31 protein-coding genes, 1 other RNA gene and 1 pseudogene are annotated in these 50,561 nt (G+C 73.4%); 16 read left to right on the forward strand and 17 right to left on the reverse strand.

What is annotated here, in order from left to right; translation table 11 throughout:
- Nucleotides 1-1,239 (forward strand): MFS transporter (locus IH09_RS29470; RefSeq protein WP_052860567.1); only part of this gene is annotated, 1,239 nt, incomplete at its 5' end.
- 295 nt (nucleotides 1,240-1,534) lie between these two features.
- On the opposite strand, the gene ssrA is transcribed toward IH09_RS29470, so the two are convergent.
- The 5 genes from ssrA to ftsE form a co-directional block, all read right to left on the reverse strand.
- Nucleotides 1,535-1,904: a transfer-messenger RNA gene (ssrA, locus tag IH09_RS38075) on the reverse strand.
- Between the two features lie 222 nt (nucleotides 1,905-2,126).
- Nucleotides 2,127-2,624, reverse strand: a complete 498-nt coding sequence (gene smpB, locus IH09_RS29475; RefSeq protein ID WP_052860568.1) for an SsrA-binding protein SmpB — start codon at nucleotides 2,622-2,624, stop codon at nucleotides 2,127-2,129.
- 18 nt (nucleotides 2,625-2,642) lie between these two features.
- Nucleotides 2,643-3,848, reverse strand: coding sequence for a S41 family peptidase (locus IH09_RS29480; RefSeq protein WP_052860569.1), 1,206 nt, complete (start codon nucleotides 3,846-3,848; stop codon nucleotides 2,643-2,645).
- Nucleotides 3,849-3,916: 68 nt separating this feature from the next.
- Nucleotides 3,917-4,828, reverse strand: a complete 912-nt coding sequence (gene ftsX, locus IH09_RS29485; RefSeq protein WP_052860570.1) for a permease-like cell division protein FtsX — start codon at nucleotides 4,826-4,828, stop codon at nucleotides 3,917-3,919.
- A gap of 9 nt (nucleotides 4,829-4,837) precedes the next feature.
- Nucleotides 4,838-5,527, reverse strand: a complete 690-nt coding sequence (ftsE, locus tag IH09_RS29490; RefSeq protein WP_052860571.1) for a cell division ATP-binding protein FtsE — start codon at nucleotides 5,525-5,527, stop codon at nucleotides 4,838-4,840.
- A 250-nt stretch (nucleotides 5,528-5,777) separates the two neighbouring features.
- Here ftsE and IH09_RS29495 point away from each other — a divergent pair, with 250 nt between their 5' ends.
- Nucleotides 5,778-5,972 (forward strand): hypothetical protein, encoded by a 195-nt coding sequence (locus tag IH09_RS29495; RefSeq protein WP_052860572.1) that lies wholly within the window; start codon nucleotides 5,778-5,780, stop codon nucleotides 5,970-5,972.
- Between the two features lie 242 nt (nucleotides 5,973-6,214).
- Here IH09_RS29495 and IH09_RS29500 read toward each other — a convergent pair whose 3' ends face one another.
- The 4 genes from IH09_RS29500 to IH09_RS29515 form a co-directional block, all read right to left on the reverse strand.
- A complete protein-coding gene (locus IH09_RS29500) occupies nucleotides 6,215-7,171 on the reverse strand; it encodes a hypothetical protein (protein WP_052860573.1) in 957 nt (318 codons plus the stop codon).
- 332 nt (nucleotides 7,172-7,503) lie between these two features.
- Nucleotides 7,504-8,610: a peptide chain release factor 2 gene (gene prfB / locus IH09_RS29505; RefSeq protein ID WP_052860574.1), complete on the reverse strand. Its 1,107-nt coding sequence runs from the start codon at nucleotides 8,608-8,610 to the stop codon at nucleotides 7,504-7,506.
- A 103-nt stretch (nucleotides 8,611-8,713) separates the two neighbouring features.
- Nucleotides 8,714-10,000, reverse strand: a complete 1,287-nt coding sequence (locus IH09_RS29510) for a serine/threonine protein kinase (RefSeq protein ID WP_052860575.1) — start codon at nucleotides 9,998-10,000, stop codon at nucleotides 8,714-8,716.
- Between the two features lie 174 nt (nucleotides 10,001-10,174).
- Complete coding sequence (locus IH09_RS29515) at nucleotides 10,175-11,944, reverse strand: protein kinase domain-containing protein (RefSeq protein WP_052860576.1); 1,770 nt, start codon at nucleotides 11,942-11,944, stop codon at nucleotides 10,175-10,177.
- Between the two features lie 485 nt (nucleotides 11,945-12,429).
- Between IH09_RS29515 and IH09_RS29520 the strand changes: the two genes are divergently transcribed.
- The 5 genes from IH09_RS29520 (at nucleotide 12,430) to IH09_RS29540 (ending at nucleotide 21,944) form a co-directional block, all read left to right on the forward strand.
- Nucleotides 12,430-15,933: an FtsK/SpoIIIE domain-containing protein gene (locus tag IH09_RS29520; RefSeq protein ID WP_052860577.1), complete on the forward strand. Its 3,504-nt coding sequence runs from the start codon at nucleotides 12,430-12,432 to the stop codon at nucleotides 15,931-15,933.
- Between the two features lie 1,245 nt (nucleotides 15,934-17,178).
- The gene (locus tag IH09_RS29525; protein ID WP_110952660.1) at nucleotides 17,179-18,597 is read left to right on the forward strand and encodes an ABC transporter substrate-binding protein; all 1,419 of its coding nucleotides are present in this window, start codon (nucleotides 17,179-17,181) and stop codon (nucleotides 18,595-18,597) included.
- Nucleotides 18,598-18,634: 37 nt separating this feature from the next.
- Nucleotides 18,635-19,990: a carbohydrate ABC transporter permease gene (locus IH09_RS29530; protein WP_052860578.1), complete on the forward strand. Its 1,356-nt coding sequence runs from the start codon at nucleotides 18,635-18,637 to the stop codon at nucleotides 19,988-19,990.
- Nucleotides 19,987-20,868, forward strand: a complete 882-nt coding sequence (locus IH09_RS29535; protein WP_052860579.1) for a carbohydrate ABC transporter permease — start codon at nucleotides 19,987-19,989, stop codon at nucleotides 20,866-20,868. The genes IH09_RS29530 and IH09_RS29535 overlap by 4 nt, the downstream gene beginning before the upstream one ends.
- Before the next feature lie 119 nt (nucleotides 20,869-20,987).
- On the forward strand, nucleotides 20,988-21,944 hold the full coding sequence (locus IH09_RS29540; protein WP_052860580.1) for a class I SAM-dependent methyltransferase: 957 nt from the start codon (nucleotides 20,988-20,990) through the stop codon (nucleotides 21,942-21,944).
- Between the two features lie 19 nt (nucleotides 21,945-21,963).
- Here the strand turns inward: IH09_RS29540 and IH09_RS29545 are convergent, their stop codons facing one another.
- Together IH09_RS29545 and IH09_RS29550 are read right to left on the reverse strand one after the other, a co-directional pair.
- The gene (locus IH09_RS29545) at nucleotides 21,964-22,647 is read right to left on the reverse strand and encodes a class I SAM-dependent methyltransferase (protein WP_052860581.1); all 684 of its coding nucleotides are present in this window, start codon (nucleotides 22,645-22,647) and stop codon (nucleotides 21,964-21,966) included.
- A 225-nt stretch (nucleotides 22,648-22,872) separates the two neighbouring features.
- Entirely contained in the window at nucleotides 22,873-25,119 is a 2,247-nt protein-coding gene (locus IH09_RS29550) for a bifunctional glycosyltransferase/CDP-glycerol:glycerophosphate glycerophosphotransferase (RefSeq protein ID WP_052860582.1), read from the reverse strand.
- Nucleotides 25,120-25,297: 178 nt separating this feature from the next.
- Between IH09_RS29550 and IH09_RS29555 the strand changes: the two genes are divergently transcribed.
- From IH09_RS29555 to galE, 3 genes are all read left to right on the forward strand, one after another.
- On the forward strand, nucleotides 25,298-28,900 hold the full coding sequence (locus tag IH09_RS29555; RefSeq protein ID WP_052860583.1) for a bifunctional glycosyltransferase/CDP-glycerol:glycerophosphate glycerophosphotransferase: 3,603 nt from the start codon (nucleotides 25,298-25,300) through the stop codon (nucleotides 28,898-28,900).
- Nucleotides 28,901-29,100: 200 nt separating this feature from the next.
- The gene (locus IH09_RS29560; RefSeq protein ID WP_404827297.1) at nucleotides 29,101-30,735 is read left to right on the forward strand and encodes a glycosyltransferase family 2 protein; all 1,635 of its coding nucleotides are present in this window, start codon (nucleotides 29,101-29,103) and stop codon (nucleotides 30,733-30,735) included.
- A gap of 48 nt (nucleotides 30,736-30,783) precedes the next feature.
- The gene (gene galE / locus IH09_RS29565; RefSeq protein ID WP_052860585.1) at nucleotides 30,784-31,770 is read left to right on the forward strand and encodes a UDP-glucose 4-epimerase GalE; all 987 of its coding nucleotides are present in this window, start codon (nucleotides 30,784-30,786) and stop codon (nucleotides 31,768-31,770) included.
- Nucleotides 31,771-31,837: 67 nt separating this feature from the next.
- Here the strand turns inward: galE and IH09_RS29570 are convergent, their stop codons facing one another.
- Complete coding sequence (locus IH09_RS29570) at nucleotides 31,838-33,829, reverse strand: glycosyltransferase family 2 protein (protein ID WP_280530333.1); 1,992 nt, start codon at nucleotides 33,827-33,829, stop codon at nucleotides 31,838-31,840.
- A gap of 321 nt (nucleotides 33,830-34,150) precedes the next feature.
- On the opposite strand from IH09_RS29570, the gene IH09_RS29575 reads away from it, so the two are divergent.
- From IH09_RS29575 to IH09_RS29585, 3 genes are all read left to right on the forward strand, one after another.
- Nucleotides 34,151-36,703 (forward strand): YfhO family protein, encoded by a 2,553-nt coding sequence (locus IH09_RS29575; protein ID WP_052860586.1) that lies wholly within the window; start codon nucleotides 34,151-34,153, stop codon nucleotides 36,701-36,703.
- Nucleotides 36,704-36,783: 80 nt separating this feature from the next.
- Entirely contained in the window at nucleotides 36,784-37,803 is a 1,020-nt protein-coding gene (locus IH09_RS29580) for a glycosyltransferase family 2 protein (RefSeq protein ID WP_052860587.1), read from the forward strand.
- Entirely contained in the window at nucleotides 37,803-38,291 is a 489-nt protein-coding gene (locus tag IH09_RS29585) for a GtrA family protein (protein WP_052860588.1), read from the forward strand. The genes IH09_RS29580 and IH09_RS29585 overlap by 1 nt, the downstream gene beginning before the upstream one ends.
- On the opposite strand, the gene IH09_RS29590 is transcribed toward IH09_RS29585, so the two are convergent.
- On the reverse strand, nucleotides 38,246-40,444 hold the full coding sequence (locus tag IH09_RS29590) for a PIG-L family deacetylase (protein WP_318279588.1): 2,199 nt from the start codon (nucleotides 40,442-40,444) through the stop codon (nucleotides 38,246-38,248). The genes IH09_RS29585 and IH09_RS29590 overlap by 46 nt on opposite strands.
- 266 nt (nucleotides 40,445-40,710) lie before the next feature.
- Nucleotides 40,711-41,334 (reverse strand): TetR/AcrR family transcriptional regulator, encoded by a 624-nt coding sequence (locus IH09_RS29595; RefSeq protein WP_052860590.1) that lies wholly within the window; start codon nucleotides 41,332-41,334, stop codon nucleotides 40,711-40,713.
- A gap of 137 nt (nucleotides 41,335-41,471) precedes the next feature.
- On the opposite strand from IH09_RS29595, the gene IH09_RS29600 reads away from it, so the two are divergent.
- Together IH09_RS29600 and IH09_RS29605 are read left to right on the forward strand one after the other, a co-directional pair.
- Nucleotides 41,472-42,401, forward strand: coding sequence for an ABC transporter permease (locus IH09_RS29600; protein WP_052860591.1), 930 nt, complete (start codon nucleotides 41,472-41,474; stop codon nucleotides 42,399-42,401).
- An 85-nt stretch (nucleotides 42,402-42,486) separates the two neighbouring features.
- Nucleotides 42,487-43,221: an ATP-binding cassette domain-containing protein gene (locus tag IH09_RS29605; RefSeq protein WP_052860597.1), complete on the forward strand. Its 735-nt coding sequence runs from the start codon at nucleotides 42,487-42,489 to the stop codon at nucleotides 43,219-43,221.
- A 109-nt stretch (nucleotides 43,222-43,330) separates the two neighbouring features.
- On the opposite strand, the gene IH09_RS29610 is transcribed toward IH09_RS29605, so the two are convergent.
- The 3 genes from IH09_RS29610 to IH09_RS29620 all read right to left on the reverse strand — a co-directional run bounded on the left by IH09_RS29610 (nucleotide 43,331) and on the right by IH09_RS29620 (nucleotide 50,008).
- A complete protein-coding gene (locus IH09_RS29610) occupies nucleotides 43,331-48,292 on the reverse strand; it encodes an NAD-glutamate dehydrogenase (RefSeq protein ID WP_052860592.1) in 4,962 nt (1,653 codons plus the stop codon).
- Nucleotides 48,293-48,690: 398 nt separating this feature from the next.
- The gene (locus IH09_RS29615; RefSeq protein WP_052860593.1) at nucleotides 48,691-49,353 is read right to left on the reverse strand and encodes an HAD family hydrolase; all 663 of its coding nucleotides are present in this window, start codon (nucleotides 49,351-49,353) and stop codon (nucleotides 48,691-48,693) included.
- Nucleotides 49,354-49,501: 148 nt separating this feature from the next.
- Entirely contained in the window at nucleotides 49,502-50,008 is a 507-nt protein-coding gene (locus IH09_RS29620; protein WP_052860594.1) for a DUF6912 family protein, read from the reverse strand.
- A 290-nt stretch (nucleotides 50,009-50,298) separates the two neighbouring features.
- On the opposite strand from IH09_RS29620, the pseudogene IH09_RS40315 reads away from it, so the two are divergent.
- Nucleotides 50,299-50,561 (forward strand): annotated as a pseudogene (locus tag IH09_RS40315) (choice-of-anchor A family protein); the annotation flags it as partial.

Consider the following 50,561-nt stretch of genomic DNA (forward strand, 5'->3'; position numbering starts at 1 on the left):
GCTCCCACCCGCCCCAGCAGCCGTACTCCCACCCGCCCCGGCCCTGGGTCCCCGTACACGCGCCTCTTCGCCGTCCCCGGCACCCGCGCCTTCACCGCCGCCGGCCTGCTGGCCCGCCTCCCCATGGGCATGCTCGGTGTCAGCGCGGTCCTGATGATCGCCGCTTCGCGCGGCTCGTACGCGCTGGCCGGCGCCGTCACCGCCACCGGGCTCGCGGCGACGGCACTGGCCGGCCCCTGGACGGCCCGTCTGATCGACCGCCACGGCCAGTCCCGGATCGCCGTCCCGGCCACCGCGCTCGCCGCCCTCGGCTCCCTCGCCCTGCTCCTCTGCGTCCACTACGACGCCCCCGCCTGGACCCTCTTCGCCTCCTACGCCGCCACCGCCACCACGCCCAACACCGGCGGTATGGCACGCGCCCGCTGGGCCCATCTCCTCCGCGACGCCCCGGCCGCCCGGCACACCGCCAACTCCTTCGAACAGGCCGCGGACGAACTCTGCTTCATGCTCGGCCCGGTGCTCGCCACCCTCCTGTGCACCGCCCTCTTCCCCGAGGCCGGCACCGCCGTGGCCGCCGCCCTCCTCCTGGCCGGCGTCCTCCTCTTCACCGCCCAACGCCGCACCGAGCCCCCTGTCGCACCCCGGGACACGGCCTCCCGCTCCCCGCTCCGCCTCCCCGGCCTGCCGCCCCTCCTGCTCACCTTCCTCGCCACCGGCGCGATCTTCGGCTCCCTGGAGGTCGTGACGATCGCCTACGCGGACCACCACGGCGCACGCTCCGCCGCCGGCGGCATCCTCGCCCTCCAGGCCGCCGGCTCCTGCGCGGCGGGTCTGGTCCACGGACTGGTACGTCCGGCCGGCACCCTCGTCGGCCGGTTCCGTGGCCGCGTCGCCGCGATGGCCGCCCTGATGCCGCTCCCCCTCCTCGCCGCCACGACGGACAGCCTGGCGATCCTGGCCGCCGCCCTCCTCCTGGCCGGCCTGGCCACCGCCCCGACGATGATCACCGGCATGGGCCTGGTCCAGTCCCGCACCCCACCGGGCCAGTTGAACGAAGGGATGACCCTCGCCGTCACCGCCCTCCTGAGCGGTATCGCGGCGGGCTCCGCAACCGGCGGCTGGGCCGTCGACCACCTGCCCGCCGCCACCGCCTACGCCATCCCGGCCACAGCCGCCGCCCTCGCCCTCCTCATCACCCTGCTCACCACACACCACCACCGCGCCCACTCCACCCCTTGACGACGCGATACGGAAACCGAGGCCGGAAAGCCCGAGGCCGGAAAGTCCGTCGGCACGGCGGCGGGCCCGGTACTCCGAAAAGGCGAGGACCAAGGGCGCATCTCGAAGAAAGTCCACCCGAGAAAGACGGGAAAGTCTCCCCCGCTGCGGACCGGACGAAAACCCGAGCAGCAACAGCCCCGACCTTGGCCGCCGACGCCACGAGCAGCAGCTTCACGGCAAATATTCGTGCCCCACAAACGACTCAGGCCCCGCTGTCCTCTCGGACACGCGGGGCCTGGGCCTTACATGGGAATTGTGGAGATGGCGGGAATCGAACCCGCGTCCAACGGTGCAAAAACAGGGCTTCTCCGAGTGCAGTTCGCTGCGATTTTCTCGGCCCCGGAGATCTCGCGAACAAGTCTCCGACGGGCCCAGTCACTGTTTGATTTCCTTCTAAACCCCGCGACCGGGTCTAGAAGTTTAGTTCCCTAGCTGATGCCAGGATCCGGGTCGGGAACAGCCCCGGGCTGACACTTCGCAAGTCGCTACTTAGGCAGCGAGGGCGAAGGAATCGCGCTTGGTATTGGCGATTATTGTTTGCGACATATGGTTAACGAGATCATTGCCGCTTCCTCGACTCGCTTCCCCTGCTTCAACATCCGCTGTCGAAACCGATCATCCCCATGTTGATTTTTCAAAAGTGACACCGGACGCCACGGACATTGTCGGACCTTGTGTGGTCCTGCGCCGCGACGGCCATGCGCCGGGTGGTGCACACCTCTTGTCGAGGTGCAGTGCCATCGTACGTGACCAACGTACGGCGGTGCCAGCGAATTCCCGGTGCACCACGAACGGTGCGCCGCAGCCGGTGCCCGCCGCGGCCGGACCGGCGCCGGGCCCCGTGGTCAGGCCCGCTGGCGCCGCCGGGCCGCGGAGATCGCGCGGTCGGTCTCCCGGCGGTCCTGCTGTTCGCGGAGCGTCTGCCGCTTGTCGAACTCCTTCTTGCCCTTGGCCAGCGCGATCTCGACCTTGACCCGGCCTTCCTTGAAGTAGAGGGCCAGCGGCACGATCGTGTGGCCGGACTCCTGCGACTTGGCGTCCAGCTTGTCGATCTCCATGCGGTGCATCAGCAGCTTCCGCTTGCGGCGGGCGCTGTGGTTCGTCCAGGTGCCCTGGGCGTATTCGGGGATGTGGACGTTGTGCAGCCACGCCTCGTGGCCGTCGATCTGGACGAAGCCGTCCACCAGTGATGCCCGGCCCTGCCGCAGCGACTTCACCTCGGTACCGGTGAGCACCAGCCCGCACTCGTAGGTGTCGAGGATGTGGTAGTCGTGCCGCGCCTTCTTGTGCTGCGCGATGAGCTTGCGCCCGGGAGTCTTGTCCTTGCCTTTTTCCTTAGCCATAGTGCGGCCATTTTCGCACTAAGCCCCGCCCCCGAGGCCACTCAATACTGTGCGGGCCCGTTTCTCCGCACCGGCCTCGACGGTCAGGTCGGGGATGATGCCGAGGCCGTCGACGACACGGCCGGACGGAGTGCGGTAGTGGCCGACGGTCAGCTCGGCGACCGAACCGTCCGCCAGCTCACTGGGCATCTGCACCGAGCCCTTGCCGAAGGTGGGCGTGCCGACGACGATCGCCCGGCCGCGGTCCTGGAGGGCGCCGGCCAGCAGTTCACCGGCGCTCATCGTGCCGCCGTCCACAAGGACGACCAGCGGAATCCGGGTGTTGCCGCCGCGCTCGGCGTACAGCGCGCGCTCCCTGCCGCGGACGTCGTACGTCGCGACCAGACCGCCGTCCAGGAAGGCGGCGGCGCTGGCGACGGCCTCGGTGACCAGACCGCCCGTGTTGCCGCGCAGATCGAGCAGCAGACCGGTGCGCGGGGCGACCGCGCGCACCGCCCGGCGGACGTCGGCGCCGGTGTCCTTGCCGAACGCCGCGATCTTGATCCGGGTCGGCCCGTCGGTGCCGGCCGGCCGGTCGGCGGTGACGTTGCGGGCGGTGAGCCGGGCGCGGTGCAGGGTCGTGTGCCGCTGCCGGGTGCCGCGCCGGAGGTCCAGTTCGACGCGGGTACCGATCCGGGCCGCGTGGCCGGGGCGGCCGTCCTTGCCGTCGCCGCGCAGCCGGGCGACGACCTCGGTGACCGGCCGCCCCCGGGAGGCCCGGCCGTCGACGGCGCACAGCCGATCGCCGGCGGCGATCCCGGCCAGCGCCGCGGGGCCGCCGGGCTGGACCCGGGACACCTCGATCCAGCCGCCGGCCGCCTGCCGTACCCACAGGCCGACGCCGACGTACGCACCGTCCAACTGCTGCTGATAGTCCTCGAACTCGCCGGCCGTGTAGATCGCCGACCAGCGGTCGCCGCTGCGGCTGACGACCTCGGCGGCGGCCTGCGATCCGGACGTGCCGGACTCGACCGCCTGTGCGGCGGCCGCCTCGACGGCGGCGCGGTCCGCGGTACGCCCGGCCGCGGCACGATGGTCCGCGGTCCGCGGCTCGACGGCACGCTCCGCCCGGTGGCCCCAAGTCCCGGTGGCCGCACCGGTGACGAGCAGACTCGCGAAGATCAATGTCAGGGCCGCCCCGCGGCGCATGCGGCGGGGCCGGTCGTACGCGCTCGGGCCCGGCATGGCGGTGATTCTAGGCGACAAAGCGGCGCCGTACGGTGAGTTGACCGTACGGCGCCCGCTGGTGAAGGTCACACCTTGAGGTACTTGCGCAGCGCGAAGAACGCGGCGATCGCGGGCATCAGCAGCCCGATCAGCAGCACCAGCGGCAGCACCGAGGCCACCGAGTCCCAGCCGATGAAGTTGACCACCTGGATCTTCTTCGCCAGCCAGTTGTTGATCAGCGCGTACTTCCCGCCGACGATCAGCACACACGCGAAGACGGCGCCGATCAGGCCCGCGATGGCCGCTTCCATGATGAACGGCATCTGGATGTAGAAGCTGGACGCTCCCACCAGCCGCATGATCCCGGTCTCGCGCCGTCTGCTGAACGCCGACACCCGTACGGTGTTGACGATCAGCAGCAGCGCGACGACGAGCATCAGCATCATCACGCACAGCGCCGCGATCCGCATCCCGTCCAGGAGGTTGAACAGCGGCTCGACGGTGCCCCGTTGGTCCTGCACCTCCTGCACACCGGGCCGTTCGGAGAACGCGGACTTGATCACCGCGAACTTCGTCGGGTCCTTGAGCTTGACGCGGAAGGACTCCGGAAGCTGGTCGGGCGTCACCAGACCGGCGACGGGCGTGTCCCCGAACTGCTCCTTGTAGTGCTTGTACGCCGCGTCGCTGGACTCGTACTGCACGCTCTGGACGAGCGGCAGCCGGTTCAGCTCGGCCTTGATGTCGTTCTTCTGCTGCTCGGTGGCCGCGCCCTTGGCGCAGTGGGTACCGGAGCCGGCGTCGTTCTTGTTGCAGAAGAAGATCGAGACGTTGACCTTGTCGTACCAATAGCCCTTCATCTTGTCGACCTGGTCGCTCATCAGCAGCGAGGCGCCGAACAGGCCGAGGGAGAGGGCTACGGAGACGATGACGGCGAAGGTCATCGTGAGGTTACGGCGGAGACCGACGCCGATCTCCGACAGGACGAACTGGGCGCGCATCGCGTCCTTTCAGTGCTGGTAGCCGTACACGCCGCGCGACTGGTCGCGTACGAGCCGGCCCTTCTCTAGTTCCATGACCCGCTTGCGCATCTGGTCGACGATCTGCTGGTCGTGGGTGGCCATGACCACCGTCGTACCGGTCCTGTTGATCCGGTCCAGCAGCTTCATGATGCCGACGGAGGTCTGCGGGTCGAGGTTGCCGGTGGGTTCGTCCGCGATGAGCAGCATCGGGCGGTTGACGAAGGCCCGCGCGATGGCGACGCGCTGCTGCTCACCGCCGGAGAGCTCACCCGGCATACGGTCCTCTTTGCCGCCGAGGCCGACGAGTTCGAGCACCTCGGGAACCGTCTTGCGGATCTGTCCGCGCGGTTTGCCGATGACTTCGAGCGCGAAGGCGACGTTCTGGCCCACCGTCTTGTTGGGGAGCAGCCGGAAGTCCTGGAAGATCGTGCCCACCTGGCGCCGCATCTGCGGCAGCTTCCAGTTGGACAGTTTCGCGAGGTCCTTCCCCAGTACGTGCACCGCGCCGTGGCTGGCGCGCTCCTCTCGCAGGAGCAGGCGCAGGAAGGTGGACTTACCGGAGCCCGAGGAACCCACCAGGAAGATGAACTCGCCGCGCTCGATTTCGAGGGAGACGTCCCGCAGCGCGGGGCGGTTCTGCTTCGGATAGGTCTTGGAGACGTTGTCGAATCGGATCACTGATGCACCACGGTCGACTCGGATAGAGGGCACGGGTTGCCGGGTTGCGGCTCCCGTCGGTGTGCGTGACCATACGCGAACCTCACATGACGGCGCAGTCACCGTCCGGGGTTGGTGCGTTTATTCACGGCACCTACGGGACAAAAGGAGCAGATCCCGGCGGGACGCGCCGTTCTGCCGGGGAGCTGGCACAGTGGTAGAGGGAACCAACGTGCCTTCCGGTGCGTTGCCCCTGTGAAAAGGAGGTCGCATGACGTACGACCGATTGGTGTGCGCCAACTGCGCGGCCCCCGTGAGTGAGGGCCGCTGCCCCGTGTGCCGGGCGAGCAGAGAACGGCTTCAGCAGCATGCGGGCAACATCTTCGCGCAGCTCAATCCGGTGACACTGATGGCGCTGCTGGTCGCCCTGATAGCGGTCGGCCTGCTGCTTCACCAAGTCGTCTGAGCCGTTGCCGCCCGAGCCGTCACCCGAGACCGTGCGCGCCCGCCGTCGGCGGTGACGGTCACGGTGCGGAGCGTCAGCCCCTGTCACGTCACCCAGGGTGACGCCCTTCATGCGTCCCGGTGACGGGATGCGGGTGTTCCCCGACGGCGTACGGAACTCCGCCCATCCAGCTGCCGGAAACGGACCGAGGGGCCCGGGGCTGCTGGCGCCCCGGACCCCTCGATGCGTATACCGCGCAGGCGTCAGGCCGCTGCCGCGCCGCCACCGTTCTTGCTGATGAAGCGGGGCAGCACGCGGAAGCCGATGCCACCCGCGATCATCGTCGCCGCGCCGACCAGCAGGAAGGTCGTGCCGGCGGCGCCGGTCTCGGCCAGCTCCCCGCCCTTGGCCTGCTGCTTCGCCTGGCCGGGCGTGTCCGCGATCTGCTCCGAGCCCTGGCCCGGCTGCTCGATCGGCTTGCTGCCGGCGTTGTCCGTGCCGGTGCCGGTGCCGTCGCCACCACCGGTGCTGCTGCCGCCGCCGTTACCGCCACCGCTGTGGCCGCCGCCGGTCTGGCCACCGTTGCTGCCGCCACCGGAGTGGCTGCCGCCGGAACCGCTGCCCCCGGTGTGGCTGCCACCGGAGCTGCTGCCGCCGGAGTGGCTGCCGCCGGAGCCGCTGCCACCACTGTGGCTGCCACCGGAGCCGCTGCCGCCGGTCTCGTGACCACCGGAGCCACTGCCACCGGTCTCACCGCCACCCGCGCCATTGCCACCGCCGGTCTCGTGACCACCGGAACCGCTGCCACCGGTCTCACTGCCACCCGCGCCGTTACCGCCACCGGTCTCGTGACCACCGGAGCCACTGCCACCGGTCTCACCGCCACCCGCGCCGTTACCGCCACCGGTCTCGTGACCACCGGAACCGCTGCCACCGGTCTCACTGCCACCGGCACCGTTACCGCCACCGGTCTCGTCACCGCCGGTCTCGCCGCCGCCGCTGATGCCGCCGATCTCCTGACCGCCGGCGCTGCCGCCGCCGATCTCCTCGCCACCGGAGCCGAAGAGGCCGCCGATGAGGCTGCCGCCGGTCTCGTTGCCGCCCGCCGCGCCCGTGAGGCCGGCCGCCGAGGCGGCGCCGGCGGCGGTGAGCGACGCACCGGCCGCGATCACCGCACCGGCCGCAATGCGCGCTACGCGCAGCCGCGTCTTCCTTGTCATATGCCTGCTACCCCCAGTAGCTGAACGTGTCAGTGGTGCACCGTTGTGCGGGGCGACGGCCGACGGGGGTACGCGAGCCACGGCCCCGCACAGCGTGCGAGCCACTCATCTCCCCGTTCACACGCACGCCCCGGACATACGCATGCCGCGTCCACCCTTTCCACTTCTCCCAACATCGTCAAGGCCGAATAAAGACTCGATGCCCGAATTGCCGCTGGTTGGGTGGTATATAGACGTACGACTGTGACCTAACCGCCACATCAAAAAACAACTGCCCCTTGAAAAGGGACAGTTGTTCCGTGGCAGTACGGGCCGGGAGAGTGCCGCCCCGGCTACTTCTCCCGCTGCTTGCGCCAGCGGATCCCGGCCTCCAGGAAGCCGTCGATGTCGCCGTCCAGAACGGAGGTGGGGTTGCCGACCTCGAACTCGGTCCGCAGGTCCTTGACCATCTGGTAGGGGTGCAGGACGTACGAACGCATCTGATTGCCCCAGGAGTTGCCGCCGTCGCCCTTGAGGGCGTCCATCTTGGCCTGCTCCTCCTGGCGGCGGCGCTCCAGGAGCTTGGCCTGGAGGACGTTCATCGCGGATGCCTTGTTCTGGATCTGCGAGCGCTCGTTCTGGCAGGAGACGACGATGCCGGTCGGGATGTGCGTCAGACGGACGGCGGAGTCCGTGGTGTTGACGCCCTGGCCGCCGGGGCCGGAGGAGCGGTAGACGTCCACCCGCAGCTCCGACTCGTCGATCTCGATGTGGTCGGTCTTCTCGACGACGGGCAGCACCTCGACACCCGCGAAGGAGGTCTGGCGGCGGCCCTGGTTGTCGAACGGCGAGATGCGCACCAGGCGGTGCGTGCCCTGCTCGACCGAGAGCGTGCCGTAGGCGTACGGCACCTGGACGGCGAAGGTGGTCGACTTGATGCCGGCCTCTTCGGCGTACGAGGTCTCGTAGAGCTCGGTCTTGTAGCCGTGCCGTTCGGCCCAGCGCAGATACATCCGCTGGAGCTTCTCGGCGAAGTCGGCGGCGTCCACCCCGCCGGCCTCGGCGCGGATGTTGACCAGCGCCTCGCGGGCGTCGTACTCACCGGAGAGCAGGGTGCGGACCTCCAGCTCGTCCACCGCCTTGCGGACGGCCGTCAGCTCCGCCTCGGCCTCGCCGCGGGCGTCCTCGTCGTCCTCGGCCTCGGCCAGTTCGAAGAGCACCTCCAGGTCGTCGACGCGGCCGCGCAGCTCCTCGGCGCGGCGCAGCTGGCCCTGGAGGTAGGAGAGCCGGCTGGTGATCTGCTGGGCGCTGTCCGGGTCGTCCCACAGGGACGGCGCCGCGGCCTGGTCCTCAAGCACGGCAATATCGGCCCTCATCTTGTCGAGGTCCAGGACGGCCTCGATCGACCCCATGGTCGAGGAGAGGGACTTCAGCTCTTCGGAAACATCGACGACTGCCACGCACCCAGCCTAACGGCTGCCGCCGTCGGAGTGTCCCGGCCCCGGCGGCCGGGCCCGCCGGGGCCCGCCCGCCGCCGGGCGCCGGGCGGGCCCGGGAGAGCGGTCAGCGGGGGCTGACGGCGGGCTGGTGGACGCCCGGCCGGGTGTCGCCCGGTTCGTCGCCGCCCCAGGCCAGCCAGCCGCCGAGACCGGCCGCCACGACGACCGCGGCGGCGGCCGCGCCGAGCTTGATCCGGCGCCGTCGTACCGCCTCCGGTGACGAACGGTGCCGGGCCGAGCCCGCCCGGCGCTCACCGGCCGCCCGGGGGGCCCGCGCGGTGCCGTGCGCGCCGCCCGCGAGCTCCTCCGGGCCGGGCACCCGCATGCTCGTATGCGTCTCGCGGTTGGAGTCGGGCACCGCGCCCTGGACGAGCGGGACCGCGCCGCGCGGCGGGGTCTCCCCGGCCGGCGCGACCGGCGGGTAGAGCGCTTCGTCGCGCGCCCCCGGGGATGCCGCGCCCGTGCGGTTCTCGCGCTCCGCCTCCTGCTCGGCGCCGTCCGGCTCGTCGATGTCCAGCGGCGGGAGACCGGCCAGCCCGGGGAGCAGCTCGCGCAGCCGGGCCGCCAGTTCGGGGGCGCGCAGCCGGGAGGCGGGGGCCTTGGCCAGGCACTGGAGCAGCAGTTGCCACAGCTCGTCGGGGATGCCCGGCAGCGGGGCGACGCTCTCGGTGACATGGCGGCGCAGGACGGCACCGGGGTGCCCGCCGCCGAACGGCGTGAAGCCCGCGAGGAGCTCGTACAGGACGGTCGCCAGCGCGTAGACGTCGACGGACGCGCGCGGCGGCAGGCCCTCGATGATCTCGGGCGCCAGATAGTCGGGGGTGCCGATGACCTTGGTGGCGCGGGTCCGGCGCGGCGAGTCGACCAGCCGGGCGATGCCGAAGTCGGTGAGCAGCGCGGGGTGCGCGCCACCGGGGCCGAGTGCGCCCTGCATGTCCAGCAGGACGTTCTCGGGCTTGACGTCGCGGTGCACGATGCGGGCGGCGTGCGCGGCGGCGAGGCCGTCCGCGACATCGGCGGCGATGGCGACGGCGGCCTCCGGGGCCAGCCGGCGCTCGCGCTCCAGCCGGGTGCGCAGGTCCGTCCCCCGGACGAGGTCCATGACCAGCGCCAGGTCGTTGCCGTCGACCACCAGGTCGCGGACGCCGACGACATGCGCGTGATCCAGGCTCAGCAGCGCCGTCCGCTCCTGTACGAAGCGGCCGACGAGCTCCTGGTCGGAGGCGAGATCCTCCCGCAGCAGCTTGATGGCCACGGCCCCCTCGGGGCCCTCGCCCAGCCATACCGTGCCCGCACTGCCGCGCCCCAGGATCTGGTGGGCGGTGTACCGGCTGCCGATCTTCCGTGCCAAGTCTGCTCCGACGTGTCGGGCCCCCGGGCGTCCCGCGGGGGCTGAGGTTGGCGTCAAAGCTACGCGGGTACCAGGCGGTTCCGTGCCCCGGACGGCGCCGACCCGCACTTCCGCGGGAGAAATCCCCGCCAGAAGTCGACAAATCCACGAAGCCGCGTACGCGGCGCCCCGCCGCTACCCCGTGAACCGGGTGACGAAGTCCCGCACGCTGTTGAAGACCTCTCCGACCTGCGCGAAGAAGCCCTTGGTCGTGCCGATCCACTCCTGGAGCGGGGTCAGCTCCCAGATCAGCCAGCTCGCCACGAACAGGATGATCAGGGTGAACAGGCAGCCCTTGAGGCAGCCCAGGCCCGGGATCCGCATCGGGTTGGCGCTGCGCTGACGGGGCTCGCGGCGGGGCCGGGGCTCCTCGGCGGGCGGGCGCTGCGGTTCGTACCGCTGCGGCGGCGGCTCCTGACGGCGCTGCGGTGCCTGCGGCTGCTGCTGGGGGTACGGCTGCTGCTGTTGGGCGTAGGGCACCGGGGCCTGCTGGCGGTACTGCGGCTGCTGGTACTGCTGCGGCTGAGGAGGCTGCTGGTACTGCTGCTGGGGTTGCTGGTACTGCGGGGGCGGCGGGGCGGGCGCCCGGCGCTGGGGGCGGCGGCGCAGCGGGTCGTCGTTCGGGTCGAGGTACTGCATCTGGGTCTGGTCGTTGCGGTCGCGGGCGGCCCGCAGCTGGGACTCCCAGGGGTGCGGCCCCTCGGGCGCCTGCGGTCCGCCGCCGGGCGCGCCCATGGGCATCGGCGGCATGGCCCGGGTCGGGTCGGCGCCGCCCTGGCCGGGGCCCTGGGCGCCGTTCCCCGCGGGCAGGACCTGGGTTCGGCCGGCGTCCGGTCCGCCGGGGGCGCCCGGCGCTCCGGTGGACGGCAGCACGCTGGTCGCCGCGGCCGGGTCGTAGGAGCCGGCGCCGGAGGGGAGGACCTGGGTGGGGTCGGCCTCGCCGGTGCCCTGGCCCGCTTCGAGGCCCGTCCCGGGGACGGTGGCGGGCGCCGGGTCGGGGGCGAGCAGTGCGGCCACCCCGAGCGCGGCCTCGGCCTGGGCCGGGGAGGCGTGCACCCCCACACCGGCCGCGACGGTGCGCAGCGCGCGGGCGAGGTTCTCCGCGCTGGGGCGCTCCTCCGGCTGCTTGCGCAGGCAGCGCTCGATGACCGTCCACAGCGGCTCGGGCACCGTACTGGGGCGGCGCGGCTCCTCGCTGAGGTGGCGGTGCAGCACCTCCAGGGCGGTCGCGCCGGCGAACGGGGGCCGGCCGGTGACGAGCTCGTAGAGCAGGATGCCGGCGCCGTAGATGTCCACCGCGGAGGTCTGCGGGCGGCCCTCGGCGGACTCCGGCGCGACGTAGGCGGGGGTGCCGACGAATTCGTGGGTGCGGGTCAGGCCCGGGGAGTCGGCAAGCCGCGCGATGCCGAAGTCGGTCAGCATCGGGTGCATCTCGCCGTCGCCGTCCGACCCGGCGAGCAGGACGTTGGCGGGTTTGAGGTCGCGGTGCACGACGCCGTCGGCGTGGCTGGCCGCCAGCGCGTCGGCGATCTGCGCGGTGAGCAGGGAGGCGGCCACCGGGCTGAAGGGGCCGTTGTCGCGAAGGTAGCGGTGCAGGTCGGGACCGTCGATCAGGTCCATGACGAGGGCGAGCAGATCGCCCTCGACGACGAGGTCGCGGGTCCGCACGATGTTGGGGTGGGTGAGCCGCAGCAGGACGGAGCGCTCGCGCAGGAAGCGCATCACCACGTCCGCGTCGTGCGCCAGCTCCTCCTTGAGGACCTTGATCGCGACCGTCTCACCGGGCTCTCCCGCCACGGCGGCCTCGGCACCGGCCGCCTCCCGCTGGCGGGCGCGCCAGACGGTGCCCGTGGCGCCGCGTCCCAGCGGCTCCTCGAGCAGGTACTTGCTGCCTACCGGCCGCACGTCATGCGCTCCCTGGTCGTGATGGTTCTCTTCCCTGGCCCGCTGGGTCAGCCGGCGGCCCGTCCGCCCCACTGTAGGGCGTCGCGCGGGCCCTGTGCCGCGCTCGGCCGGGCGGGCTTCGGAGGAAAGACGCACGTTCCGGACAGATGGTTGCCAAGGGGCGGCGGACGGGGTGCGCGTCGGCCCGCCCACCCGGCCGGGACCGCCCGCCTATCCGGTCACGGTGATCGAAATCCGGCCTTTCGTCGCCCGCAAGCAGGCACTTTTCCGCCCCCGGAGGACCAATCAAGATCATTGAGCGACGGCCGACGGGCGTGTTGTCGGTGTCAGGTGCGAGGATGCACCCACGCACGCGTGCAGTGGGGGCCCGCGGTCTTTGGCGCGACGTGCACTTGGGACTTGTACGTGCCGACGCGCTCGGATGCGGTGGGGGAGACAGCGGAGCCCCTGCCGAATTCCCCGGGCAGAAGGGACCGTTGACGGCGATGCAGATCCGGCTGACCGTCCTCGGGCCGCGCAGCGGCCACACCACACGAGCCTGCGACGTGCTCGTGACGGCCCCGGCCGGGACCGCGCTGGCGTCGGTGGCTGGCTCGCTCGCCGCGGCGGTGGCCGGCTCCGGTGCGGATGTCGGCGGCTCCGGCGGCGGCCCCGTCGTGCTGTACGCGGGCACCGAGCGGCTCGATCCGCAGCGCGCGGCGCTCGGCGAACCGCCGCTGATCGACGGCGCGGTGCTCTCCCTCCAGGGCCCCGGCCCCGCCCCGGCGCACGGTCTGCCGCACGGCCCGGCGCGGCTGCGCGTCGTCTCGGGCCCGGATGCCGGCGGGGTGCATCTGCTGCACGGCGGCCGGATCCGCATCGGCCGCTCCGCCGACGCGGACGTCCCCCTCGACGATCCGGACGTCTCCCGGCTGCACTGCGCGGTGACGGTCGAGCCGGACGGTTCGGTCCTCGTCGCCGACCTGCGCTCCACGAACGGCACCGTGGTCGACGGCACCGAGCTCGGCGAGGAGCCCGCGCCGCTCCGGCCGGGCGCCCTGCTGCGCATCGGCGAATCCACGCTCCGCCTCCAGTCCTCGCCCGGCACCCCCGCCGCCCTCGCCACCCCGGAGGCGGTGCTGCCGGCCGCCCCCGACGGCGAGGGGCAGCTGCGGGTCGGCCGGGGCGCGGGCACCGGTGCGGCGCGCGGCCCGCAGGGCACGTACCCCCCAGACGGCGCAGTCGGCGCAGCCGGCGCAGCGGACGCGGACGGCGCGCGGTACTCCGGGGGCACCGCCTCCGGTTCCCACGCGCCGTACGACTCGGGCCACCCGGCCGGTTCGGGCCCGCTGGACGGCCGGTACGACGCGTACGGCCTGGAGCTGACGGAGAGCGACGCCGAACGGGCCGCCGGGGACACCGCCCGGACGGTCCGCGCGCCGCGGCCCGGCACTCGGCAGGACACCCCGCTGCGCGGCACCACGGCGCCCGGTGCCGGCCCCTGGCAGGTGCAGGCACCCGCCGACCGCCCCGGGTCCGGCAGCGCGTACGACGCCCCCGCCCACGGCACCGACGAAAGACCCGGCAGCGGCGGCAGCGGCAGCCATGACGCCGGGCCCCACGACGACAGCGCCCGCCGCGCCACCCCCCTGCGCGGTACGGCTGCGGACGGGCTCGCGGGTGCGCAGGAGCCGACGCACGGCGGGCAGCAGCGGCTGGCGCCGGCCGACGGGGCGGCCCGTAAGGCCGGGCGGCGCGGCGGGATCGGCGCGTGGGCGCGGCGGCTGGCCGGCGGGCGGCCCGCCGTGGCGGAGCAGGACCATGCCCCGGTGGCGGAGCCGGGCGGCGACCCGGCCTCCGGGCCGGGCGGGACGGCCGGTACCGCTGGGACGGCCGCCCCCGAGGACGTGGAGCCGGCCGCCGAGGCGCTGTCCGGGCCCGTGGCGGACGACCGGTGGCCGGATGCCGCCGCCGTCCTGTTGACGGCGCTCGGCCCGGGGACCCGGCTCTGGGAGCGCGGTCCGGGCCATCCGGACGCGCTGACCGTCCGGCTCGGCACGGCCTCCCGGGACGGCGGGCGCGCCACCGCGCCGGTCACCGTCGAGCTGCGCCGGGCGGGCGCCCTCGGCCTCGCCGGACCGCGGGCACGGCTCGCCGGGCTGGCCCGGTCCGCCGTCGCCCAGCTCGCCGCCCTGCACTCCCCCGGCACCCTCGAAATCGTGCTGCTCAGCGCGGACCGGGGGCACAGCACCGAGGAGCGGCTGGCGGACTGGGCGTGGTTGGGCTGGCTGCCGCAGGTCCGGCCGGCCCATGGCCAGGACTGCCGGCTGCTGCTCGCCTACGACCGGGAGCAGGTGGCGGCCCGTACGGCCGAACTGGTGCGCCGACTGGACGACGGTCCGCTGGGCCCCGGCTGGGCCAGTGCCGACCGCGCCGAGGTCGCCGCCGCGGCGGCCCGCCACCACGGGCCGTACACCGTCGTGATCGTGGACGGCGATCCCGGTACGTCGGCGCTGCGCGAGAGCGCGGCCCGGCTCGCCGCGGGCGGCCCGGCGGCCGGTATCCACCTGATCTGCCTGGCGGAGACCCCCGCCGCCTCCCCCGCCTTCCCGCTGGCCGCGACGTACGAGGCGGCCCGGCAGGCGTCGCCCGCCTTCGGCGAGTGCGGGGCGGTGGCGGTGCTCAGCGGCGATGTCGCCACGGCGCTGCGCGTCGTCCAGCCGGGCTCCGGGCCGAACGGCGCGGTCGCGGCGGTGGACGCGGTCTCCGTCGCCTGGGCCGAGCGCCTGGCGCGGGCGCTGGCGCCGCTGCGCGAGGCCGATCCGACGTCCGCGGCCGGTGCGTCCGACGGCCGTCCGGTGCACCGTGCGGCCGTTCCGCTGCCCGAATCCGCCCGGCTGCTGGACGAGCTGGGGCTGGCCCGCGCCACCCCGGCGTCCCTGATGGCCCGTTGGGCCGCCGCCCTGGACTCCGACCGGCCCGGTGCCGCCGCGGTGCTGGGCGCCGGTCCGCACGGCCCGCTCTGCGCCGACCTCGCCCAGGACGGTTCGCATCTCCTCCTGGAGGGCGGGCCGGGCACCGGCAAGACGGAGCTGCTGCGCTCGCTGGCCGCCTCGCTCGCCGCCGCGGACCGCCCCGATCTGCTGTCGCTGGTCCTGGTGGACGGCGGCGGCAGCGAGCGCGGCGAGGGCCTGCGGGTCTGTACGGACCTGCCGCATGTCACGACGTATCTCGCCGCCTCGGATCCGGTCCGGATGCGGGAGTTCGCGCAGGCGCTCTCCTCCGAGCTGAAGCGGCGCGCGGAGATACTGGCCGGGACGGCGTTCGCCGAATGGCGCGCCAGACATCTGCCGGCGCCGCGGATCATCGGGCCCCGCCGGACGACCGAGGGCACCAGCGGTACCGCGGCCGCCGACACCGATCCGTCGACGACGGGCACGCTGCGGCTGCGGGCGCGCAGCGGTGCGCAGTCCGCGGACGCCGGGCCGGCGGCGGCGCCGATGCCCCGGCTGTTCGTGCTCGTCGACGACTTCGACGCCCTGGTCTCCCCCGCCCTGGGCAGCACGGGCCGGCCGGCCGCAGGTTCGGTGGTGCGCGCCCTGGAGGCGGTCGCCCGGGACGGTGCGCCGCTCGGCGTGCATCTGATAGCCGCGACCGGCCATCCGGACCGTACGGCCGACACCGCGACCAGTGAACAGGCCGGTCTGCGCGTCCGGTTGGGCGCGGCGGACCCGTCGGAACCGGTGCCGCCGGGCCGCGGGCGGCTGCACCGCGCGGAGGACGGCTCCTCGACCCCGTTCCAGGCCGGCCGGGTGACCGGGCGGATACCCAGGACGTCGACGCAGCGGCCGACGGTGGTGCCGCTGGAGTGGCAGCGGATGGGCGACCCGCCGGCCCGGCGTCCGCTGCGCGAACTGGGCAACGGCCCGACGGATCTGGCGCTGCTGGCGAGCGCGTTGCAGCGGGCCGCGCAGTCCGCGGGCGCGCCGTCCGCGCCACCGCTGCTATGAACCGGAGGAGGCACCGGACCCCCAACGCCTCGGGCGCCCCGGATCTCCCCGGCGCCCCGGACATCCCGAATATCCAGGACACCCCGCGGGCACCGTAGCCCCGGTCCGTCCCGCGTGCACCGGATCCCCGGTCCATCCCCCGTACACCGGATCCCCGATGCGTCCCGTGTGCACCACAGCCCCGGTGCGTCCCGTGCGGCCTGTACGTGCCACGCGAGCGGCCCGCCCCGTGCACCTCACACACCTGGCCCGCCCCATAGAGCCCGCGCGCCCGGCCCGCCTCTCACACCCGGCCCACCCCGCGCACCGGGCTGGCACTTACAGCCCACACGTTCGGCCCGCCCCGAGCACCTCGCACACCGGGGCCGCCCCGTGCACCTCGTACACCCGGGCCCTCCCACACAGCCTGTGCGCCCGGCCCGTCCCCTGCGCCCGGCCTGTCCCGCGCACCTCATGCGCTCGGCCCCGCCCCACGCACCCAGGCCGTCCTATACATCCCGTGCGCCTCACGCGTCCGACGCACCCTGTGCACCTCACGTGCCCTCCCCTTCCCGCGCGCCTCGCACGCTCGGCCCACCTCACGCACCCGACCCGCCACCCGGACCGCCCCATACAGCCCGTGTGCCTGCCCCGCCCCGCGCACCTCACGCGGCCGACCCATCCCACGTACGTCGCGCGCCCGCCCCGCACACCCAGGCCCTCCCATACAGCCCGCGCCCCACCCTGTCCCTTGCGCCCAGCCGATCCCGCGCACCTCACGCGCCCGCCCCATCCCACGTACCTCTCACGCCCGCCCCGCACACCCGGGCCCTCCCCCACAGCCCGCGCCCCGCCCTGCCCCTTGCGCCCAGCCGGTCCCGTGCACCTCACGTCCCCGCCTCTTCCCTCGCGCCGCGCACACCCGCCCCACCTCACACGAGCCACCGCGTCCACCGCGTCGTATGCCGCATCTCCTGACCACCGCACCCGCCGCGTCGTACGTCGTCCCTCCCGGCGCGGTGCGCTCGTCGCCCGCCCCGGTCTCCCGTAACAGCACGATCACGAAAGGCCAGTTGACGTGCATCGCGGTATTGCGGCCCCGGTGATCAGGGCGTAGGACTGTCCACCACCGAACGGAGCGCCGGGCAGCGGCGCGGTGCGGACGGTGGGACGCGTACGGCACGGCAGACACGCCGCGGCGCGGTACGGCCGGGCACGGCGCCTGCCGGACCGGCGCGGCAGGCGCAGCGATAAGGGGCTACGGGGATGCGCACAGGACTCGACCGCACGACCGCACGCGCCGCGGAGGGAACGGCCGCACGCAGCAGGCCCGGTGCGAAGGCGCGCGCCACCACCGTTCTCGCGGCGACCGCCGCCCTCGCGCTCGCGCTGGCCGGCTGCGGCAGCGGCGGCGGCAGCGGCGCCAAGAAGGACGAGGGCAGCGGCAGCGGCGCCGCCCCCACCGTCCAACTCCCCTCCCTCAAGGGCGAGAAGCTCCAGGTCACCGCGGTCTGGACGGGCGCCGAGCGGGAGAACTTCGGCAAGGTGCTGGCCGAGTTCGAGAAGCGCACCGGCGCGAAGGTGGACTTCGTACCGAGCGGCGACGACATGGCCGGTTTCATCGGCTCCAAGATCGCCGGTGGCGGGCCGCCGGACATCGCGATGCTCCAACAGGTCGGTGTGCTCAACGAGTTCGCGCAGAAGGGCTGGCTCAAACCGCTCGGCGCGACGGCCAAGGCGCAGCTCGCCAAGAACTTCGCCAAGGGCTGGCAGGACCTCGGCGCCCACCGGGGCACGCAGTACGGCGTCTACTTCAAGGCCAGCAACAAATCGCTGGTCTGGTACAACACCAAGGCGTTCGAGAACGCGGGCGTGCAGGAGCCGAAGACCTGGCCGGACTTCCTCAAGGCCGCGCGGACGATCTCCGATTCGGGCGTCGAACCGGTCTCCATCGGCGGTTCGGACGGCTGGACGCTGACCGACTGGTTCGAGAACGTCTACCTCTCCCAGGCGGGCCCGGAGAAGTACGACCTGCTGGCGAAGCACGACCTCAAGTGGACCGACCCGTCCGTCAAGGCGGCGCTGACCACCCTGGGCCAGCTCTTCGGGCACAAGGAGCTGCTCGCGGGCGGCAACTCCGGCGCCCTCCAGACGGATTTCCCGACGTCGGTGACCCAGACGTTCACCGGCGGTGACACCCCGAAGGCCGCGATGGTCTCCTCGGCCGATTTCGCCGCCGCCAGCATCGCGCAGACCAAGGCGAAGGTCGGCGCCGACGCGAAGGTCTTCGCGTTCCCCGCGGTGGGCGCCAAGTCCCCCGTGGTGACCGGCGGCGATGCGGCCGTGGCGCTCAAGGACGGCAAGGCGGCGCAGGCGCTGCTGACGTTCCTGGCCTCGACGGACGCCGCCCGGATCTGGGCGCAGGCCGGCGGGTTCATCTCGCCGAACAAGGAGCTGGACCGGGCGGTGTACCCCAGTGACGTGATGCGCAAGATCGCCGACGCGCTGATCGCGGCGGGTGACGGCTTCCGCTTCGACATGTCCGACCAGGCGCCGGCGAGCTTCGGCGCCAAGCCGGGCCAGGGCGAGTGGAAGGACCTCCAGGACTTCCTCAAGAACCCGGGGGATGTCGCGGGCACCCAGGCCCAGTTGGAGAAGGACGCCGCCAAGTCGTTCGGGCACTGACCCCGACCATTCCGACCGGGACCGGGGGACCGTCACGATGAGCGACGTACAGAGCGGCGCCGATGCACCGGCCGGCGCGGTCGGCGGCCGCGCCGGGAAGCGCCGGAACCCGCTGGGCGGCCGTCCCTGGGTCGCGGCGGCCTTCCTGCTGCCCGCCCTGGTGCTGCTCGGCGCGCTGGTCGGCTATCCCATCGTCTTCTCCGTCTACCGCAGCCTGTTCGACGCGTCCGGCCACGGCTTCGTGGGGCTGGACAACTACGGCGAGCTGTTCTCGGACGACGGCATCCGCACGGCCCTGAAGAACAACATCGTCTGGGTCGTGGTCGCGCCCACCGTCTCGACGGCGCTCGGCCTGATCTTCGCGGTGCTGACCGAGCGGGTCCGCTGGGGCACCGCCTTCAAGCTGGTCGTCTTCATGCCGATGGCGATCTCCATGCTGGCGGCCGGGATCATCTTCCGGCTGGTCTACGACCAGGCCCCGGAGCGCGGTGTCGCCAACGCGGTGGCGGTCGCCGTGCACGACACATTCGCCGATCCGGCGCCGTTCCCCGGTGCCAAACCGCGGCCGAACGCGGACCTCAAGGCGTCCGGCGGCGGCGCGTTCACCACCCGGTCGGCCGTCTCGGCGGCGTCCCCGGCGAATCTGCCGCTGGTCGCCGTCCAGCCGGACGATCTGCGCGGGGCGCGGCAGGCGGTGGCCGCCGGGCCGCGGCCCGGCATGATCACCGGGACGGCCTGGCTGGACTTCACCCGCGGTGGCGGCGGCCGGGCCGGTGTCATCGATCCGGGCGAGAAGGCGCTGGCGGGGCTGACGGTCGAGGCGGTCAAGGACGGCCGGGTCGTCGCGTCGGCGACGACGGCGGCCGACGGGACGTACGCGCTGCCCGCCGACCGGGCCGAGGGCGCCCGTATCCGGCTGCCCGCCGCGAACTTCGCCGCGGCCTACCACGGCGTCACCTGGCTCGGCCCGGCGCTGGTCACCCCGGCCATCATCGGCTCGTACGTCTGGATGTGGGCCGGTTTCGCGATGGTGCTGATCGCCGCGGGGCTGGCGGGGATGCCGCGCGAACTGCTGGAGGCGGCGCGGGTGGACGGCGCGAACGAGTGGCAGATCTTTCGCCGGGTGACCGTGCCGCTGCTGGCGCCGGTCCTGGTGGTCGTGCTGGTCACGCTCATGATCAACGTGCTGAAGATCTTCGATCTGGTCTACATCATCGCGCCGGGCTCCAGCGTCAGGTCCGCCAATGTGCTCGCGCTCCAGCTCTTCCAGTCGTCCTTCGGTACGGATGTCGACGAGGGCCTGGGCAGTGCGATCGCCGTATTCCTGCTGCTGCTCGTGATGCCGGTGATGTACGTCAATCTCCGGCGTATTCAGAAGGAGCGTCGCCGATGACGACCCTGGACGGCGCCGTACGGGGCAAGCAGTCGTTGGCCGCGCGGCTCGCGGCCCGGACCGGGGGCGGTGCGCTGCGGATCTTCCTGATCCTCGTCGCCCTCTTCTGGCTGATGCCCACCATCGGCCTGCTGCTGTCCTCGCTGCGCAGCCCGCAGCAGATCGCCGAGTCCGGCTGGTGGCAGGTCTTCTCCCAGCCGGCCCAGATCACCTGGGAGAACTACAGCCGGCTGCTGGGCAACGAGAAGGTGATGGGCTCCCTGCTGACCACCGCGGCGATCACCGTGCCGGCGACGGTGCTGGTGGTCGTCATCGGGTCGCTGGCGGGTTACGCCTTCGCCTGGATGGACTTCCGCGGCCGCGACGGCTGGTTCCTGGTCGTCGTCGGGCTGCTGGTCGTCCCCGTACAGGTCGCGCTGATCCCGGTGGCGAAGCTCTTCGGGGCGGTGGGGCTCTTCGAGACGACGGCCGGGGTGGTCCTCTTCCATACCGCCTTCGGGCTGCCGTTCGCGGTGTTCCTGCTGCGGAACTTCTTCGCGGAGATCCCGCGCGAGCTGCTGGAGGCGGCCCGGCTGGACGGGGCGGGCGAACTGCGGCTGTTCACCCGGGTGGTGATGCCGCTGGGCGGGCCGGCCATCGCGTCGCTGGGCATCTTCCAGTTCCTGTGGGTGTGGAACGACATGCTGATCGCGCTGATCTTCGCGGACAGCGGCCATCCGCCGATCACCGTCGCCCTCCAGCAGGAGGTGCGGCAGTTCGGCAACAACATCGATGTGCTGGCGCCCGGCGCGTTCCTGTCGATGGTGGTGCCGCTGGTCGTCTTCTTCGCCTTCCAGCGGCAGTTCGTCTCGGGCGTGATGGCGGGTGCGGTGAAGTAAAGCCGGTGGGCCCGGTCCGGCCGGATGCGCGCCATCCTCCGTTCACGTTCCTCTCCCTACGATGGCGGGCACCGTGAAACGCCGTCATCGATTCCCGATCGTCTGGAGACGGACCGCACATGACTGCCCCCACCACGGACGGGAGCGCCGGCCCCCTCCCGCGCCCCACCCGGTTCTCCGATGTCAAAGGCTGGTTCTTCACCGCCGACCAGCTGCTCTTCGACTGGTTCCTCGCGCACCAGCGGGACCGGTCCGTACCGGGGGATCTGCTCGAACTGGGCGCCTATCTGGGCAAGAGCGCAATCTTCATGGGGGCGCGGCTGCGCGCCGGGGAGCGGTTCACGGTCTGCGACCTCTTCGACTCCCCCGCCGGGGACGCCCCCAACTCCCGGGAGATGCAGAAGTCCTATGCGACCTTGACCCGCCGTGCCTTCGAGGCCAACTACCTCGCGTTCCACGACGAGTTGCCCGCCATCGTGCAGGGCCCCAGCTCCGCCGTCCGGGAGCATGTCGCGGACGGTACGGTGCGGTTCGCCCATATCGACGCCTCGCATCTGTACGAGCATGTGCACGGCGACATCCTGGCGGCGCGTGAACTGCTCACCGGCAGCGGTGTCGTCGTCCTGGACGACTACCGCGCCGAGCACTGCCCGGGGGTGGCCGCCGCCACCTGGCAGGCGGTGGCCACCGAGGGGCTGCGTCCCCTCTGCATCACCGGCACCAAGTTCTACGGGACCTGGGGCGACCCCGAGCCCTACCGGACCGCGCTGCTCGGCTGGCTCACCGGCCGCGCCGGGATCTGGCACGAGGTGCAGTCCGTGCACGGCGCCCCGCTGATCCGGCTGAGCGCCAAGGGCGCCGCGGAGCCCGCCCACCCGGTCTCCCGCCACCCGGCGGCCGCCGAGCCGCAGCCGCCGTCCGTACCGCGGCAGCGGGCCCCGCAATCGGCCGCGGCCCGCCCGTCGTCCCGTCCGCGCCGCGGTCCGCTGCGCCGCGCCGCGCTCAATGTCCTGCCGCCCGTCGTGACGAAGGCGATCGTGGCCGCGCGGCACCGGTCCCGGTCCGCACCCCGCTGACCGGCCGGTCACCGCTCCCTCACCGCTCCCGCGGCACCTGCCCGACCAGGACGAACGCGTTGGCGCCGAGGAACCGCCCGGCCGGCCGCGGGAGCGGGGCCGAATAGGTACGCCGGACGGCCAGGCCCACGGACTCGGCGAAGCAGCGCAGCAGTGTGAAGTCGGTGAAGCGGACCGGGGCCGTCTCGGCGCGGTGGCCGGCCTCCTGCGGGGTGATCAGCAGGACGCCGCCGCCCGGCCGCACATACGGCAGGTAGGCCCGCAGCAGGCCCTCGACCTGCTCGTCGTCCAGATGCTCCAGCACCTGTGCGCAGAGCAGCGCGTCGAAGCCGCCGGGCCGGGCGTGCGGGCCCGCGAGGAACGCGTCGGGGGTGTACGCGGTGAGCCCGCGGGCCCGGCAGCGTGCCACCGAGCGCGGATCGTGGTCCACACCGGCGCTGCCCGGCGCACAGCGGGCGAGGGTGTCGCCCGTCCCGCAGCCGATGTCCAGCACCCGCCCGCGGCCGATCCGCCGCAGTTGCCCGCGGTAGGGCGGTCCGGTGGTCAGCAGCCGGGCGATGCCCGGTCCCTCCCGGGCCGGCAGCCGCGCGGTGGAGGCGTGCGGCTCGGTGCCCGGGGCGGCCGGGCTCCGTGCGGCGCCGGTGACGGACGCGGCGGCTTCGGGGCGGTCGGTGGCGGCGGGGCTGTCGGTTCGGCCGGGCATCGGCTCGCGATCACCTTTCCTGGGGCACGGCTTCCTGGGGCACGGCGCGTAACACGCCGTGGCTATGCGTCGGAGCTGCCGGGGCTGCCCGGTCCGCCGACGGCTGTCCGCGCCGGGTCCACGGCGTCCGGAACGGGTCTACCGGCATCCGGCCGGGCCCGCCCGTGCGCCGCGCCGACCGCCGCCCGCCGCTCCCCGGCCCGGCGGCGCCCCGGCCACCGCGCCTCACACCCCCGCGCCGAGCAGCCGGCCGGTGTCCTCGGCCGCGGCCGGGGCGGGCGCCGCGGTCCGCTCCGCCGCCGGCAGCGGCGGCAGCAGCTCGTCCTCGCCGAGGAGCACCCGGCGCACCACGCGTTCGGCCGCCTGCCCGTCGTCGTAGGGGCAGAAGCGGTCGCGGAAGGCGGCCCGCAGCCGGGCGGCCCGCGGTCCGGCCCAGCGGCCGGAGTGGAAGGCGTCGGCGAGGGAGTTCTCGTCGTCGGCGACGACCCCGGGGGTGTCGCCCGGTTCGCCGGAGAGCAGATCGACATAGACGCCGCGGGCGAGCCGGTAGGTCTCCCAGTCGCCGGAGTGCACCACGATCGGCCGGTCCAGGCAGGCGTAGTCGAAGAGCAGCGAGGAGAAATCGCAGAGCAGCGCGTCGGAGGCCAGACACAGTTCCTCGACCGACGGGTACCGGGAGACGTCGAGGAGGGTGCCGGCGTCCTGGAGGGCGGCGAGCCGGGCGTCCGGGCCGTAGTACGGATGGGCGCGGACCAGGAGCTGGTGGCCGGGGCCGAGGTTGCGGCTGAGCCGTTCCAGGTCGAGCGGCGGGGTGAAACCGCGGGTGTAGTCGCGGTGGGTGGGGGCGTAGAGGACGGCCGTGGTGCCCGGGAGGATGCCCAGCCGGGCCCGGAGCGCGCGGACGTCGGCGGCGGTGGCGGTGAAGAAGGCGTCGTTGCGCGGGTATCCGGTGGGCAGCGTCTCGTATCCGCTGGGGTAGACCCGCTCCCAGATCTCGCCGGAGTGCGGGTTGGCGCTGAGGCTGTAGTCCCACTGGTCGGCGTGGTCCAGCAGCCGGGTGAAGCTGACGCCGGCCGCCGCCGCGGGGTAGCGGCGCAGGTCCATGCCCATGGTCTTGAGCGGTGTGCCGTGGTGGGTCTGGAGGTAGATCTGCTCCCGCCGTTTGTGGAAGGGGCCGCCGAAGTCCGCGTTGTTGACGAGGTACTTGGCGCGGGCCAGCACCTCCCAGTAGCGCCGCGAGCCCACCACGACGTGGTCCACCCCGGCCGGTACGCCCGCCCGGTCGCGTTCGCGCACGGCCCAGACGCCGTGCAGCTGCGGCGCGATCTCCCGGGCCTTGCGGTAGACGGCGGCCGGGTTGCAGTACACGCCGCGGCTGCCGTATGCGCCGTACAGGACGAGGTCGTCGTCCACCGGGCGGCGCAGCTGGAGCCGGTAGTAGCGCTCGTACGCGGTGCGGGTGGCGGCCTCGCGGCGGGTGCGCAGCCGCTCGGCGGCGGTGCGGCGCAGCACGTCGGCGCCGCGCAGCGAGCGGAAGCCGCCGTACGAGCCGAGCCCGGCGGGGAGCGGGGCGCCCGGCGGGCGGTGCCGGCGCAGCGTGCGGGCGGCGGCGCGGTGGAAGTCGGCGCGGTCGGCGGGGGTGATGCGGGCGGTGTCGGTGAGGATGGCGAGGAGGTGGCGGGCGGCCTCGCCGTGGAGCACGGGGGCCAGGGTGGCGGCGTGCGGGTGGCGGGCGACGCGGGCGAGGAGTTCGTCGTAGCGGTCGACGGCGACGAGGTGGTGGCGTCCGGGGGTGGTCGAGGCGCTGCCGCGGCGGCGTCGGCGCCAGGTGACGCAGACCCGGTCGAGGGCGGCGATCCGGTCGGCGGTCAGCAGCGTCTCGAAGGCGACCGGGAGGTCCTCGTACGGGCCGTCGGCGAACGCGAACGCCCGCTCGCACCAGACGTCGCGGCGCACGGCGCGGTTCCAGGCGGCGGGCAGCACACCGAGCACGGCGGGGCGCTCGACGGCGGTGAAGACCCCGGCGGCTCCTGAGGCGGCGGCGCCCGCCGCGGCGGCCAGGAACTCGCCGTCGCCGCCGGGCCGTACCCGCTCCCACACGTCCGTCCGCTCGTGGTCCCACAGCAGCACGTCCGGGTCGCCGGTGGCCCGCAGCCGCCGGTCGATGGCGGTCAGCGCGTCGGGGGCGAGGGTGTCGTCGCCGTCGAGGAAGAGCAGATAGTCGCCGCGGGCGCGGGCCGCCCCGGCGTTCCGGGCCGGGCCCGCGCCGCCCGCCCGCGCCAGGTGCACCGGCAGCACGCGGGGGTCGCGGCCCGCGTACTCGTCGATGATCGCGCCGCCCGCGTCCGCCGAGCAGTCGTCGACGGCGATCAGTTCCAGGTCCGTGAACGGCTGGCCGAGGACGGACCGGAGGCAGCCGCGGAGGAATCCCTGCACGCTGCGGGCGGGGACGATGACGCTGAATCGGGGCATGGCCATCCCGTGGATCGAGGCACACAAACGCCGGACGAACGCCGAGCGTAGCCACGCGGACACAGCGTGTCGATCATCCTCCTCACCCTTTCAGCGCAGATCCGGTGACCGCGCCGCCGATGGCCGAGTTGAAGGCCCCGTCCCGTGATTCGCCTGTCCGGAAAGGCTCGGTCCGCGTATGAAGCCTCGGCTCACCGTCGTCGTCCCGGTCCCTCGCGCCGAGGGATCCGAGCGGAACATGGAGGAGTGTCTGGAGTCGGTGGCGGCGCAGACGCTGGCCGAACTGGACGTGGTGCTGGTGGACGCCGGGCCCGCGGACACCGGACCCGCGCCGGACGCGCCCGCGGACGCCGGGCACGCCCTCGCCCGCCGGTTCGCCGAGCGCGACCCGCGGTTCCGGATCGTCCGGCAGCCCGGCGGCGCCCCGGGTCCCGGCGCCGCCCGCAACACCGGCGCCCGGCACGCCTATCCGGACACCGGCTATCTCGCCTTCCTGGACGCCGACGACGTGCTGCTGCCGCGCGCGTACGACAACCTCGTCGGCCTGCTGGAGAGGTCCGGCGCGGACTTCGCGACCGGCAACGTCTACCGGCTCGGCGCGGCCGGCCGCAGCCAGTCCGCGCGCCATCCGGCCGGCCGCGAGACCGCGCTGCGCACCCACATCACCGAGGACCTCACCCTGCTCCGCGACCACTTCGCCCGGAACAAGGTCTTCCGCCGCGCCTTCTGGGACCGGCACCACCTCGCCTTCCCCGAGGGCGAATGGTGCGAGGACGCGGCGCTGACGCTGCCCGCGCACTTCCTCGCCGACGCGGTGGACGTCCTGCACGAGCACGTCTGCTATCACCGCCTCCCGGAGGGCCCCGGCGGCCACCGGCGGCTCGACGCGGCGGGCGTACGGGACCGGTTCGCGGCGGTGGCCGCCGTCCGCGGCTTCCTCGCCGACCCGGGCCGCACCCGCTGGACCGCCCATCTGCGCGACTACGACCGCTCCCAGCTCGCCGACGAGTTGCCCGGCCTGATCGAGGCGCTGCCGGCGGCCGGTCCCGAGGTCCGGGCCGCGTTCCTGGAGTGCGCCCGCGGCTTCGCCCGCCGCGTGGAGCCGCGGCTGTTCCGCGCGCTCCCGGTGGAGCTGCGGATGCGCTGGTACCTGATCCGCGCCGGGCGGCTCGCGGAGCTGCTGGCGCTGCTGGCGCACGAGGCGCGCGATCCGGCCGGCTTCACGGTCGCCGGGCCGCCGCTGCACAAGCGGGCGGTGCCGTCGGTGACGCCCGCGCTGGATCTGCCGCCGGGGGTGACCCGGCTGGAGCGCGCCGACTTCCCCGTCCGGGCGCGGGTGACGGAGGCGGTGTGGCGGGACGGTGCGCTGCTGCTGCGCGGCTACGCCGCCATCCGCAATCTGCCCGCGCCGTCCCGGCACAGCTATCTGCGGACGATGGTGCTGGCCCACGGGCGGCGCCGGATCCTGCTGCCGCTGCGGCCGGTGGAGATGGCGCGGGCGACCGCCGACTCCGGCCAGGAGCAGCACTGTTACGACTGGTCCGGTTTCGAGGTCCGGATCGATCCGGGCCGGCTGCGCGGGGCCGGCCGCCGGGCGGCGGGCGACTGGACGGTGGGGGTGCTCCTCGCGTCGGCCGGTGTGGTGCGGGCCGGGGCGCTGAGCGCGGCGGACACCGGGTCGGGCGCCGCGCCGGGCACCTACGAGGCGGGCGGGGGCGTACGAATCACCCCTCGGTACGCGGACGGGAAGCTGCTGCTGACCGTCGGGCGCCCGGCCCGCCGGCTGGCCGGGCACCACGCGGCGGCGGCCGGCGCCCTGGACCTGACCGTCACCGCGCCCGGCCCGCCCCCGGCCGCGCTGCGGCTGACCCACCGGGGCACCGGCACGGTGGTGTCCTTCCCGGTGGAGCCGGGGGGTGCCGAAGGGGCTGCGGCGGGCGGGCCGGCGGTCCCGGACGCCGCGCCCGCCCGCCCCCGCCGCCTGACCGTCCGGATCCGCCTCGACGCCCTCGCCGCCGCCCGGCCCACCCGGGACGGCGCGCCGCGGGCGATCCCGCCGGCGCACACCGAGACCTGGTCCCCCGAGCTGGTCCTGGCCGACGGCGCCACCGACCGCATCGCCTGCACACCGGGGCTCGCGCCGGTCGCGTATCCGCTCTCGCACGGCCGCGAGCTGGTCGTCGCGGCCACCGCCGCCGGGTATCTCGTCCTGCACGACCGCACCCCGCAGCCGTTCCTGGACCGGGCCGTCTGGCGGGCGGACGGCACCCTGCTGGTGGCCGGTGGGCTGCCGGACGCCGCGCCGCACGCCACGGAGCTGGTCCTCAAGCACGGTGCGCACGCCGCCGAGTCGGCCTTCCCCACCACCCACGACGGCGGCCGGTTCCACTGCGCGCTGCCGCTCGGCGCGCTCCCCTCGCTCGCCGGGGCGCTGCCGCTGCGCGAGGGCCGCTGGACGCTGCATCTGCGCGAGCACGGCGCGGCCGGCTCGCTCCTGGACGCCCCGGTCCGCTGCACACCCACCCTCTTCGACGGGCTGCCCGCCACCCGTACGGTCCGCGGCAAGCCGCTGACCCTCGACCGGCACCGGCACGACGAGGCGTTCGTCCTGGCCGGCCCGGCGCTGCCCGCCACCGACCGCGGCCCCTACCGCCGCCGGGTGCTGCGCGAACAGCACTATCCGCTGCACCGCACCCGCCCGCTGCGCGACACCGTCCTCTACAGCAGCTTCGGCGGCCGCGCCTACGGCGACTCACCGCGCGCCGTGCACGAGGAACTGGTGCGCAGGGGGGCGGATGTGGACCATCTGTGGGCGGTGCGCGACGCCCAGAGCACGGTGCCGGGGACCGCCCGCGCGGTGCTGGTCGGCAGCGCCGAGTGGCACGGCGCGCTGGCGCACAGCCGGTGGATCGTCACCAACACCCATCTGCCCGCGTGGTTCACCCGCCGCGGCGGCCAGACCGTCGTCCAGACCTGGCACGGCACCCCGCTCAAGCGCATCGGCGCCGATCTGGCCGGCACGCTCTGCGCGGGGCTGGCGCATCTGGCGCCGCGGCCGCGGCTCGGCCGGCAGTGGAGCGTGCTGCTGTCGCCCAACGCGCACAGCACGCCGGTGCTGCGCTCCGCGCTCGGATTCCCGGGCGAGCTGCTGGAGACCGGACTGCCGCGGACCGACGCCCTCTTCGCCGCCGACCGCGACCGGACCGCGGCCGCCGTCCGCGCGCGGCTCGGTGTCCCGCCCGGCAAGAAGGTGGTGCTGTACGCGCCGACGCCGCGCGACGACCTGGCCTATGACGCCTCCCACCACCGGCTGCATCTGCCGCTCGATCTGGGCGCCGCCCGGCGGGCGCTGGCCGACGGCCATGTCCTGCTGGTACGCGGCCATCCGCTGGTCGCCGACCGGCTGCCGGCCCACCACGCGCCGTTCGCGGTCGACGTCTCCGCCCATCCGGACGCCACCGAGCTGCTGCTCGCCGCGGACGTCCTGGTCACCGACTACTCCTCACTCGCCGCCGACTTCGCCAACACCGGCCGCCCGATGCTCTTCCTGACCCCGGATCTGTCGCACTACCGCGACACCCTGCGGGGGTTCACCTTCGACTTCGAGGCCCGCGCCCCGGGCCCGCTGCTCGGTTCGACGGAGGAACTCATCGACGCGCTGGGCGATCTGGACGCGGTCACCCGGGCGTCCGCGGACGCGTACGCGGACTTCCGTGGCGCCTTCTGCCACCGGGACGACGGCGGCGCGGCCGGCCGGGTCGCGGACCTGCTCACGGACTGACCGCGCCGGGGCCGGCCGTCGCGCACGGAACCCCGCGCGCCCCGGCGCGGTCTTTCCGGTCGGTACCGGCGGCCCGGTGACGGAAAACCGTGCCGCCGGGCGCAACCGCGCAGCGGGATTCCCCCTCTGACCCTTATGAGGACAGGGAGACCGGAGCCCGCTCGCGCCGGAAGACGCCGTCGACACGGAATGTAGATTGAGTGACTGTGAAAGAAGCCCCTGAGCCACGTTCCGGGCCCACCCTCACGCCCACCGCGCAGGTCAGCATCGTCGTCATCGCCTTCAACGATGCCGCCCACGTCGGTGCCGCCGTACGGTCCGCGCTGGCCCAGGGGGACGCGGTCGGCGAGGTGATCGCGGTGAACGACGCCTCGACCGACGGCACCGGCGCCGCCCTGGACGACCTCGCCCGCACCGCCCCCCGGCTGCGGGTGATCCACCGCGCCGACAACAGCGGCGGCTGCGGCACCCCGCGCAACGACGGTCTGCGCGCCGCCACCGGGCGTTTCGTGATGTTCCTGGACAGCGATGACGTACTGCCCGAGGGGGCGGTGCGGGCGCTGCTGGACGCGGCGCTGCGGCAGGACGCCCCGGTGGTGGCCGGTGCCTGCGTACGCCGTGAGCTGCCCGCCCGCCGCGACATCCCCTGGCAGCCCGCGCTCTACCGCGAGGCGGCCGTGCACGGCTCCCCCGAGGCCGCCCCCGAGCTGGTCCGGGACACGCTCTGCGTCAACCGGCTCTACGACCGGGCGTTCCTCGACGCGCACGACATCCGCTTCCCCGAGGGCCGCTTCACCTACGAGGACTTCGTCTTCACCGCGCGGGTGCTGGCCGCGGCCCCGCGGATCGCGACGATCCCCGACCGCGTCTACATCTGGCACGTCCGCCGGTCGGCCGCCAAGCAGTCGATCTCGCTGGACCGCAAGGACGTGGCGAACTGGCAGGCGCGGATCGAGGCGCACCGCACCAGCGTGCGGATCTTCCGCGACGCCGGGCGCAAGGAGCTGGCGCATGCCGCGGACACCAAGTTCCTCGATCACGACCTGCGGATGTACGTCCGCGAGCTGCACACCCGCGGTGCGGACTACCGCGCCGAGTGGTGGCGGCTGACCCGCGACTACCTCGCCGGCTTCGACGAGGCGGACGTGGCCGCGGCCCGCGCCCCGGCCCGCTGGATCGCCCGGGTCGTGCTGGCCTCGCCGGCACCGCGGGACCTGGCGCGGCTCACCCAGCTCGCGGCCCGGCCGGGCCGGCTGCTGCCGCCGTACGCGTCCGAGGACGGGCGTCCGGTGTGGTCGCGGGAGCTGCCCGGGGTCGAACTGGACGCGCTCACCACCGGGCCGGCGGACCAACTGCCGGTGACCATCGACGCGGCGCCCGTCATCACCGCCGCCCACGGCCTGCTGCGGCTGCGCGTCCACGAGCTGTACGGGCGGCTGGCCGCGGCCGGACCGGTCAGCATCGACATCGAGCCGCGCCGCCGCCGGGACGAGCGGCCCGGCCCCGTGTCCACCACCGCGCTCACCCCGGCCGGCGCGGGCTGGACGGCCGAGGTGCGGCTGGACCTCGCGGCCCTGGCCGGACAGGGCGGCGGACGGGCGGCCGGCCCCGAGCCGTGGGACCTGATGGCGCGGGTGCGCTGCGCCGACGGCACCACCCTCCGGGCCTCGCTGCGGGCGGTGGGCCCGGGGCTGCGCCGCCGGGTGCTGCCCAGCCGCCGGCACGGCCTGCTGCTGGTGCAGCCGTACGCAACCACCGGCGGCGCGCTGGCGCTGCGCCTCGCGTCCGGACCGCGCAGCGTCTGGCGCATCGCCGCCCGGCGGCTGCGCCGCTGACCCGTCCGGCCCGCACCGTCCCTGTCCACCGAGCCTAGGATTGGCGTCATGTCTTACTTGATCACGGGTGGTGCCGGCTATATCGGCTCCCATGTCGTACGGGCCCTGACCGGGGCCGGCGAGCAGGTCGTGGTGCTGGACGACCTGTCCACGGGGGTGGCCGGCCGGCTCCCCGAGGAGGTGCCGCTGGTCGTCGGCTCGACCCTCGACCGCGAGGTGCTGGACCGCACCATCGCCGGGCACGGCATCACCGATGTCGTGCATCTGGCCGCGAAGAAGCAGGTCGGCGAGTCCGTCGAGATCCCGCTGCACTACTACCGCGAGAACGTGCACGGCCTCCAGACGCTGCTGGAGGCGATGGCCGCGGGCGGTGTCGGGCGCTTCGTGTTCTCCTCGTCGGCCGCCGTCTACGGCATGCCGGACGTGGAGCTGGTCACCGAGGACACCCCCTGCGCGCCGATGAACCCGTACGGCGAGACCAAGCTCGTCGGCGAGTGGATGGCCCGCGCGGCCGGTAAGGCGCACGGCATCAGCACCGCGTGCCTGCGCTACTTCAACGTGGCCGGCGCCGCCACCCCCGAGCTGGCCGACACCGGGGTCTACAACATCGTCCCGATGGTCTTCGAGAAGCTCACCGAGGGCGCCGCACCGCGCATCTTCGGCGATGACTACGACACCCCCGACGGCACCTGCATCCGCGACTACATCCACATCGCGGACCTCGCCGACGCGCATGTGGCGGCCGCCCGCAAGCTCGCCGAGCCGGGCCCGGTGCGCGATCTGACGCTGAACATCGGCCGCGGCGAGGGTGTGTCGGTGCGCGAGCTGATCGAGCTGATCACCGAGATCACCGGGTACACGGGCGTCACCCCCGAGGTCACCCCGCGCCGCCCCGGCGATCCGGCCCGGGTGGTCGCCGCCGCCGACCGGATCACCGCGGAGCTGGGCTGGCGGGCGCGCCACGATGTGCGCGACATGATCACCTCGGCCTGGGCGGGCTGGCAGCACCACCACCCGGGGACCGGTCGCGGCTGACCGGCACCGGCGTACGCGACGGCCCGCGCCCCGTCCCCCTCCATCGGGGACGGGGCGCGGGCCGTTGTCACCGTCCCAGCCGTCGCCGCAGCCGGCGCAGCGGTGCGGCCGGCGAGGGCCGCTTCGGCACGGTGAGGGTCAGCGGCGTCCCGGCGTCGGCCGCGCCGCCCGCCCGGACCGGCAGTTCGCGGAGCAGTTCGCCCGTGGTCACCCGCAGCGCCACCCGCCAGGTGCCGGGCGGCGCACCGCGCAGCACGGACCGTACGGCGAGCCGGTCCCCGGCGCTCCGCTCGACCGTGGTGGGCAGGGTAATGGTCTGCCCGCCGCCGAACAGGATCAGTTCGAGTCCGGCGTCGGCCGGGCAGCCCGGCAGCGTGAGCCGGGCGACGACGAGGGCCCGCCCGAAGCGGGTGCAGGCGGCCGCGCCGCGCAGATCGCCGCCGAGCGGCCGGCGCCGGCCTTCGTGGTCCAGGTCGAGGTGGAGATGGCCGTGCGGTTCGGAGAGGAAGAGCGCGGCGACGGCCGGGCCCGCGGCGCCGCGGCCGACGATCCGCGGCTCCAGGCCGGTGCGGTCGTCGTCCTGGGGGCAGAGCCAGGCGTCCCGGCGCAGGCCGGGTGCCGCCGTGCCGCCCGCGCCGTACGCGGTGACCGCGATCTTCATGCCCCAGACACCGGCGGCGAGCGGTCCGCCGTCCGCCGCGGTCGCCGGGTCGATGTCGGCGTGCCATACGCCGTCGGCGCAGCGGGCCGTGACGTGGTGTTCGGTGCCGTTGCCGCGCAGCAGGACGTCGACGGCGGTGTGGTCCAGTCCGGGGAGTTCGGCCGTGCCGTGCAGCCGCAGGACGTCGCCCGTCCACTGCCGGCCGGTGAGCTGCTGGCGCAGGACGAGGTGGTCGGTGAGTTCGTAGCAGGCGTCCGGGATGTCGCGCTCCGGATCGCGGAAGTAGGGGTAGGCGGCGTAGCGCCGTCCGTCCTCGTCGAGGTGCGGCAGGCCGGGCCGGGCTTCGGTGTCGGCCTGGATGACGGCGGTCAGCTCGTCGGTGAGACCGGCGCGCAGGCAGTGGGCGCGCAGCCGGAGGCGGGGCGGCAGGGCGGCCAGCACCCGGTCGGTGAGGTAGCTCTCGACGAGCGGGCGGGCGGCGTCGGCCATCGCCCGGCGGCCGGTCTCGTCGCGGGCGAGGTAGGGGGCGCCGAACGCGCCGAGTATCTCGCCGTGGAAGTGCCGGACCATGAGCTTGTCGCGGTCGGGGCCCGGCGGGACCGTCTCGGCGACATCGGTGAGGACGGTGCCGATGTAGTCGAGGTGCTCGGTCCAGTCGATGTCCTGGCGGCTGGCGTTGCTGTCGTCCTCGCGGCCGTAGAGGTAGTAGCAGTCGTAGTCGGCGAGGATGGAGACGGTCTTGGCGTGCAGCAGGGCCGGTATGCCGAACGGCAGGTCCTCGGCGAGCAGCCGTCCCTCGACGAAGCGCAGTTGGTGCTGTTCGACGAAGGAGCGGCGGAAGAGTTTGTAGGCGGCCAGCGTCCAGTAGACCGGGGAGTCGAAGATGGAGACCTGGCCGTTGCTGGTGCGCAGGTCGATGGGGGCGCCGCGGCCTTCGGCGCCGACGATCCGGCCGTAGACGATGTCCGACTCGTAGGTGTCGGCCATCTGCGTGAGGCGGGCCAGCGCCTCGGTGCCGAGCCGGTCGTCGGAGTCGAGGAAGAAGACGTAGTCGCCGGTGGCGTGGGCCAGTCCGACGTTGCGCGGTTTGCCCGCGCCGCCCGACGCCGGCTGGTGGATCACCGTCAGGTTGGGGTGCCGGCCGGCCTGTTCGTCCAGCCAGGCGCCGCTGCCGTCGTTGGAGCCGTCGTCCACCGCTATCAGCTCGATGCGGTCCTGGCCCAGCGTCTGGGCGAAGACGGAGCCGATGCTCCGGTCGAGGTAGGGCAGGGTGTTGTGGACCGGCACGATCACCGAGACGGCCGGCGGAACGGCACCGGGCACGGCGGCGTCGGGTCTCGCCACGCCGGGTATCTCGGCCGGGGTGACGGGTATCTCGGCCGGGGTTTCGTCAGACACGGGCACTGCGGCCCTCCGTTCTTGCCGTCCGACCCGGAACTGTCCCGCGCACCGGCAGAACAATGGGGATCATTCGGACATATACCGTAGAGTGACTGACCGCCGATCCACGCGCGACATCGGCGGGTCCAACGCCCCCGTATTCAGTCAAGATGCGATCCGGGCCCGCAAGGTTGCCCCGCCGCTCCGCGCAACGATCAAGCCCGCACGAGGCGGCGCGACCGAGAGCCCTCTTTGGACCTTGGATTCACGTGAAACATCGCACCCCGAACTGCCGGCCACTCGTTCCTCGTCCGGATGAGCAGGGAGAACGCGGCGACAGTGAGACCGACCATCAGGCGCCTGGCCGCACCCGGGCTCGCCGCGCTGCTGTCCATGGGGGCGTACTGCCTGGCGCTCACGGTCCACGGCAGCTACCCCTTCGGCCCGCGCTCGCGCGCCGTCAACGATCTGGGCAATCAGTTCGTCCCGTTCCATGCCCGGCTCTGGGATCTGCTGCACGGCAACACCAGCGGTGACCTGTTCTTCAACTGGAACAGCGGCTACGGCGTCCCCTTCCTCGCCGACTTCCTCACCTACCTGATGAACCCGTTCTCCTGGCTCGTCGGGCTCTTCCCCCGCGACCGGGTGGACTTTCCGGTCTTCCTGGTGACGCTGCTGAGCATCGGCCTCGGCAGCGCCCTGATGACCGTCTTCCTCGGCCGGCTGCACCCCGGCTCCGGTCTGCTGCGGGCGCTGCTCTCGGTGGGCTACGGACTCTGCGCCTGGGTGCTGAACGACGGCTACGCCGACCCGATGTGGATGTGGGGCCTGGCCGCCCTGCCGATGACCGGGATCGCCGCCGACTGGTGTCTGCACCGGCGGCGCTGGGTGGCCGGCACCCTGCTGGTCGCGCTCGCCTGGGCGGGCAACTTCTACACGGCGGCGATGGCCACCCTCGCCATGGCGCTGGTGCTGGGCCTGCGGCTGCTGCTGGCCACCGGGGTGCCGGTGCGCGACCGGCTGCGATCCCTGGCGCGGGCCGTCTCGATGGCGGCGGCCGGCATCCTGCTCGCGGCGCCCGCGCTGACCGTCACCTTCCTGGCCAGCCAGGCGTCCCAGCCCCCGCTCGAAGCGGTCTACCGCGGCCGGCCGCCGCTGCTCTACCAACTGGCCCAGCTGCTGCCCGGCGGCCGCGGCGGCGAGTCCGTCCCGCATATCTTCATCGGCGTGCTCGGCCTGCTGCTGGTGGCCGCCTTCCCGTTCGTGCGCGCCGTGCCACGCCGGGCGCGGATCGGCTGGTACGCCCTGATGGCGGGGATCGCCGGCTCCCTCGTATGGGAGCCGGCGATCCTGCTGTGGCACGGCTTCGCGCTGCCCAACGGCAGCCCGTACCGTGCCTCCTTCGTCCTCAGCGCGATCCTGGTGATGATCGCCTGGCTCGCCCTGGCCCACCGGCCGCGCCCCCGCGAACTGGCCGCCGGAGCGGCGCTGGTCGCACTGCTCACGGTGGTCTGCCACAACCAGAGCTCGATCGCCACCGCCACCTGGGTCCTGGTGCCCGGCGGCGGCGCGCTGGTGTTCGCGGCGCTGGTCGCCCTCCATCGCCACCGCGCCCCCAGCGGTCTGCGGACCGCCGCCACCACCGTCCTGACCTGCACGGTCGTGCTCGGCTCGGCCTATGCGGCGCTCTCCGTGACGGCCGTCCGGGACAAGATCCCGTGGTTCCGGCCGAAGACCACGCTGAGCGAGCGGGCACTGGCCGCCCAGGACGGGCTGACCGCGCGCGCCGACTGGCCCCGCTCGCGCACCGACCCCGGTCCGCACGAGTTCGCCGACAACGATCCGCTGCTGATCGGCGGCGAGGGCGGCTCGTACTACAGCAGCTATGTGCCCGCCGGAACCGCCCGCACCCTGCGCGCCCTGGGCGCGGGGTGGTACATGCGGGGCCGCCACACGCTCAGCTTCGAGGACCCGGTGGGCCGCGCGATCATGGGCGTCAGCAGCTATCTGACCCCGGTGCCGCACGGCCGCGGCCGGTACGTCACCCACCGCTCGCAGGCGGCCCCGCTGCTGACCGTGCGCCGCGCGCTGCCGCGGGGGGACCGCGGCGAGAGCGTCTTCGCCCGCCAGGAGCGGGTGCTGGGCGCCGGTGTCTACGAGGTGCCGGCCCTGACCCCGACGGCGGGGGCGGTCCCCCGCCACGGCCGCGACGGCTGGACGCTGCCCGCCGCGCCCAAGCCCGCGGCGCGCAGCGTCCGGCCGGCCGCCGGACCGGACGGCGCCGGCACCACCTTCACGGCGCGGTGCACCCCCGGCGGTACCGCCGTCTGGTCCGCGCCCTGGTTCTACGGACAGGTCAGCGGCCTGGGCGGCAGCAGTACGGGCATCGGCCACCGCGATGCCACCGCCAACCCGGTCCGGACGCTGGGCACGGTGCCCGCGGACGGCACGGTGTCGGTGCGCTTCAGCGGCCGCGGCCCCCAGCGGATCCCCGAGCACGCCATCGGCTGCGTCTCCCCGGACAAGCTGGCCGCGGCGGTGGCGGCGCTGCGGGCCGGCGCCCCGGCGAAGCTCACCACCAGCGGCCACGGGCTGACCGCCGAGCTGGCCCCGGGCGGCGGGGGGAACGCGGTGCTCGCCGTCCCGGCCGTCCCGGGCTGGAGCTGTTCGGTGGACGGCGGACCGGCCCGCGACCCGGACGCGTTCGCCGGTCTGCTGGCCGTCCCGCTGGGCCCCGGGGCCGCCCGCCTGGTGTGCGCGTACACCCCGCCGGGCCTGGCGGCGGGGCTGGCGGCGAGCGGCGCGGCCGGGCTGGCGGTGGCCGCGGTGGGCACCGCCACGGCCGTCCGCAGGCGCCGGACCGTCGCCCACACCACCTCTCTCAAATCGTGACATTCCGGAAGATCAGTAAAATTGCCTCTCAGGGGACGGCGCGCGAAACCGTCCCCCGCCCCCGGCGAAAAGGCCCGCCCATGAAGCTCTCCATCGTCGTCCCCTGCTACAACGAAGAGGCCGTCATAAGCCGCTTCGACGACACGATCCGCACGGTCCTGGCCCCGCTCGCCGTCGAGTACGAACTGTGTTACGTGGACGACGGCAGCGCCGACGGCACCCTGCACCGGTTGCGCACCCTCGCCCAGCAGCACCCCCGCACCACCCGCTATGTCTCCTTCAGCCGCAACTTCGGCAAGGAGCCCGCGATGCTGGCCGGTCTCCGGGAGGCCACCGGCGACGCGGTGATCATCATGGACGCCGATCTCCAGCACCCGCCCGAACTGATCGAGAAGATGCTCAACCTCTACCAGCTCGGCCACGACCAGGTCATCGCCAAGCGCAGCCGGGAGGGCGACAAACGGCTGCGGTCCGCGCTCAGCAGGCTCTACTACCGCGCCGTCAACACCTGGGTCGACGTCGAACTCACCGACGGCGTGGGCGACTTCCGGCTGCTCTCCCGTACGGCCGTGGACGCGCTGATCTCGCTGCCGGAGTACAACCGCTTCTCCAAGGGCCTGTTCTCCTGGATCGGTTTCGACACCGTCACCTTCGACTACCGCAACGCCGCCCGGGAGGCCGGCGAGACGAAGTGGCGCTTCGGCTCGCTGATCAACTACGGCATCGACGGCCTGATCTCGTTCAACTGCCGCCCGCTGCGGCTGGCCATCTACGCCGGGCTCAGCCTGGCCTCGCTCGCCGCGGTCTACACCCTGTGGATCATCGGTGCCGCCCTCGCCGGCGGCGTCACCGCGCCCGGCTATGTGACGCTGGTGGCCATCACGGTCGGCCTGGGCGGGGTGCAGATGGTGATGCTCGGGCTGATCGGCGAGTACATCGGCCGGATCTACTACGAGTCCAAGCGGCGGCCGCACTTCCTCGTCAAGGAGACCGACGGCACGGCCCGCACCCGGCCCCCGGCGGGGGCCGCGGCGGTCGCCGTCGCCGCCGGGTCCGCGCAATCCCCCGGCTCCGCCCGGCGCACCCCGCAGGCCGGCTGATGGGGCGGCCGATCCGCCGGCTGCCGTCGGCCGGCCAGTGGGGCAGGCTCGCGCGCTTCGCCGCCGTCGGCGGGGTCAACACCGTGACGTTCTACCTCTGTTATCTGCCGCTGCACCGGGTGCTGCCGTACTTCGCGGCGTACACCGCCGGTTTCCTGGTGAGCCTGACCGGTTCGTTCTTCCTGAACACGTACTTCACCTACCGCACCCGGCCGTCGTGGCGGAAGTTCCTGCTCTTCCCCCTGACCCAGGTCACCAACTACGCGGTGCAGAGCGCGGGACTGGTGGCGCTGGTGAGCTGGTGCGGGCTGAACAGCACGGTGGCGCCGCTGCTGGCGGCGCTGCTCGCAATCCCGTTCACCTATCTGGTCTCCCGGCGGATACTGCTGCCGGGCCACCGGAAGGCCGCCGCGGACGCGCCCGGCCCCGGCGGTTCCCCGGATCAGACCGCGCCGTCGCCGCCGGTCCGCTCCAACGAACCGGCCTGAACCCGCCAGCCCTCGAACGGCTCGGTCAGGCCGGCCGCCGTCTGACGGGCCGCGTACAGCTTGCCGTCGTTGCCGAGCGCCACCACGACGGCCCGGCCGGCGGCGTCCTGGGCGACCCCGGCCGCCCCGGAGTGCGGCACCCTCCCGCGCTGCCAGGGCTCCGGTTCGTCCTCGGCCATCGCGACCCGCACCTCACCCGCATCGTCCCGCGCCGCGATCACCATCTGGTCGTCGAGGCCGACCGGCGCCATGGCCACCCGGCCGTAACCGCCGACCGGATCGCACTGCGCCGTCACCTGCCAGCCGCCGATCAGCCGCTGCCGCTCGGCGATCAGCACCTGCGCGGTGTCCGGCCGGCGGTAGGCGATCCGGACCGCGCCGTCGCTCATCGGGACGATGCTGACCGGCCCGGCCGCCTCCGGCAGACCGGTGGCCGCGGCCGGCCGCGGGATCTGCCCGGCCTCCTTGGACACCCAGTGCTGCACGGACTTGGCGCCCGGCGCGACGAGGTGCACCAGCCCGTCGGAGTCCACACACACGTCCAGTCCGTCGATGATCTGCGGTGAGGTGTGCAGCGCGCTGACCGGGCCCTCCAGCCGCTGCCAGCCCGACCACTGCGCACCGCGCGGGCGGCTGCGGCAGGCGACGCCGCCGTCCCAGGTCCGTACGAAGACGTGCGCCGTACCGTCGGTGGTCGCCACCCCGGCCGGGAAGCCGATCTCCAGCGATCTGACCGGGGCGGGGTCCGGGGAGCCCAGCGACTCCCAGCGTTCGAAGGCGGGCACGCCGTCCCGCTCGGTGCCGCTCTGCATCGCGCTCAGCAGCTCGCGGCGGTGGGCGCCGTCGTGGCCCGGCAGCACCGTGCGGGAGGCCAGCAACTGGAAGCCGTCGGGGTGGCACACCGCGTGCAGCTGCCCCTGGAGCAGTTCGCCGCCGATCGGGACCGGCGGGCCGAAGACCCCGGCCGCCTCGGTCTCGGTCCAGCTGTACGCCGCGCCGTTGCGGATCGCGAAGGCCGTGAGCCGGCCGTCCGGGGCGGGCCGCAGCCAGCCGTTGGAACCGGGTGCGCGCAGCCGGGTGCTGCGGGTCCAGTTGCGCGCCCGGCCGGCGAACGACGTACCGCCCACCTTGCGGTCGCCGCAGCCGGCCGGATCGCCGCACCGGCGGTGGTCGGCCCAGCCGTAGACGGAGAGCAGATCGGCCTTGCGGCGGGCGGTCTCGATGTCGAGGTTGTTGGGCAGCGCGCCGTTCTCGTAGCCGAGGTAGTTCTCCACGACGGCGGGGCGGCGGTGCCCGCGCCCCCAGTAACCGGCCAGCGCCGCCTGGGTGAAGTAGGCGGAGGCGGTGTGGTCCTGGTGGTCGTAGTAGCGCAGCCCGGCCAGCCGGGGGTCGGGGGTGTGCGGCGGCTTCTTGGGGGAATGCACCGCGTTCGGGTCGAGCGTCCGTACGACCGTGGGCCGCACCCGGTCCAGCACCGCCCGCAGCGTCTCGGTGACCTGGTCGCGGGTGTAGCGGTACTGCCGCGGTACGGGGGTGCCGGTGGGGCGCAGGGTGGGGAGGGTGTCGGCGACCCCGAGCCAGAGGCCGCGCAGGCTGGTGGCCCGGGGCTGCTCGACGGTCCTGGCCTCGACCAGCTCCAGGAAGATCAGCTGGTGCCACGGCGCGGCGCGCAGGGTCTGCAGCTCCACCTGGAAGCCGGGGAGCAGCGAGAGGGGCGCCACGTCCCAGGGGCCGTCGGGGTCGCCGGTGGCCATCACCGCGTGCGCGGCGCGCATCCCGTTCATCCGGGCGCGGGCGAAGGCGGCCCGGTCCCACGGGACGCGGCCGGGGTCGGGGGTGCCCGGTCCGGCATTGTGGCCGTCGGACTCGCCGCCCGTCAGACAGACCGTCACCGAGCGGGCGCCGCTGCGGATGGACTGCTCCAGGTCCGGGTTCATGAAGAACAGCGCGTCGTCCGGGTGCGCGATGACGTGCAGGAACACCTGGTCGGCGGCGGCCGTCGCGGACCGCCGGGCGCCGGCCGGCCCGGCGTGCCGCGGCTCGTCCGGGGAGAGCCAGGCCCAGACCCCCGCACCGGCCGAGGCCGCGACCAGAGCGCCGCCGGTCACCTGGAGCAGTCGGCGGCGGGACATACGGGGCGGGCGCGCAGGCACTCGGCATCTCCTCCGCGACACGCACCGGCGCCGCATCGATGGACGGACCCCCGAGGGACAGACCCCATTCAGACACAGCGGGCCCCTGCCGGGCGCCACCGGACACGGCCCGACACGCCGTGAATGGCCCGACCCGCGGTCGCGGTCCGGCCGCGGTCAGGTCACCCCGGCTGCGGTCAGGTCACCGTCGCGGTCGCGCTCCGGTCACGCCCGGTCGTCCGTCCGCCCTTCGCCGCGGGCCCGGCTCGCCACGCCGCCCGGCCGGCTCAGCGCCCGCCGAGCGCGCCGACGACCGCCGCCGACAGCTCGTCGAGATAGCCGGCCGGCAGATCGTCGCGGACGACCAGCAGCCGCCAGTACAGCGGCCCGGTCATCAGGTCCAGGGCCAGCCGGCCGTCGGCACCGGCCGGGATCTCGCCGCGTTCGACGGCCCGCGCCACCATCGCCGCCGCGACGCCCTCCTGGCTGTCGTGCAGCGTGGCCTTGAGCGCCCCCGCCAGCTCCGGGCTGCGGGCCGCCTCGGCCAGCAGGTCGGGGATGATCTGCGACGCCATCGGGTGCCGCAGCGCGCGGGCCGCGACCTCCAGCATCATCCGCACATCGCCGCGCAGCGATCCGGTGTCCGGGGTCGGCAGACCGACCGCGACCACCGCGGAGACCACGTCCAGTACGAGGTGGAGCTTGGAGCGCCAGCGCCGGTAGACGGCGGTCTTGCCGACGCCCGCGCGCCGCGCGATGCCCTCGACCGACATCCGGGCGAAGCCGACCGCGGCCAGTTCCTCGAAGACCGCGGTGCGGATCGCCTCGGTCTTCTCCGCCCGCAGCACGGCGGCGCCGGCCGGGGCCCGTTTCGCCGCCGCGGGGGCGTCTTCGGTGCCGTCTTCTGCCATGGCGTGATCATAGCGTCACGACGCTACGGTTGCGTTTCGACCTTGCCTCGCCCTACTGTCGGCGTCACGACGATACGGACCCGTTCCGTCGTAATGCGTCTCACGCCCCTGACGTCGTCACGTACGAAGGCGGCCCCATGCCCCAGACCCTCGCTCCCCCGGCCCCGGCCCCCGCACGGGCCCCGGCCCCCGGCGCCGCCCCCGATCCGGAGCTGCGCGCGCTGGCCGAACGCCACGGCCTGGCGGTGAGCGGCGCCCGCCCGCCGCTGCCCGAATACACCCGCCGGCTCTGGGCCCGCCGGCACTTCATCGCCGCGTTCGCCACCGCCCGGCTCACCTCGATGTACACCACCGCCCGGCTCGGCCAGCTCTGGCAGGTGATGACCCCGCTGCTCAACGCGGGCGTCTACTACTTGATCTTCGGCCTGCTGCTGCACACCAGCCGCGGCGTCCCGAACTTCATCCCATTCCTGTGCACCGGCATCTTCGTCTTCACCTTCACCCAGTCCACGGTGCTGGCCGGCACCCGCGCCATCTCCGGCAACCTCGGCCTGGTCCGCGCGCTGCACTTCCCCCGCGCCTGCCTGCCGATCGCCTACACCCTCATCCAGCTCCAGCAGCTGCTCTTCTCGATGGGCGTGCTCGCCGCCATCGTGCTGCTCTGCGGGGTGCCGCTGACCTGGCACTGGTTGCTGATGATCCCGGCTTTGCTGCTCCAGTCCGTCTTCAACACCGGGCTCGCGATGGTGCTGGCCAGGATCGGCGCGCGGTCCGCCGACACCGCCCAGCTGATGCCGTTCGTCCTGCGTACCTGGATGTACGCCTCGGGCGTCTTCTACAACATCTCGGTCTTCACCCAGCACGCGCCCCACCTGGTCGCGGTCGCCCTGAACGCCAACCCCGCGCTGATCTACATCGATCTGATGCGGTACGCCCTGATCGACACCGTGCGGGCCGGCACCCTGCCGGCGCACGTCTGGCCGATGGCCCTGGGCTGGGCACTGCTGTCCGGCGCCGTCGGATACGTCTTCTTCTGGAAGGCGGAGGAGGAGTACGGCCGTGGCTGACACCGACACCCGCACCGGGCACCTCGCCCCGGCACCCGCCGCCGGTCCGTACCCCGCGGGCGGCGGGTCCGGCGCCCCCACCGTCATCGCCGACGATGTGCACATCGTCTACAAGGTGCACGGCGCGGGCAGCGGCCGGGGCAGCGCCGTCTCCGCGCTGAGCCGGCTCGCCCGCCGCACCGCGGCCGCCGGTACCCGCGAGGTGCATGCCGTCAGGGGCGTCACCTTCGTCGCCCGCAAGGGCGAGGCGATCGGCCTGATCGGCTCCAACGGGTCCGGGAAATCCACCCTGCTGCGCGCCGTCGCCGGTCTGCTGCCGCCCGCGAGCGGCCGGGTCTACACCCACGGCCAGCCCTCACTGCTGGGCGTCAACGCCGCGCTGATGAACGACCTGACGGGCGAGAAGAACGTCGTCCTCGGCGGTCTGGCGATGGGCCTGAGCCGCGAAGAGGTCCGCGAGCGCTACCAGGACATCGTCGACTTCTCCGGTATCGACGAGAAGGGCGACTTCATCTCGCTGCCGATGCGCACCTACTCCTCCGGTATGGCGGCCCGCCTGCGCTTCTCCATCGGCGCCGCCAGGAACCACGACGTGCTGCTGATCGACGAGGCACTGGCCACCGGCGACCGCGCCTTCCAGCGCCGCTCCGAGGAGCGCATCCGCGAACTGCGCGAGGAGGCCGGCACCGTCTTCCTCGTCAGCCACAACAACAACTCCATCCGCGACACCTGCGACCGCGTGCTGTGGCTGGAGAAGGGCGAACTGCTGATGGACGGCCCGACCGAGGAAGTCCTCGCGGCGTACGAGGACTTCCGCTAGAAGCCCGCTGGCCCGCACCCGGTACGGGCGCCGCGTCCGTATACGGCGGACGGCCCCGGAGCAGGAGCTCCGGGGCCGTCCGCCGTTCATTCCGCGCGCCGGCCGACCGTCAGCTGTGCGTCCGCAGCAGCGTCCGCATCGTGCGCATGGCGACCGAGAGGTTCGCCAGGTCGAAGCCCTCCGACCCGTAGATCTCCTCCAGCGTGGCGCGGGCGCGGCCGAGGATCGCCGCGTTCTTCTCCTCCCACGCCTTGAACCGCTGCTCGGGCGTCGCGGAGCCGTTGCCCACCGACAGCACGTCCGAGGTCAGCGCCGCATGGGCCGCGAAGAGGTCCTCACGGATCGAGGCGCGGGCCATCGACTGCCAGCGGTCATTGCGCGGCAGCTCCAGGATGCGGTCCAGGAGCTGGTTGATCCGCAGCCGGTCGCCCAGGTCGTAGTAGACCTCGGCGACATCCAGCGGCTCCTTGCCGGTGCGGTCCGCGACGGCGACGATGTCCAGCGCCGGGAAGACCGACGAGAAACCGGCCACCCGCACGGCCAGTTCCTCGGGCACGCCCGCGGCGGTCAGCTCCGCCAGAATCGTCTGGTACCACTCCTGGTCACGGCCCTGGAGCAGCTTCGGCACCTGCGCCCAGACGTCGGCGACCCGCGCGGTGAAGAAGTCGATGGTCTCCGACAGCGCCAGCGGCTGCGGGCGGTTGTTGAGCAGCCAGCGGGTGCCGCGCTCCACCAGCCGGCGGCTGTGCAGCCGGATACGGGTCTGGACATCGGCCGCGACGACGTTGTCCAGCGCCTCGACCGCGTCCCACACGTCGCCCAGCGCGAAGATGGCCCGCGCCGCGGTGTGCGCCCGCACGACCTCTTCCAGGGACGCGCCGGTCTCCTCCCGCATCCGGTGCAGGAAGCTCGTACCGCCGCTGTTGACGGTGTCGTTGACCAGCACCGTCGTGACGATCTCGCGGCGCAGCGCATGGGTGTCCACCTGCTCGGCGAACCGCTCGCGCAGCGCCGAGGGGAAGTAGGCGTGCAGCAGGTGCTGGAGGTACGGATCGTCCGGCAGCCCGGTCTTGATCAGCGCGTCGGCGACCGTGATCTTGGTGTATGCCAGGAGCACCGCCGTCTCCGGCTGGGTCAGCCCGCGGCCGGCGGTCAGCCGCTCACGGATCTGCCGCTCGGTGGGCAGGAACTCCAGCGCCCGGTCGAGGCGGCCGTCACGCACCAGGCGGCGCATGAAGCGCTGCTGGGCGTAGAGCATGCTCGCCGACTGGGCCTGCGCCAGCGCCAGCGCGGTGTTCTGCGCGTAGTTGTTGCGCAGCACCAGCGCGCCGACCTCGTCGGTCATCTCGGCGAGCAGCGTGTTGCGCTGCTTGACCGTCATATCGCCGTTGGTGACGACCGCGTTGAGCAGGATCTTGATGTTCACCTCGTGGTCGGAGGTGTCCACACCGGCGCTGTTGTCGATCGCGTCGGTGTTGATCTTCCCGCCGGCGGCGGCGAACTCGATCCGGCCCAGCTGGGTGCAGCCGAGGTTGCCGCCCTCGCCGACGATCTTGGTCCGCAGGTCCTCGCCGTTGACCCGGATCGCGTCGTTCGACTTGTCGCCCACATCGGCGTTGGACTCCGCCGAGGACTTCACGTACGTACCGATGCCGCCGTTCCACAGCAGGTCCACCGGCGCCTTGAGGATGGCCTGCATCAGATCGGCCGGCGTCATCTTCTTCACACCGGCGTCGATGCCGAGGACGGCCCGCACCTGCGCGTTGATCGGGATGGACTTGGCCGTCCTGGGGTGGACGCCGCCGCCCTGCGAGAGCAGGCCGGTGTCGTAGTCGGCCCAGGAGGAACGGGGCAGCTCGAAGAGCCGGCGGCGCTCGGCGTAGGAGACCGCGGCGTCCGGCGACGGGTCGAGGAAGATGTGCCGGTGGTCGAAGGCGGCGACCAGGCGGGTGTGCTCGCTCAGCAGCATGCCGTTGCCGAAGACGTCACCGGACATGTCGCCGACGCCGACCGCGGTGAAGTCCTCGCGCTGGCAGTCGTGGCCCAGCTCGCGGAAGTGCCGCTTGACCGACTCCCAGGCACCCCGGGCGGTGATGCCCATGCCCTTGTGGTCGTATCCGGCGCTGCCGCCGGACGCGAAGGCGTCACCGAGCCAGAAGCCGTACGACTCGGCGACCTCGTTGGCGATGTCGGAGAACGTCGCGGTGCCCTTGTCGGCGGCGACGACCAGGTACGTGTCGTCCACGTCGTGCCGGACGACGCCCTGCGAGTGCACGACCTCGCCGCCCACGAGGTTGTCGGTGATGTCGAGCAGACCGGAGATGAAGGTCTTGTAGCTGGCGATGCCCTCGGCCAGCCACGCGTCCCGGTCCACCGCCGGGTCCGGCAGCTGCTTGCCGACGAAGCCGCCCTTGGCGCCGACCGGCACGATGACGGTGTTCTTGACCATCTGCGCCTTGACCAGGCCGAGGACCTCGGTACGGAAGTCCTCCCGGCGGTCGGACCAGCGCAGACCACCGCGGGCGACCTTGCCGAACCGCAGGTGGACGCCCTCGACCCGCGGGGAGTACACCCAGATCTCGTACGCCGGGCGGGGCGCGGGCAGGTCGGGGATGGCCTGCGGGTCGAGCTTGAGGGACAGGTAGGGGTGCGGGCGGCCCGCACTGTCCTTCTGGTAGTGGTTCGTGCGCAGCGTCGCCTTGATGACGGTGAGGAAGGAGCGCAGGATGCGGTCCTCGTCCAGCGAGGCGACCTGGTCGAGCGCGCCGTCCAGCTCCTCCAGCAGCCCGTCGGTCAGCTCCGTACCGGCCCGCTGCCGCTCCGGGGACATCCGCGCCTCGAAGAGGGAGACCAGCAGCCGGGTGGTGTGGACGTTGTTGGAGAGGGTGTCCTCCATGTACGCCTGGCTGAAGGTCGCACCGGCCTGCCGCAGGTACTTGGCGTACGCCCGCAGCACCATCACCTGGCGCCAGTCGAGCCCGGCCCGCAGCACCAGCGTGTTGAAGTTGTCGCTCTCGGCCGCGCCGGTCCACACCGCGCTGAACGCGTCCTGGAAGCGCTCGCGGGCGTCGTCACCGTTGACGCGGTCGGGCATCCGCAGCCCGAAGTCGTAGATCCACGCGAGGGTGGAGTCGGCGCAGCGCAGCTCGTGCGGGCGCTCGTCGACGACCTCGACGCCCAGGCGGTTCAGGCCCGGCAGCACCCGGGACAGCGAGACCGGCTCGCCCCGGCGGTAGATCTTGAAGCGGCGCTCGTTGGGGCCCGCGCCGACCGGCTCGTAGAGGCTGACCGCGAAGTCCTCCCCCGGGGTGAGGGTGAGCTTCTCCAGGTGCTGGAGGTCGGCGACGGCGCTGCGCGGGGAGTTGTCGGCCTTGTAGCCCTCGGGGAAGGCGTGGCCGTAGCGGCGCAGCAGCTCCGCGGCGCGCTCCTCGCCGACCTCGGCGGTCAGCGCCTCGGCGAAGCCGTCGGCCCAGGAGCGGGCTGCCTCCACCAGGCGGCCCTCGATGCGCTCCACATCGGCGTCGGTGAGGTCCGGGAGGGTCGTACCGGGCGCGACCCGGACGACGAAGTGCAGCCGGGAGAGGATCGACTCGGTGTTCCAGGCCGTGAAGTCGACGCTGGTGCCGGAGAGCTCCTCCTTGAGGATGTCGATCAGCCGCAGCCGGACAGCGGTGGTGTAGCGGTCGCGCGGGAGGTAGACCAGCGCGGAGTAGTAGCGGCCGTACTCGTCCTGGCGGAGGTACAGGCGCAGCCGGCGGCGCTCCTGGAGGTAGAGCACGCTGGTGGCGATGGCGCGCAGTTCGCCGACCGGGGTCTGGAACAGCTCGTCGCGCGGGTAGGTCTCCAGGATCTGCATCAGGTCGCGGCCGTCGTGGCTGTTGGGGGTGAACCCCGCGCCTTCGAGGACCTCGGCGACCTTGCGGCGGATGACCGGGACGCGGCGTACGGACTCGGTGTACGCGGCGGAGGAGAACAGCCCCAGGAAGCGGCGCTCGCCGATGACGTTGCCGTCGGCGTCGAACTTCTTGACCCCGACGTAGTCGAGGTAGGAGGGGCGGTGGACGGTGGCGCGGCTGTTGGCCTTGGTCAGGATGAGCAGCTTGTGCTCACGGGCCTTGGCACGGGCGTCCGCGGGCAGCCGGTTGAAGGACGGCGAGACGGGGTGGCCGTCGTCGGCCTCGGTGTGCGAGGGGTCGGCGCGCAGGATGCCCAGGCCGGTGCCGGGCACGGCGGTCAGCGCGTCCTCCTCGACGCCGCCCTCACCGGGCGCGGAGGTCAGCGCGTACTCGCGGTAGCCGAGGAAGGTGAAGTGGTCGGCGGCCAGCCACCGCAGCAGCTCCCGGGCCTCGTCGATCTCCTGGTCGCGCAGGTCGTCGGCGGTGGGCTCGGCGGGCAGCTCGTCGGCGATGCGCAGGGCGGCGCCGCGCATCTTCTCCCAGTCCTCGACGGCCTCGCGGACGTCGGACAGCACCCGCAGCAGATCGGCGGTGATCTGCTTGAGGTCCGCGCGGTCGGTCTCGCGGTCGATCTCGACGTGGATCCAGGATTCGCGGACCGCGTCGTGCGGCAGCTTCGCGGCCTTGCCCTTGCCGGTGCGGCTGTGCGCGTCACCGTGGGAGTCGAGGACCTCGATGAGCTTGCCGGTGACATCCCGGCGGACGGTCACCTGCGGGTGGATCACGACGTGGATGCCGCGCCCCTGCCGCGAGAGCTCGTTGGTGACCGAGTCGACCAGGAAGGGCATGTCGTCGGTGACGACCTCGACGACGGAGTGGCTGGACGTCCAGCCGTTCTCCTCGACGGTCGGGGTGTGCACCCGGACGTTCGCGGTGCCCTGCGGACGATTCTCGGCGAGGCGGTAGTGGGAGAGCGCGGCGCCGAAGACATCCACCGGGTCACGGCCCGCGAGGTCCTCCGGGGCGGTGTGCAGGTAGTAGCGCTGGAGGTATCCCGTAAGGGTCTCCTGGTCGAGACCTCGTCCCGGGGTCTGACCCCCGGCCGGGTTGCTTTCAACGACCCGGGCGGCCCTGGCGAGCAGCTCGGTCTTGGCTTCGTCCAGCTTGGTCTGCATGTCCTCTGGCTCCTGTCGCGCGCCGTTGCGTGACGTTGTGGAAGAACTCCGTGGAAGCTGCACAACGCCGCCGTGACGCGAGGTGTCCGGTCGGTGCCGACGCTATGCCGCGCTGAGAGATGGCCGTGCCGATATCGACTCTTTTTGACAAAGACGACATGCACTCTTGGCCGCGAAGATCAGCCATCGCCCGGTCACTGTGGTGCCCCGGGCGCACGGCAGGGGCCTCGACGCCCCCGCGAGTTATCGCGCTGATCACGCTGCAAGGCTATCGCTCCTCGCACGGATGCCGTCATGAGCCGTGTGTGTACAAAACCACACCCGGAACTTGGCCGCTCCGGACAACACTTCCCAGGTCCGCGCGCATGAGCGCGAGGACACACGGGGTGCGCACGCCGCTACGTGGCGAGATCGCCCGCCACCTCGACCGCCTCCGCGAGGCTGTCCACCACCGGCACCCCGGCGGCCGCCAGGCTGTCGCGACTGTGCGAGCCCCCGGTGTAGAGCACCGCGTGCGCGCCCGCGTGCAGCGCGGCCACCGCGTCGTCCACCGCGTCGCCGATCACGACCGTACGCCCCGGATCCACGCTCTCCAGCGCGGCCAGATGACGGACCATCTGTGCGCTCTTGGTGCCCCCGGACGGCCCGGTCCGGCCGTCCACCCGCACGAAGCGCGACTCGATCCCGAAGCCGCGCACCAGGGGTATCAGTTCGTCGTGGCCGTACATGCTGAGGATCGACTGGCTGCGGCCGCCCGCCTGCCACCGGGCCAGCAGCCCGTCCGCCCCCGTGGCGAGCCCGCAGCCCACCCGGTGCGCGGTGTAGTGGCGGTGGAACGCCTCGTCCATCACCAGCCACTCGGCGTCCGTCGGCAGCCGCCCCATCAGCCGCTCGTAGAACCGCGGCACGGGCACGCAGTACAGCTCGCGGTACCGCTCCAGCGTGAGGGGGTCCATACCGATCTCCGCGAAGGCGGAGTTGGTCGCCCCGATGACGGCGTCGACGTCGTCGAAGAGCGTGCCGTTCCAGTCCCAGACGATATGTGCGGCGTGCTTCGCCATGCGGTTCCCCGTACCTTTCCCCCGGTGCGTCCCCATGCAGAAAAAGGTACTCGCCCCCACTGACAACGCGGCGCAGCGGACCCGCCCCGGCCGACCGGCCGGCCGAGTGACCGGCGTCCGACCGGCAGCCTGCTTGCCTGCCCGCCGCTCAGCCGATCAGGTGCGGAATCTCCTGCACGCCGAACCACATCAGGTCGTGGTCCGCCGCGCCGTCCACCGTGAACTGCGCGTCGTCGTCGCTCTGGTCCGCCGCGCCCAGCGCCGCCGCGGCCGCCGCGACATCCGCCTCCGCGTCCGCGGCGTCCACATGCACCGCCGCGGCCTTCGCCAGCGGCACCGGCCCGGCGACCCGCACCTCGCCCAGCGACGCGGGGTCCAGCCCCCGGTCCGGGTCCGCGACCGCCGCCCCGTCCGGCACGTCCAGCGCCACCACGACCCGGCGCCGCGCGGCCTGCGGGTTCCCGGCGAGCAGTCGCAGCGAGGACTGGGCCGCGCGGTTCAGCGCTGCGTACTCCAGCTCCTCGATGTCGTCCGAGACGTACCACTCGCGCAGCGCGGGCGTGACGGCGTACGCGTCCACGGGACCGGGCCCCAGCTCACCGCTCTTGTACGCCGCTGCGAGACCGGGCAGGGTCAGGGGGACATAGACGCGCATGGCTGCCGCTTTCGATCAGTTCGCTCGACTCCGGGAAATGCCCAGTCAGCATACGGGCGTGCGTCCCCCATCGTGGCGTCCGCACGCCCTCCGCGCCGCCCGTCCCGGGAGCCCGCTCCGACCCCGTTCCGAGGCCGTCTGCCGGGCCCGTGACACGGACAGGTGAACTCCACGCACCCCGCGCCACCGGCCCGCCGCGCCTTGCCGCCGTCCCGCCCCCGCCGATAGAGATCTCCCACCAAAGCTACCGCCCGGTAATACCCGGGCCCGGCAGAACGGGGGCACTCACCATGACCGGCACCACCACCGTCCCGACCCTCACCACCGCACCTGCGCCCACGCCCACAGCTCCCGGCATCCGACCCACCACACCCCCCATCGAACCCACGCCCCTGGAGCCGGCACCGACGCACGCACCCACGCCCACGCCCACAGCCATCCGCCCCACTACCCCGCCCGCCGAGCCCCCGGCCCCGGAGCCCACACCCACCGTCCCGCACCAGCGTCAGGCCCCCGGCCGCCTCCGCACCGACAGCCCCACGGTCCCCACCCC

It is taken from the genome of Streptomyces celluloflavus, assembly GCA_000720995.1.
Taxonomy (GTDB): domain Bacteria; phylum Actinomycetota; class Actinomycetes; order Streptomycetales; family Streptomycetaceae; genus Streptomyces; species Streptomyces celluloflavus.

Bases quoted from the DNA above. Each gene is read 5' to 3' on its own strand.
- smpB (WP_052860568.1), bottom strand. From the start codon at position 2,624: ATGGCTAAGGAAAAAGGCAAGGACAAGACTCCCGGGCGCAAGCTCATC.
- IH09_RS29480 (WP_052860569.1), bottom strand. From the start codon at position 3,848: ATGCCGGGCCCGAGCGCGTACGACCGGCCCCGCCGCATGCGCCGCGGG.
- ftsX (WP_052860570.1), bottom strand. From the start codon at position 4,828: ATGCGCGCCCAGTTCGTCCTGTCGGAGATCGGCGTCGGTCTCCGCCGT.
- IH09_RS29495 (WP_052860572.1), top strand. From the start codon at position 5,778: ATGACGTACGACCGATTGGTGTGCGCCAACTGCGCGGCCCCCGTGAGT.
- IH09_RS29500 (WP_052860573.1), bottom strand. From the start codon at position 7,171: ATGACAAGGAAGACGCGGCTGCGCGTAGCGCGCATTGCGGCCGGTGCG.
- IH09_RS29520 (WP_052860577.1), top strand. From the start codon at position 12,430: ATGCAGATCCGGCTGACCGTCCTCGGGCCGCGCAGCGGCCACACCACA.
- IH09_RS29525 (WP_110952660.1), top strand. From the start codon at position 17,179: ATGCGCACAGGACTCGACCGCACGACCGCACGCGCCGCGGAGGGAACG.
- IH09_RS29530 (WP_052860578.1), top strand. From the start codon at position 18,635: ATGAGCGACGTACAGAGCGGCGCCGATGCACCGGCCGGCGCGGTCGGC.
- IH09_RS29535 (WP_052860579.1), top strand. From the start codon at position 19,987: ATGACGACCCTGGACGGCGCCGTACGGGGCAAGCAGTCGTTGGCCGCG.
- IH09_RS29540 (WP_052860580.1), top strand. From the start codon at position 20,988: ATGACTGCCCCCACCACGGACGGGAGCGCCGGCCCCCTCCCGCGCCCC.
- IH09_RS29545 (WP_052860581.1), bottom strand. From the start codon at position 22,647: ATGCCCGGCCGAACCGACAGCCCCGCCGCCACCGACCGCCCCGAAGCC.
- IH09_RS29550 (WP_052860582.1), bottom strand. From the start codon at position 25,119: ATGCCCCGATTCAGCGTCATCGTCCCCGCCCGCAGCGTGCAGGGATTC.
- IH09_RS29555 (WP_052860583.1), top strand. From the start codon at position 25,298: ATGAAGCCTCGGCTCACCGTCGTCGTCCCGGTCCCTCGCGCCGAGGGA.
- galE (WP_052860585.1), top strand. From the start codon at position 30,784: ATGTCTTACTTGATCACGGGTGGTGCCGGCTATATCGGCTCCCATGTC.
- IH09_RS29580 (WP_052860587.1), top strand. From the start codon at position 36,784: ATGAAGCTCTCCATCGTCGTCCCCTGCTACAACGAAGAGGCCGTCATA.
- IH09_RS29585 (WP_052860588.1), top strand. From the start codon at position 37,803: ATGGGGCGGCCGATCCGCCGGCTGCCGTCGGCCGGCCAGTGGGGCAGG.
- IH09_RS29595 (WP_052860590.1), bottom strand. From the start codon at position 41,334: ATGGCAGAAGACGGCACCGAAGACGCCCCCGCGGCGGCGAAACGGGCC.
- IH09_RS29600 (WP_052860591.1), top strand. From the start codon at position 41,472: ATGCCCCAGACCCTCGCTCCCCCGGCCCCGGCCCCCGCACGGGCCCCG.
- IH09_RS29610 (WP_052860592.1), bottom strand. From the start codon at position 48,292: ATGCAGACCAAGCTGGACGAAGCCAAGACCGAGCTGCTCGCCAGGGCC.
- IH09_RS29615 (WP_052860593.1), bottom strand. From the start codon at position 49,353: ATGGCGAAGCACGCCGCACATATCGTCTGGGACTGGAACGGCACGCTC.
- IH09_RS29620 (WP_052860594.1), bottom strand. From the start codon at position 50,008: ATGCGCGTCTATGTCCCCCTGACCCTGCCCGGTCTCGCAGCGGCGTAC.